The organism is Paenibacillus silvestris, from assembly GCF_009882985.1.
GTDB lineage: Bacteria > Bacillota > Bacilli > Paenibacillales > NBRC-103111 > Paenibacillus_E > Paenibacillus_E silvestris.
Genome location: NZ_WTUZ01000019.1, coordinates 34,167 through 76,097 on the forward strand (window position 1 = coordinate 34,167; position 41,931 = coordinate 76,097).

The 41,931-nt window shown below is 47.4% G+C and carries 42 protein-coding genes, 1 rRNA gene, 1 pseudogene and 1 riboswitch; of the genes and pseudogenes, 4 read left to right on the forward strand and 40 right to left on the reverse strand.

Going from position 1 to position 41,931, the window contains the following annotated elements; translation table 11 throughout:
• The 27 genes and pseudogenes from GQF01_RS15125 to GQF01_RS15255 all read right to left on the reverse strand — a co-directional run.
• Positions 1-743: class D sortase (locus GQF01_RS15125; RefSeq protein ID WP_161407609.1), on the reverse strand; the 743-nt coding region annotated here is incomplete at its 3' end.
• 96 nt (positions 744-839) lie between these two features.
• Positions 840-3,332: a stage II sporulation protein E gene (spoIIE, locus tag GQF01_RS15130; protein WP_161407610.1), complete on the reverse strand. Its 2,493-nt coding sequence runs from the start codon at positions 3,330-3,332 to the stop codon at positions 840-842.
• A gap of 327 nt (positions 3,333-3,659) precedes the next feature.
• The gene (locus GQF01_RS15135) at positions 3,660-4,250 is read right to left on the reverse strand and encodes a S1 domain-containing RNA-binding protein (protein ID WP_161407611.1); all 591 of its coding nucleotides are present in this window, start codon (positions 4,248-4,250) and stop codon (positions 3,660-3,662) included.
• Positions 4,251-4,355: 105 nt separating this feature from the next.
• Positions 4,356-4,676, reverse strand: a complete 321-nt coding sequence (locus GQF01_RS15140) for an FtsB family cell division protein (RefSeq protein ID WP_161407612.1) — start codon at positions 4,674-4,676, stop codon at positions 4,356-4,358.
• 15 nt (positions 4,677-4,691) lie between these two features.
• A complete protein-coding gene (gene yabQ / locus GQF01_RS15145) occupies positions 4,692-5,267 on the reverse strand; it encodes a spore cortex biosynthesis protein YabQ (RefSeq protein WP_328803465.1) in 576 nt (191 codons plus the stop codon).
• On the reverse strand, positions 5,264-5,551 hold the full coding sequence (gene yabP / locus GQF01_RS15150) for a sporulation protein YabP (protein WP_157324487.1): 288 nt from the start codon (positions 5,549-5,551) through the stop codon (positions 5,264-5,266). Before yabP ends, yabQ begins: the two co-directional genes overlap by 4 nt.
• 119 nt (positions 5,552-5,670) lie before the next feature.
• Complete coding sequence (locus GQF01_RS15155) at positions 5,671-5,934, reverse strand: RNA-binding S4 domain-containing protein (protein ID WP_161407614.1); 264 nt, start codon at positions 5,932-5,934, stop codon at positions 5,671-5,673.
• The gene (locus GQF01_RS15160) at positions 5,934-6,206 is read right to left on the reverse strand and encodes an HU family DNA-binding protein (protein ID WP_029197991.1); all 273 of its coding nucleotides are present in this window, start codon (positions 6,204-6,206) and stop codon (positions 5,934-5,936) included. The genes GQF01_RS15155 and GQF01_RS15160 overlap by 1 nt, the downstream gene beginning before the upstream one ends.
• Positions 6,207-6,374: 168 nt before the next feature.
• The gene (gene yabN, locus GQF01_RS15165; protein ID WP_161407615.1) at positions 6,375-7,892 is read right to left on the reverse strand and encodes a bifunctional methyltransferase/pyrophosphohydrolase YabN; all 1,518 of its coding nucleotides are present in this window, start codon (positions 7,890-7,892) and stop codon (positions 6,375-6,377) included.
• Between the two features lie 370 nt (positions 7,893-8,262).
• Complete coding sequence (locus GQF01_RS15170) at positions 8,263-9,969, reverse strand: putative polysaccharide biosynthesis protein (protein ID WP_235959740.1); 1,707 nt, start codon at positions 9,967-9,969, stop codon at positions 8,263-8,265.
• Between the two features lie 131 nt (positions 9,970-10,100).
• On the reverse strand, positions 10,101-10,643 hold the full coding sequence (gene spoVT / locus GQF01_RS15175; protein ID WP_161407616.1) for a stage V sporulation protein T: 543 nt from the start codon (positions 10,641-10,643) through the stop codon (positions 10,101-10,103).
• A gap of 250 nt (positions 10,644-10,893) precedes the next feature.
• Positions 10,894-12,000, reverse strand: a complete 1,107-nt coding sequence (locus GQF01_RS15180) for a peptidylprolyl isomerase (RefSeq protein WP_235959743.1) — start codon at positions 11,998-12,000, stop codon at positions 10,894-10,896.
• Positions 11,981-15,508, reverse strand: coding sequence for a transcription-repair coupling factor (mfd, locus tag GQF01_RS15185; protein ID WP_161407617.1), 3,528 nt, complete (start codon positions 15,506-15,508; stop codon positions 11,981-11,983). Before mfd ends, GQF01_RS15180 begins: the two co-directional genes overlap by 20 nt.
• A gap of 95 nt (positions 15,509-15,603) precedes the next feature.
• Positions 15,604-15,828, reverse strand: coding sequence for an anti-sigma-F factor Fin family protein (locus tag GQF01_RS15190; RefSeq protein WP_145669352.1), 225 nt, complete (start codon positions 15,826-15,828; stop codon positions 15,604-15,606).
• Between the two features lie 132 nt (positions 15,829-15,960).
• Entirely contained in the window at positions 15,961-16,521 is a 561-nt protein-coding gene (gene pth, locus GQF01_RS15195; RefSeq protein WP_161407618.1) for an aminoacyl-tRNA hydrolase, read from the reverse strand.
• Positions 16,522-16,914: 393 nt separating this feature from the next.
• On the reverse strand, positions 16,915-17,553 hold the full coding sequence (locus GQF01_RS15200) for a 50S ribosomal protein L25 (RefSeq protein ID WP_161407619.1): 639 nt from the start codon (positions 17,551-17,553) through the stop codon (positions 16,915-16,917).
• 142 nt (positions 17,554-17,695) lie between these two features.
• Entirely contained in the window at positions 17,696-19,099 is a 1,404-nt protein-coding gene (gene glmU, locus GQF01_RS15205) for a bifunctional UDP-N-acetylglucosamine diphosphorylase/glucosamine-1-phosphate N-acetyltransferase GlmU (protein WP_161407620.1), read from the reverse strand.
• A gap of 138 nt (positions 19,100-19,237) precedes the next feature.
• The gene (spoVG, locus tag GQF01_RS15210; RefSeq protein WP_028557369.1) at positions 19,238-19,522 is read right to left on the reverse strand and encodes a septation regulator SpoVG; all 285 of its coding nucleotides are present in this window, start codon (positions 19,520-19,522) and stop codon (positions 19,238-19,240) included.
• A gap of 118 nt (positions 19,523-19,640) precedes the next feature.
• Complete coding sequence (locus tag GQF01_RS15215) at positions 19,641-20,024, reverse strand: RidA family protein (protein WP_161407621.1); 384 nt, start codon at positions 20,022-20,024, stop codon at positions 19,641-19,643.
• Positions 20,025-20,028: 4 nt separating this feature from the next.
• The gene (gene purR / locus GQF01_RS15220) at positions 20,029-20,865 is read right to left on the reverse strand and encodes a pur operon repressor (protein WP_161407622.1); all 837 of its coding nucleotides are present in this window, start codon (positions 20,863-20,865) and stop codon (positions 20,029-20,031) included.
• Positions 20,866-21,199: 334 nt separating this feature from the next.
• The gene (gene ispE / locus GQF01_RS15225; protein WP_161407623.1) at positions 21,200-22,054 is read right to left on the reverse strand and encodes a 4-(cytidine 5'-diphospho)-2-C-methyl-D-erythritol kinase; all 855 of its coding nucleotides are present in this window, start codon (positions 22,052-22,054) and stop codon (positions 21,200-21,202) included.
• A gap of 373 nt (positions 22,055-22,427) precedes the next feature.
• Positions 22,428-22,598 (reverse strand): annotated as a pseudogene (locus GQF01_RS15230) (small, acid-soluble spore protein, alpha/beta type); the annotation flags it as partial.
• A gap of 153 nt (positions 22,599-22,751) precedes the next feature.
• On the reverse strand, positions 22,752-23,027 hold the full coding sequence (gene veg / locus GQF01_RS15235; protein ID WP_028557365.1) for a biofilm formation stimulator Veg: 276 nt from the start codon (positions 23,025-23,027) through the stop codon (positions 22,752-22,754).
• A gap of 264 nt (positions 23,028-23,291) precedes the next feature.
• Complete coding sequence (gene yabG, locus GQF01_RS15240; protein WP_161407624.1) at positions 23,292-24,164, reverse strand: sporulation peptidase YabG; 873 nt, start codon at positions 24,162-24,164, stop codon at positions 23,292-23,294.
• A 55-nt stretch (positions 24,165-24,219) separates the two neighbouring features.
• Positions 24,220-25,128: a 16S rRNA (adenine(1518)-N(6)/adenine(1519)-N(6))-dimethyltransferase RsmA gene (gene rsmA / locus GQF01_RS15245; protein ID WP_161407625.1), complete on the reverse strand. Its 909-nt coding sequence runs from the start codon at positions 25,126-25,128 to the stop codon at positions 24,220-24,222.
• Between the two features lie 47 nt (positions 25,129-25,175).
• A complete protein-coding gene (gene rnmV, locus GQF01_RS15250) occupies positions 25,176-25,718 on the reverse strand; it encodes a ribonuclease M5 (protein ID WP_161407626.1) in 543 nt (180 codons plus the stop codon).
• Positions 25,719-25,834: 116 nt separating this feature from the next.
• Positions 25,835-26,926 carry a 3D domain-containing protein gene (locus tag GQF01_RS15255; RefSeq protein WP_202556392.1) on the reverse strand — a complete coding sequence of 364 codons (1,092 nt, stop codon included), beginning with the start codon at positions 26,924-26,926 and terminating at the stop codon, positions 25,835-25,837.
• A gap of 338 nt (positions 26,927-27,264) precedes the next feature.
• Positions 27,265-27,457, reverse strand: a riboswitch (cyclic di-AMP (ydaO/yuaA leader).
• 282 nt (positions 27,458-27,739) lie between these two features.
• Here GQF01_RS15255 and GQF01_RS15260 point away from each other — a divergent pair.
• Together GQF01_RS15260 and GQF01_RS15265 are read left to right on the forward strand one after the other, a co-directional pair.
• Positions 27,740-28,483: an ABC transporter ATP-binding protein gene (locus GQF01_RS15260; protein WP_161407628.1), complete on the forward strand. Its 744-nt coding sequence runs from the start codon at positions 27,740-27,742 to the stop codon at positions 28,481-28,483.
• Positions 28,480-29,712, forward strand: coding sequence for an ABC transporter permease (locus tag GQF01_RS15265; RefSeq protein ID WP_161407629.1), 1,233 nt, complete (start codon positions 28,480-28,482; stop codon positions 29,710-29,712). Before GQF01_RS15260 ends, GQF01_RS15265 begins: the two co-directional genes overlap by 4 nt.
• Here GQF01_RS15265 and GQF01_RS15270 read toward each other — a convergent pair.
• On the reverse strand, positions 29,698-30,465 hold the full coding sequence (locus tag GQF01_RS15270; protein WP_161407630.1) for a TatD family hydrolase: 768 nt from the start codon (positions 30,463-30,465) through the stop codon (positions 29,698-29,700). The two genes, GQF01_RS15265 and GQF01_RS15270, sit on opposite strands and share 15 nt — an antisense overlap.
• Before the next feature lie 28 nt (positions 30,466-30,493).
• On the reverse strand, positions 30,494-31,771 hold the full coding sequence (locus GQF01_RS15275) for an HD domain-containing protein (RefSeq protein WP_161407631.1): 1,278 nt from the start codon (positions 31,769-31,771) through the stop codon (positions 30,494-30,496).
• Positions 31,772-32,142: 371 nt separating this feature from the next.
• On the opposite strand from GQF01_RS15275, the gene GQF01_RS15280 reads away from it, so the two are divergent.
• Positions 32,143-32,397 carry an AbrB/MazE/SpoVT family DNA-binding domain-containing protein gene (locus GQF01_RS15280; RefSeq protein WP_127457122.1) on the forward strand — a complete coding sequence of 85 codons (255 nt, stop codon included), beginning with the start codon at positions 32,143-32,145 and terminating at the stop codon, positions 32,395-32,397.
• A gap of 674 nt (positions 32,398-33,071) precedes the next feature.
• Here the strand turns inward: GQF01_RS15280 and rsmI are convergent.
• From rsmI to GQF01_RS15330, 10 genes are all read right to left on the reverse strand, one after another.
• The gene (gene rsmI, locus GQF01_RS15285) at positions 33,072-33,959 is read right to left on the reverse strand and encodes a 16S rRNA (cytidine(1402)-2'-O)-methyltransferase (RefSeq protein ID WP_161407632.1); all 888 of its coding nucleotides are present in this window, start codon (positions 33,957-33,959) and stop codon (positions 33,072-33,074) included.
• Positions 33,960-34,013: 54 nt separating this feature from the next.
• Entirely contained in the window at positions 34,014-34,769 is a 756-nt protein-coding gene (locus GQF01_RS15290; RefSeq protein WP_161407633.1) for a tRNA1(Val) (adenine(37)-N6)-methyltransferase, read from the reverse strand.
• Between the two features lie 82 nt (positions 34,770-34,851).
• Entirely contained in the window at positions 34,852-35,193 is a 342-nt protein-coding gene (yabA, locus tag GQF01_RS15295) for a DNA replication initiation control protein YabA (RefSeq protein WP_127457119.1), read from the reverse strand.
• A gap of 59 nt (positions 35,194-35,252) precedes the next feature.
• Positions 35,253-36,056, reverse strand: a complete 804-nt coding sequence (locus GQF01_RS15300) for a PSP1 domain-containing protein (protein WP_127457118.1) — start codon at positions 36,054-36,056, stop codon at positions 35,253-35,255.
• A 1-nt stretch (position 36,057) separates the two neighbouring features.
• The gene (gene holB, locus GQF01_RS15305) at positions 36,058-37,035 is read right to left on the reverse strand and encodes a DNA polymerase III subunit delta' (protein WP_161407641.1); all 978 of its coding nucleotides are present in this window, start codon (positions 37,033-37,035) and stop codon (positions 36,058-36,060) included.
• A gap of 16 nt (positions 37,036-37,051) precedes the next feature.
• Positions 37,052-37,498: a YaaR family protein gene (locus GQF01_RS15310; protein WP_145669407.1), complete on the reverse strand. Its 447-nt coding sequence runs from the start codon at positions 37,496-37,498 to the stop codon at positions 37,052-37,054.
• A 33-nt stretch (positions 37,499-37,531) separates the two neighbouring features.
• Positions 37,532-37,861 (reverse strand): cyclic-di-AMP receptor, encoded by a 330-nt coding sequence (locus GQF01_RS15315; protein WP_079417169.1) that lies wholly within the window; start codon positions 37,859-37,861, stop codon positions 37,532-37,534.
• 63 nt (positions 37,862-37,924) lie between these two features.
• The gene (gene tmk, locus GQF01_RS15320; RefSeq protein WP_161407634.1) at positions 37,925-38,581 is read right to left on the reverse strand and encodes a dTMP kinase; all 657 of its coding nucleotides are present in this window, start codon (positions 38,579-38,581) and stop codon (positions 37,925-37,927) included.
• A 40-nt stretch (positions 38,582-38,621) separates the two neighbouring features.
• Entirely contained in the window at positions 38,622-40,133 is a 1,512-nt protein-coding gene (locus tag GQF01_RS15325; protein WP_161407635.1) for an aminotransferase class I/II-fold pyridoxal phosphate-dependent enzyme, read from the reverse strand.
• Positions 40,134-40,229: 96 nt separating this feature from the next.
• A complete protein-coding gene (locus GQF01_RS15330) occupies positions 40,230-40,430 on the reverse strand; it encodes a sigma factor G inhibitor Gin (RefSeq protein WP_161407636.1) in 201 nt (66 codons plus the stop codon).
• 136 nt (positions 40,431-40,566) lie between these two features.
• Here GQF01_RS15330 and GQF01_RS15335 point away from each other — a divergent pair, with 136 nt between their 5' ends.
• Entirely contained in the window at positions 40,567-41,094 is a 528-nt protein-coding gene (locus GQF01_RS15335) for a hypothetical protein (protein WP_161407637.1), read from the forward strand.
• 530 nt (positions 41,095-41,624) lie between these two features.
• Here GQF01_RS15335 and rrf read toward each other — a convergent pair.
• A 5S ribosomal RNA gene (rrf, locus tag GQF01_RS15340) occupies positions 41,625-41,741 on the reverse strand.
• Positions 41,742-41,931: the final 190 nt, after the last annotated feature.

A 41,931-nucleotide genomic window follows, 5' to 3' on the forward strand; every position in this document is an offset into this window, starting at 1 on the left:
ATTTTCCCTTTGATAATTAAACGGTGCGTCGGATTATCCATCGGGTCACATGTTATTAAAGTTATTTCCTTCTCTTTACCGTTGCTCTTTAGGACTGATATGTCCGTAGGAAGGACGTACTGCTTATCCTCCACAATGTATTTGAACTGTTTGCTCCCTGTCTCGACTTGAATGATGTCACCTAGATCAACTTCATCTAATCGGTTGAAATTCTTCCCGTAGGTCAGATTTCTATGACCAGCTATCGCATAGTTGCCTACTTCACCTGGTTTCCCCGTATTGACTATACTTGCAACAGAAACTTTCAAATTCTTCACAGTTGCGTCCGTCAGGATCGGGAGTTTCAAATTGATTTTATCAATCCGCAGCACACCTTCTACATTCTTCGGGAGCGGTGTCGGTTTGGGTGCAGCTTGTATATCCAAAGTCTGTGCCGCCTTTACACTAGGCAGATTAGTTGACGGATTGGCAGCGGCCGAATCGACTGACTCTACAGAGTCCAGTGGATCTATAGTGCCCAAACTGCTAATTGCCCCGACTTTTCCTAAAATATTATCAACACTCTCAGATTGTGCAATCTCACTCTCCTCCGTTGAGATTTGATCCATGACCTGCAAACTTTCCTGCCATTGATTCATAATCTTCTGCTGCTGATAACTCTCGTATCGGTCATTCAAGGCTGGGTATAGAAAAATTAAGGCCCCGAGAACGATACATGCGAGAGAAAGCACTTTCCTGAACATGCCATACCGCCTTTCTCATGAATCCTGTAATACTCTTATTTTCCCACACCAAAACCGCAACAGCAAATGAGCTGTTACGGCTTCATTTTTGAGAGGCTAACTGACCGTTTTCGGACGTTCCATGCGCGTAATCCCCGGCCAACGGAATGTCGCCCACTCCGGCTGCCGCTTCTCTACGCGAGCGACAACGACAGTCATGTCATCTTGAATTTCGCCATGATGATGGCGGAAAATTCGCTCCAACAAACAATCCGCGAACTCTTGCGGCAAGGTCGTATCGATTTCCTGGATCATGCGCTTCATCCACATCTCCTTATTCACCGCGTGGCCTGGGGCATCATAGATCCCGTCAGTCATCATGACGAGGATATCCCCTGACTGGAGAGGAATCGACACCAGATCCACATCGATCTCGCTCAGAATCCCCACGGGAAGATTATTCGCGGAGATCGAAATCACCTCATTCCCACGCTTAATAAAGCTCGGTATGGAGCCAATCTTCATGAACGTCGTGTTTGCGTTATACATGTCAATCAAGGCCATATCCACCGTCGCATACATTTCGTCGGAGGATCGGAGCATGAGCACCGAGTTCAGCGACTTGATTGCCAGCTTCTCATCCATCCCAGACTGCAGCAGCTGCTGCAGGATGCTAAGGGCGGTCTGACTCTCGGCCCGCGCCCGCTCGCCATTGCCCATGCCGTCGCTAAGCGCAACGGCATACTTGCCATTGCCCAGCTCCACCGTGGAGAAGCTGTCGCCCGAGAAGAGGTCGCCCCCTTTGGCTGCGCCGGCGACCCCGGTCTCTACCTCGAATTCCTTCGCAGAGCCGAATACAACCGTGCTGTAGCCCTCGCCGCGTTCATGCATCTCCTCACGCATCACGGCGACGTTCTCGCCGATGATTTCGCTCAGCAGCGGCGCAATGATTTTCCGGCATTCATCGAAGCCTTTCGTGTATTGATGAATAATTTCGATTTCAATGTTTCCTTCATCCAAGGAAATAATATCGATCGTATGAATAGATAAGCCCAGCTCCTCCAGCGCATTACGGATTTGCTCTTCCTGAAGGAATAACTCCTGCCCTTCCCGTTTAATTTCCTTCGCCAGGTCCTCCATCACCTGCGAAACGCCTGACAGCTGATCTGCCACCAGATGGCGGCTGTCCATAATTTGTTTTTTCCAGTGCAAATCATTCTTATATAAACTATATTGCTGCTTCATCACATCTAGCACTTGATCTGTCCGATTACACACCTTCTTCCACTCCGCAGGTATTTGCTTCTTCGTCATATTCTCCTTCGTCTCAATATGGGTCATCATATCCGTCATATACGTATACGTTTGATAAAATTTCTGATCCCAGCACTGGCTCTTTTTCCAGCAGGATTCACAGGTTTTCTGTGCGACGGCATTCATGAAATGCCCCACTTCCTCCTCCTTGCGGCTTACCGCATCATCCGTAGTTAATTGCTTAAAGCTGCGCGATAGCTGGCGAAACACTTCCGAGAACTGTTCCACACGGCTCGCCGTCACATCGCGAACCCGCTTCGCATAGTCCTGCTGTGATTTGAGATTCTCCTGCGTGCCCGGAACATATTTGGCCAGCGTGAGAATCAAACTCCGAGGCGTAAGAAGGAACAGCGTAACAGCTGCAAGTGATTCCCAAGCGGAATTAATCATATCGGCACTTGAACCTATATAGAACGATAGAATCGAAGATCCCAGCAGCATGCCGAAGGCAACAGCGAGCCGATTCCCTTCCTTGAGAAGTCCCGCTAACATCCCGGAGAAGGCGAGCAAGCTCATTTGATAGACGGCGTTGCTATTCGCAAGACTTAAGATTAGCCCTGTGATGACGCCAACCGAAGCCCCAAAAGGTGCTCCGCCTACCAATGCAAATAACAGAATTAAATATCGGGAGAGCACGTGCTCCACCGTGACAGGCCCCATTACCCAGCTCACCGTCCCTGTCATAACGGATGCCAGTAAAATAATTAAACAAATGATTTCCTCGTGTTTCAAATGATAGTTTTTACGGGTAAGTGTGAAGACAGGAATAGCTTGTATGAAAATTAATGTCAGCACTAGACTGAGCAGCGCTTCTACAGACAGCATCATTAAGGAATACCAGCTTAAGTTCGAAACGACCAGTTCCGCAAAAAGCTGGACCAAGAAGGTTGAGCTGAATACGAGTAGCGGCGCTAAGGATAGATCTGACCGTTCAAACTTCTCGAACGCTTTTTGGATGAGCAGGAAGACGATAATCTCAGTTACGAGATACCCCGTATTCGAATTCAGAGATAATAAGCTCCCAGCAAATGCCGCAATCCCTACCCAGTGCAGAATGTCTCTCCTCGTAAAATAAATAACCGCGATAAAGGCCAAAGCAAATGGAGATAGCTGTTCCAGGATCATTGCACGTCCAAGTAGGAAAGCCATAACGATGAGAAGAAAAGTCCACTTCTTAGCCACAAAAGCTTGAACAAAACGATTTTCCACTGCAGCACTGTGAGCACCTGTTTTCGCTCTTTGCCATATTCCTGACCATCCGCCACTTATCGTCGCACCTAGGCTTCTTCTTTGCATGCTTTGAACACCATCCATTCTTCCCTTATTTGTTTCTCTAGTATAGAGACAATCTAGCAGAAAGTTTGTCAGAATGAGTTGATAGATTCAAAGAAATTTCCGACAAGCCGCGCCGGCCGTGTCATTAGCCTCTAGCCCTTGCCGTGCCTCACTTTATTCTCGTGAAAGCGTATCCAAAAGTCTGATCCTCCCGAACTTTCGCCACGCAGATGGGGGAGATACCCGTAACTCCATGTCGATTGGAATTGACCATACGATGAATTGTAATAATTAAAATAAAAAAACCACATCCGCCTAAGCGCAATGTGGTTCTATTATAAGCATCTATTAGTCTCTTCTTCCGCCTCGGCCACCGCGTTTGGACTCGGTGTTCTTCTTCAGAGACGAAATCCGCTCTTCACTATCTTTAAGGAAACGAGATACTTTATCTTCGAACGAGAACGGTCTAGCTCCGCCTTGCTGCTTGTTAAAGCCGCCGCGACCGCCACCACCGCCGCCGCCACGATTGAAGCCGCCGCCGCCTGGACGACCACCGCCTTGACCACCGCTTGGAGGACCACTGCGTTCTCCGCCACTACTTGGACGACCACCTTGGAAGCCGCCTGGACGATCTCCGCTCGGGCGTCCTTGATAGCTGCTGCCACCTGTACGTTCAGGACGAGCTGGTCTTTCCTCAACTGGCTTGTCAACCGTTTGCTTGATCGACAGTCCGATCTTGCCATCCTTGTCCACGTTAATCACTTTGACCAATACTTTGTCTTCCAGCTTTAAATGGTCATTAACGTCTTTCACATAATTGTCCGCGATCTCCGAAATGTGAACAAGACCGGTAACTCCTTCAGCAAGCTCGACGAATGCTCCAAAGTGAGTAATCCCCGTCACTCTACCCTCTAACTTGGTGCCAACTTCAATTGCCATAAAGTAAAATGTTCCTCCCTTAAAATGTTGAAAACACTGGCTACGCCGATTATAACCGATGCAGAAACCACGGTCAACACGGCATTCGCCCCTTCTTCAGTCCTTTTATTGCTTCGAGACACTAAGAGGCGTCTCTCCCGTTTTGCTATAGTGAAAATCCCGGCGAATAATTTGATCTAAGTATTCGTCATTATGCAGCCTACTGATTTCCTTCTGAGTCTGCTCCTTGACCTTCTTCGCATCAACGAGCTGTTGCTCCATATTCGCCACGGCATTTCTCTTCTCGTGAAGCTTAGCGAACTGCCCCCAAATATTAACAGCAGCCCAACTCATAAAACAAAGGACAAAGATCATCAGAAAACGCAGTCTTCGCTTTGAGCCTACACTACTGCTGCGCTTGTTTGGTGCGGTTGCTTGAGCCTGCATGTATAGGAATTCCTCCTACTTTGAGAATAACCTGCGATACAACGTTACGATCTTACCCGTCAGCTTCTTGAGCCAATCAGGGATCACGAAATATTTATGCACAGGCCGAGTCATCCAGAGGAGTAATCTCCACAAAGGATAAAGCAATTGTAGCACAATTCTGTAAAGGAATATAGCTACAGCTAGCAAAAAGCCCAAAATTATCACCGTTAGACGATATAAGCCAATGATCGGTTTAATGATGAGAATTTCGACGGTTTTTGCAATAAACTTGTAAATCGCAATAACAACTCGTATGAGCAGCAGCGTAAGATGAACCACAATTTGGCTGAGGAAGGCGAAATAAAAGCAAATACCAATCCCGATCCCCAGAAAAATAAACATACGAACTTGTCCTTCATTGCTGTAAATGAGCAAGCGGAACACGAGGATTGTCGCCACAATCCAGTACACAGTATCAACGAGCGGAATCGTCCACCGCGGCAGCTTGAGCTTACCGGAAAGCACACGAAACACATCAAACATCGCACTAATGGCGACCCCGCTCAAAAACATCATGAAAATCGTATGGAATTGAACGTTCAGGGTCACTTGAATAATTTACCAAGGAACCCCTTGGATTTCTCCTGGGTATTTCCATCCACATACGATAATTCTTGAATAAGTCCTTCGATGGCGACTAACCCTTGCTCCAAGCTCAAATTCTTAATGTGCAAATTCTGCCCCTTAATCATCAGGTAGCCCATTTCCGTTTCAAGGAGGAACTCTTCGCTGTCAAAGCTCTCTACGTTCAAAACTCCGGAGATCTCCAAGAGCTTGCGATTCAGCATTTTAATTTCTTGCCGTTTGTTCGTATTTTTAACGGGTTCCATCATGGCCTGTACCCCTCCTTCATCTATCATTACGATATGGGAGGATGTCCTATTTTAGAACACAAAAAAAAGCCCAAGATCCCTCATCCGGGAATCCTGGACTATTTGGTGTTTTGGGTGTGTTACTCGAACTGATAAGCTTCTTCCTTGACCAGCGTGTACATCTTCGCAGCATCCTCTTTACGGGTCGACTCCGATAAGAGTTCTACGCGAATTGTCACCTTTTTCTGACCAAATTGAATAGCTAATTCGTCGCCGACTTTCACTTGCGTACTCGCCTTGGCATCTCTGCCGTTAATCCAGACGCGCCCTTGATCGGACACATCCTTCGCTACGGTTCGGCGCTTAATCAGTCGAGATACTTTTAGAAACTTGTCGATTCGCATTATTTTACAGCGTCTTTAAGCTTGTTGCCCGCTTTGAAAGCTGGAACGTTGGATTCCGCGATCACGATTGGGTTGCCTGTTTGTGGGTTGCGGCCTGTACGACCGGAACGTTTACGAGTTTCGAAAGTTCCGAAACCGATTAATTGAACTTTATCTCCGGATGAAAGAGCGTCTGTAACTTCACCAAGGAATCCGTTAAGTACAACTTCTACGTCTTTCTTAGTTAGCCCGCTTTTTTCTGCAATGTTGTTGATCAAATCTGTTTTGTTCATGTGATTTGTTACCTCCCAAAAATAGTTGAAGATCATGTCTTCTATGTACCAAAGCCGCAAAGCTGAGAGGACTTTGAACGATGTTCAAATATCCCTACTAGTAAATTTCCATATTCAACCTTACACCAAACTTAGTATTCTTCTTTTTTCGTCAAATTCCTTCTATTACTAGCGAAGTTTTGTAACTTTTTTTGCTTCCTGCCAATAATTTTCCATCTCTGATAACCCAGTTTGTTCAAAAGAAAGCCCTTTTAAACATAGCTGATCTTCTATATATGAAAATCTTTGAATAAATTTGCGATTTGTGTGCGCAATAGCTTCTTCCGGATCAATTTTGAGGAATCTAGCAACATTTACGATAGAAAAAAGCACGTCCCCGAGCTCCTCAAGACGATCTTGGGCCGCCTCTTCCGACTGATTATCAATAGCTTCGCGAAGCTCTCCCAGCTCTTCCTCCAGCTTCTGAAGCACCTCGTGCAGCTCAGACCAATCAAAGCCAACGGTAGCCGCTTTCTTCTGCAGCTTCAATGCCTTCATGAGCCCTGGCAATTCACGTGGAATGCCGTCCAGGACAGATTGCTTCGTCACGTCGATGCCTTTCTTCCGCTTCTCCTCAGCCTTCATCGCATTCCAGTTCACAAGTGCCTCATCGGCATCCTCTGCTTTGTTGTCTCCGAATACGTGCGGATGGCGACGAATGAGTTTCTCGTTCAACGTAGCAATTACGTCATAAACAGTGAACGTCCCAATCTCCTCTTCCATCTGCGCATGGAGCATAACTTGCAGCAGCAGGTCTCCGAGCTCTTCGCACATGTGCTCAGGATCATCTTCATCGATCGTTTCCAGCACTTCGTAAGCTTCTTCGATGAGATTTTTGCGAAGACTGGCATGCGTCTGTTCGCGATCCCAAGGACAGCCCTCTGGGCTCCGAAGAACTTGCACGATTTCGTGCAAACGGCCAAAAGTGCGATAGCGGACCTCGTCCTGCTCGCTCTTAGGCACCCAAACCAGCGATAGATTCCCGTAGCCCTTCACATGATCCAGCTCATGCAGCGGCACTTCGATAATCTGCTCAGCACCCGCCACACCTAGGGAGTGACCCACAACAACGCGGTATTCATCCGGGTAGGTCTCCATGAGGGAAATCTTGAGGTCTGACGCCGTATAGGTATCGTAGACCTGCCCAACAATTGTATGCATCTGAGGATTAAGCGCATAGCGGCTAAGACTCGTAGCATCAAGCAGCTGAAAGCCATCAATCGGATCAAAGCCGAAGCGTAAGAAAGCCTGATCTAGAAAGCTTTCTCCCCCCATCACTTGCAGCGAGATCCCTTCTTCTGGACACCTCATCTTCAAGAGTTGTACCGTATATTCCGCCACCATGGGGTGACCTGGCACAGCGTAGATGACCTCGGCGGATGCGTTTTTGGCAGATTGAATAAGCGCTTCTGCAATAGATTCATATACCCCTTCAAAACTTTGATGAGCCATATAGTTGGAATCGAAGGTTTGGTAAGGGATTTGATTGCTGTCCAGCATGCGAACCATGGGATGGTCCTCTGTACGCAAATAAAGCGCAGTTTGTGACTTTGCTGCATTTTGGAGCTTTTTCCAGATACCGAGGGTGAGCTGGTCTTCTTCTCCCGTTCCGAGTCCGACGACTGTAATTTGAGCTTGAGTTGACATGGGGTAGCACCTCCTGAAATATGTATGGGACCCGAGTTGGATCCAGATAGCCGGCCTAGAGTTCTCTACTTCACGAGAGAGTGATAGCTGGGAAGTCTTTGGGCGCTTTTACTGCAGAAAGTGCAGGTAAATGCCAAAAGACTTCCCTCATGTGCAGGTCTTACTGCAAAAAGTGCAGATAATTTTAAACCAATCAGCCGATATGGCTGCTTTTAAGGGAATTTCCTGTATAAAATGCAGGTTAAGCCCGGGATCAGCTGCTGGTATGCTAATTTACTGTACATTGTGCAGGAAATTGTATGCTGCAAAACGTACAGAGTAACGGCAATGGCTGCCGTGTGGGCAGCCGCACCAGCAGCTGTGGAAAAACCTACTGGCCGGCCGAACGGCCAGCCGGCCAGATGCGAGCCAGGACCGGCGCCAGCTTCCGGTCCAGCTCCGGCATCAGCCGCAGCTCCTCGCGGCTGATGCTGCCGCTGCGCAGCAGCGCAAGCCCGTAGACGGCCGCGCCGCCGGCTACCCCAACCAATGCGATTGCGCTCGCGCTCAATCGCTCAGGCAAGTGCCATGCCGCCACAGCGGGCATGGCTAGCAGTTCCAGCGCTGCGAGGCAGACGCCCATCGCCACCACGCCCAGCGTGGGTGCGATGACGTACGGCCGCAGCGCGAAGCGCGCCCCGGTGCTGCGGCGCAGCTGCACCAGATTCAGCCCCGCCGCAGCGGCGTAGGCGATCACCGCGCTGAGCGCGGCGCCGTCGATGCCCCAGCGGGGCATGAGCACGACGTTGCCGAGTGCTTTCAGCACGATGGCAACGAGCAAGGCTTGCGCCGGCGTGTGAATCGCGCCGGCCCCCTGCAGCACGCTGGCGGAGACAGCGTTCAGCGTGCTGAAAAGGGCCGTGAATGCCAGCACGGCCATCGTCAGGCTGGCCTCACCGTTTTTGTATAACATGATATTGATCGGCACCGCGGCAAAAGCGAGTCCAAAGGACGCGCCGAGTCCTATAAGCCAAGAAAGCCGGATGGACATCTCCGCCCGAGAGCGCATCACATCGGTCAACCCTCTCGCCTTCGCATCCGCCATGGCAGGAACGAGGACAGCCGACATGGATGAGGCCACCATAACAACAAGCTGGACAAGCGGCAAGCCGCGATTATACAAACCGAACTGCCGCATAGCTTCAAGCTCGCTCCCTTGCGAAGCTTCCAACAATCGCGGCATGGTGAACGTATCCACCAATGTCAATAGCGGCACTACGATTGCACCTAAGCAAACAGGTATCGCATAGGCTGCAATTCGCCTCATCCACAGCCAAGTGGACAGAGGCTTAACTTCAGTCTTCTTCCCACTACCCGGCTCCTCCGAATACTTCAAATCCCGTATTGCTTTTCGCCAATATACATACATCACGACTAATCCTGCGGCTGCGCCAGTAACAGAGCCAAAAGTCGCTCCTGCCGCAATCCACTCTTCATCATAAGCAAGAGCCGCCAAATAAAGCAGCAGAGCAACCATTGTAATAACCCGAATCAACTGCTCAATCACTTGTGAGACAGCGGTTGGCAGCATGTTTTGATACCCTTGGAAATAACCGCGCAAAACAGCTAATGTCGGAGCTAATAGCAGTGCAAAAGAAACACTACGAATCGCCTTTTCCGTCTGCTGAATGCCAATCCATCCAGCGATCTCACCCGCTCCAAGGTAGAGTAGTACAAATAAACAGATACCACTGCCTAGCAGCACCACTCCGGATATACGGGCAATGCGTTTAGCCTCCCAATGTTCGCCGTCGATAACACTTTCCGCCACAAACTTGGAGACAGCGATAGGAAAACCTGCCGTAGCCGCAAATAAAATCAAAATATAAAGCGGATAAACCGCATTATAAATGCCAAAAGCGGCATCTCCCGCTACATTTTGCAGCGGTATTTTTTGCAATGTTCCGAGTAATTTCGAGAGTACAGCCGCAGCCCCAAGAACAGCAGCCCCTTTCAGCAGCTTGGCCGTGCCCTGTTTTCCGACATTCTGCTGGAGCTCTTCGCGTTCCATGTGATGCCCCTTGCCGGTCTCCCCCATCCTAGTTCTCCTCTACCTGATGTGATACATATAAACGTATTATAACGAAATAGCTCTTTGCAGACAAAAAAAGCTTCTCTTACAGATGAACATCACCTCAGTAAGGAAGCCTTTGTGTATTATGTTTGTATCTATTGTTCCATCTGTTTCGCCAGAAAACCAGCGGCTGTTTCTACCATCTTCACTTCCATGTTGCCCATTTTCACACTCTCATCTTTCGAGATCAAAATTACGGAGCCAATTGGATCGCCACCAGCTACGATCGGAGCAGCCACGAAAGAAGAGAACGTTTCATTCATATCTTTAATAATCTCAAATTGCCCGGAGCTGCTCTCCAAAAGCGGTTTACGATTTTCCATGCAGGATTCAATAATGGACCCCACTGATTTCTCCAAGTAATCCTTTTTGGATCCACCAGCCATAGCAATAATCGTGTCTCGGTCTGAAATCATCGCAATATGATTAGTACTCTCAAACAACGACTCAGCGTACTCCTTAGCAAAATCACCAAGCTCACCAATAGGCGAATATTTCTTCAGAATCACTTCACCATCGCGATCAACGAAAATTTCCAAAGGGTCACCTTCGCGAATTCGCAGTGTGCGTCGTATTTCTTTGGGAATAACAACTCTCCCTAAATCATCTATCCGACGGACAATTCCAGTTGCTTTCATACCTCTAGATGCCTCACTTTCCGCTCAAGAATTAGATACGACAGGAGCATGAAATCTTGTATGCTAGATCGGGTTTTGGTGGGAACTTGAATTCTATCCATAGTATTCTTCACTTCCCAATCTTCTATGCAGTCGCTTCTGCTAAGGAATTTTTCTTTATGTAGCTTTGCATTGCACCCTGCTGTGATTATGTTGTCCAAAAATAACAAATAAAAACAGGATGTCCATATTCGGACATCCTGGTAAGTTCTTACTTTGCCGCCGGGCTTGCTGCTGGGCTCGCTGCTGGACTTGCAGCAGGGCTTGCCGCTGGAGCTGCTTCCGGTTTAGGCAGATTATTCGTTTCGATCAAGTTCGGGTATTCTTTCTCTGCGAACTCAGAAAGGGATTTCTCCGCAAGCTGAGATTTAATTTGTGTTTTAAGGGTATCATCCAGTTGTTTCGTGCTTCTGGATTCTACTTTCATAACATGGTATCCAAAAGAGGATTCCACTGGATCGGAAATTTTGTTCAAAGGAAGTGTGCTTGCTGCTTCTTTAAATTCAGGTACCCATTGATTGATGTCTGCATCTTTATACGTACCGCCAGCATCTTTGGAACCTGGATCATCGGAATATTCTTTCGCTAGAGCCGCGAAATCTCCGCCACTATCCAATTTACCTTTTACTTCTTTCGCTCTTGCCAATGCCTCATCCTTCGTGCGCAGATCTTTCTGAGTAGCTGCATCCTTCAAGGAAATCAGAATGTGGCTAACTGTCGCGACATCAAATGCATGTGCGGCTGCTTGCTCGTTATAGGAATCTTGAACAGCTTTGTCTGTAATTTTGCTTTCCATGCTGCCCATCGTGTAGAAGCTCATTTTCATCAAAGATTCGATATCCTTCAGCTCGATACCGTTGTCTTTCAACTGCTTGTCCATTCCGCCTTCTTGTTTACCGAAGTAATCCGTAATAGCTTTCATTTGCTCCGTCACTTGTTTGTCAGCATCCGCTTTTACTTTGTCATCAGCTTTCGCGGACAACACGCGGAAAGTAACCATTTGCTTCAACATATCTTGTTGAAACCCTGGGTCTGTCATGAACTGCGCCAATTGCGGCGAGAACATTTTGTTCACATTGATGAAAGAGTCAAATTCGCCGCGAGTGATTTTGCCGCCCTCTTTGTAAGTAGCGATCACGTCAGCCGGATTCCCAGTTGCCGTTGCTGCTGCGGATGGGGAAGGTGAAGTCGTTGCTGCACCCTCTCCCTCCTTTTTGCTTCCACAAGCACTAAGTACAGAAAATGCAAGAAGCAATGCCACCATGCCTAATATCCATTTTTTAGAAAAAAGTCGTTTGCTAGTATGATTTGGCAACATCCTTTAATTCCCCTTTCGTTTTCAGAACATCCTTATATTGTACCAAGAACTTCTCCACCAACTCGATGGAGGCTTCTGGCTTCATACCTTTACAGCGAATAACAATATGCAACTGCGGGTCTGCATTGAGCTTGATTCGCCCATCAAAGCCTTTGGACAAATTGAGCAGTTTCTGACCATCCAGCCTGCCATTTTGGTCAATATGCACTTTGATTACGTAATCATCCCCTTTTTGGCTGATCGTTTCAATTCGGTACTCCGCGCCGTATGCTTTCAGGCGAGCCACTGACAGCAAGTTAAACACAGCCTGCGGCAGATCTCCGAACCGATCCACGAGCTCATCATGCAGGTCTGCCGCTTCTTCCAACGTGCGAATCGCGGCCACTTTTTTGTAAATTTCGATCTTTTGCATGCTGTCGTAGATGTAGTCGGATGGCAGGTAAGCATCCAATTGTATATCGATGGAAGTGTTCCATTCCGGTTCCGGCACGGCCGCTTCCCCATCTATTTCTAGTTTCAGCTTTGCAATTTCTTCGGCTAACATTTGTGAGTAGAGGTCGAATCCTACAGAAGCAATGAAGCCATGCTGTTCGGCACCCAGCAAGTTCCCTGCACCGCGAATCGACAAATCCCTCATCGCAATTTTAAAGCCTGAGCCAAGTTCTGTAAACTCTTTAATCGCTTGCAGTCGTTTCTCTGCCACTTCCGTGAGCACTTTATCCCTCTGATACGTGAAATAAGCATACGCTACGCGATTCGATCGCCCTACGCGCCCACGCAGCTGGTACAGCTGGGAAAGCCCCATTTTATCCGCATCATGAACAATGAGCGTATTCACATTCGGGATATCGACCCCCGTCTCGATAATGCTCGTACTGACGAGCACGTCGTATTCCCCGTCAAGGAAATCGAGAATCGTTTTCTCCAGCTCCTGCTCGCCCATCTGACCATGAGCAACCGTGACACGGGCATCCGGAATCATCATCGAGATTTGATCAGCCATCTGCGTAATCCCTTGAACACGGTTGTACAGATAATAAACTTGACCTTCACGCGCCAACTCCCGCTCAATGGCTTCCCGAACCAGTGTCGGTCCATATTCGACCACATAGGTCTGGACAGGGAAACGATTCTCCGGCGGTGTTTCAATAACGGACAAGTCCCGAACGCCGAGCATAGACATATGCAGCGTTCTTGGAATCGGCGTTGCCGTTAGTGTCAGCACGTCGACGTTCGTCTTAAGCCGCTTCAGCTTCTCTTTGTGGGACACACCAAACCGCTGCTCCTCATCAACAATCAGCAAGCCTAGATCCTTGAACTGCACGTCCTGCGACAGCAGTCTGTGCGTTCCAATGACAACGTCAACTGTCCCTTTTTTGACACCCTTCATGACTTCCGTCTGCTCTTTCTTCGAGCGGAAGCGGCTGAGCACCTTCACATTAAACGGATAGCCTGAGAAGCGCTCACGGAATGTCTCATAGTGCTGCTGCGCCAAAATCGTGGTCGGAACCAAGACAGCGACCTGCTTCCCGTCAATTGCCGCCTTAAAGGCTGCACGAACGGCAACTTCCGTCTTCCCGTAACCAACGTCGCCGCAAAGCAAGCGATCCATTGGACGCAATTTCTCCATGTCGTTCTTAATTTCTTCGATTGCACGAAGCTGATCCCGTGTTTCATCGTAAGGGAACATGGCTTCGAACTCGTTCTGATAGGAACTGTCTTTGCTAAATCCATAACCTGTCGTAGCCTGTCGTTCAGCGTAAAGCTTGATCAACTCATCGGCAATATCCTTAACGGATGCCCTTGCCTTGCTCTTCACTCTTGCCCAGTCGGCTCCGCCAAGCTTATAAACCTTCGGTTCTTTCTCTTCGGAACCTACATATTTCTGAATCAGATCGATCTGGTCAATCGGCACAGACAGCTTATCGCCGCCGGCATACATGATATGCAGATAATCTTTATGAATACCGCCCACTTCGAGCGTACCTATACCGACGTATTTACCAATACCATGGTTCACATGAACAACGTAGTCGCCAATTTTAAGCTCTTGATAGCTTTTGATCCGCTCAGCGTTCTCGAGCTTCTTCTCGACCTTACGAGCTTTGCGCTGCTTCTGTGTGAAAATCTCGCCTTCTGTAATAACAACCAAGTGAATGGAAGGCAATTCAAATCCTGTTTGCAGATTGCCATCTACAATCTCAGGCACATCAATCTGATAGTCGTTCAGGACACGCCTTACCCGTTCAGCCCGTTCTTCGCCGTTCGCGAGGAGAATGACGTTGGCCCCGTTTTTCTTCCACCGCTCCATCTCCGCTTTAAGCAAATTCATTTGCCCGTGGAAATTTTGCATAACGCGACTGACGAAGTTCACGATATTTTGCGGTTGAATCCCAACGACCTGACGCAGAAATAAAGACAAATATAACGTTGGAAACGGCCTGCGGTGCAGCAGTGTTTCGTAAGATTTGGACAGCACAAAAGCCGGCAAGCTCTTCCCCTCTGTCAGCGCATGCATCATCCACTCTGCCTCGTCGCGTTCGAGCTGCTTCGCGGTCTCCAGCAAACGAGCCGGTTCGTCGATAATCAGCACTGCATCCTTAGGCATGTAGTCTATGAGGGTCTGTCTTTCCGTATATAAAAGAGAAATATATTTATAAATGCCTGGGAACGTCTGCCCTTCACGGAGCAGCTCAATATCATGTCCGATCCCTTCGAGCAGCTTGTCTTTGGCTGTCCGGTCGGTCATTTTCTCCAGCTGAGCTTGCAGCAGCTCATACGCATGCTGCGCTGCAGATTGTAATCGCTTTCTATCCGCTTGAATCTCACGGCAGGGAGGAATCGTGATCGACTCTAATTTATCTATTGACCGCTGGTCACTTACATCGAAAGTACGAATAGAGTCCACATCAACGTCAAAAAGTTCAATTCGGATCGCATTCTCCGACGTCAGCGGAAACAAATCCAAAATGCCCCCGCGAACACTCATCTCCCCTTTGGTCTCAACCCGCTCCACGCGTTCGTAGCCCAAATTGGATAACGTGCTGAGGAGCTCATCCAGTTGAACGGTATCCCCAACCTTAACGGTTATTCGGGACTCCTCGAAAACTTGCTTAACCGGTAATAATCTGCGCACGCCTGCGAATGGAGCAATCACAATGCCACGGTATCCACCAGCCAGCTTAGTGAGTACGTCAATGCGCTGTGCCAACATCTCCGGACTGGATGCTGCTTCTTCCGCTGTCAGAAGCTCTTGCGAAGGATAGAGCAGAACATCATCTGATGATAGGCATTCTAGCAGATCTTCCGCTATTTTTTGAGCGGCAAACATATTATGAGTAACAATGAATAGCGGGCGCGTTAGCTCTCGCGCAAGAGTTGCAATCATCACTTGCTTGGAGGAACCGGTAAGTCCGGCAACGAGCTGCTCTTTCATCTCGGACCTGATGCCTGACACGATCGTTTGAAAGTCGGTATCCGCAGAAAAAGCCTGAATTAAAGCTTGCAAACAAGTACACTCCTCTCACAAAAAGAAGCCTTGGCACACTTGCCTCGGCTATTAACTCTTCATCTTCATCAAATTAATTCAGCGAAAACATCATGTTACTGCAATGGACTTGCCAGCAAAGACAGCTCTGGATTAGCCTCCAGCGCCTCGCGGCAGTAATCGCAAACAACTCTAACCGTAACATCACCATTCGTGTTATACGATATTATATCTCTACGCTCATCAGGGGTCAAGAAATGGAAGCCCAGTTGTTGCTCCGTTATTGCTTGATTAATTTCCCCGACAAAGGTATGACAATGTCTGCAAATGTACTTAATCATATATGTATGCCTCCTTCGACGATTCGATTACATCCTAGTATGACCATTCTCCGGAGAAATTAGCCGAATGTACCATTGTCATTTTCGAATAAGGACCATGCATATTATGTTTTTAAGACAAGCGGTTCTTGCTTATTTATTAAATTTGCCCATCGTCTTCTCAAAAGGCTCATCCAAGCTCGACACCATCGCATCGCAGATCAGATCCAGCACCCCATCCAGCGACTTCATCTCTTCCTTAGAAAAGTTCGCCAAGACATAATCGGCAATATTATAGCCAGGGGCAGGTCGATTCACGCCAACGCGAATGCGATTGAAATTTTGAGTTCCGGCATGCTGAATTATGGACTTAATCCCATTGTGGCCGCCCGCACTCCCTTGATAACGAAGCCTGATCTGGCCGAAAGGCGTATCCATATCATCATATATAATGACGATATCCTCCACCTTCAGTTTATAAAAGTCCAAGATTGCTCTCATCGACTCACCTGACAGATTCATATACGTCATCGGCTTCAATAGAAATACTTTCGTGCCGTTCACGTTCCCCTCTCCCAGATGTCCCTTACCCTTATTCTGAAAAGAGTTTATCCCCCATTTGGCGGCAAAACGATCTATGGCCATGAACCCAACATTATGTCGATTCATCTCATATTGCTTTCCCGGGTTACCCAGTCCGATAAAACATTTCATTTTCTTCCAGTTCCTCCTAGCCATTTACTAAAAAAAATCCTTGGCGTAACCTGCATCTTAAGGTTATTGTTTACCTATATGTTACTAAAATGAACCATCAAATCCATAACTGCGGGTGAATCAGCGAATATGTATCTAAACGGTCAACAACTTACAAGCGATCATCATTTTCAAGATCATATAGATGCCGGTATTCCCGTCCAAGTATACTATCAAAACCTACATAAGGATATAGGCTATATTGAATTTTACAGCCCTCATTTTATAAAAATCAATAATACGTTTTATAACAGAAATACGCATTTTGTTGTCTCCCGACCTGGGTATTAACGGAAGAAAGAGGAAAAACAAAGGATACCCTTTGCACAGCGGCGCGGGTACCCTTCCTTAATTCTATACGGTCTGCTCTTCTTTCGCTTCTTCACTAGCCTCGCTCGGCTTATCCTCTTTGCCTTGAGCAACAACTTCCTCAGGAGCCTCTTTCTGAGGCGCCAGAATCGTGAGAACAAGCTCACCCGGATCAGACTTCACTTCAATTGTTCCTGGCACGCTAAGTTCACTGACCAGCATATTCTCTCCGATGCCTACTTTGGAGATGTCTACGGTGATAGACGCCGGTATCTGGTTCGGTAAGCAGCGGATTTCCAGCTCATGCAATTGAATCTGCAGAATGCCGCCTTCCTTCGCCCCCACAGCATCCCCAACGAACTCCAGCGTGACTACCGTTCTGACCGGCTCATCCATATTGATTTGATGGAAATCAACATGGAGCAGCTCCCGATTCAGCGGGTTACGCTGTATTTCATTAATCATAACCGGCTGCTTGCCGCCGCCATCCGGCATCTCAAGTTCAATAACGGCGTGCGGGCTTTTGCGGAGCAGCGCCACCAATTCCTTCTGATCGACGGTTATGACCGTAGCAGCCACCTTTTTGCCATACACGACCGCAGGCACCTTGCCTTTTACACGCAGTTGTTTGATATCGTTTTTCGTTGTGTCCTTGCGGGCTTCCGCTTTCAGTGACAATGCCATAAGAAAAAGAACCTCCTAAGAATTTTGCTCAGCACACTTACTTTCGTAAACGACGCCAAGTGGGTAACAGCTAGTTTATAGCGTACCCAACCTTAAGAGATTCCATCCAAAATCACCCTTGTCAGGGAGATTTAACGTTTTCCTATTCCTTTGTTGCTTTGTTTTCTTTCTTCGCCTTCATCCGGCCTTTGATTTTATCGGCATAGCCCGGTTTGTTCGTTTGTCTTTCCCTCGCAATAGCCAGATCCCCATCGTTCACAGCATGTGTAATCGTAGAACCTGCCACAACGTAAGCGCCATTGCCGATTTTCACAGGTGCAATCAAATTCACATTACTACCCACGAACGCATCGTTCCCGATTTCCGTTAAATTCTTGTTGAAGCCATCGTAGTTCACCGTAATCGCGCCGCAGCCAATGTTCACATTTGTACCGACAATCGCGTCACCTACATAGCTTAAGTGGGATACTTTCGAACCGTCGCCAAGCTTCGCATTCTTGATTTCGACGAAATCGCCAATCTTCACTTGCTTCCCGATGTCCGCTCCAGGCCTCAAATACGCAAAAGGCCCTACACTAGCTTCATTATCCACATAAGCCTCTTGCAGAACAGATTGCTTAATCGTAACGTCATCTTTCACCACAGAATCGATAATCTCAGTTTGGGGTCCGATCGTACACTGCTCGCCAATGATTGTTTTCCCGCGCAAAATTGTACCTGGCAGCAGGACAGTGTCCGCTCCGATCACAACATCCCTCTCGATATACGTGTTCGCAGGATCAACGATCGTAACCCCGTTCAGCATATGTTCACGGTTAATGCGCACTTTGAACAAGCGTTCTGCTTCAGCAAGCGCAACTCGATCGTTGACACCGATAGATTCCGCAGCATCCGCCATGCAGTAACCTTGCACAGTTTCCCCTGCACTTGTCATAATACCGACGACATCTGTCAGGTAGTATTCGTTCTGAGCATTGTTGTTTGTGACAGAGCCCAGTGCCTTGAAGAGTTTCCGGTTATCGAAAATATAAGTGCCTGTATTAATCTCCTGAACAGCCGCTTCCTCGCTGTTGCAGTCTTTCTGTTCAACTATTCGCGCAACTCTGCCATCTTCACCGCGAATGACTCGGCCATAGCCTTGCGGCTCATCGAGCTTCGCTGTCAGGATCGTAGCCGACGCACCTGAACGCTGATGAAGTTCAATCGTATTCTTAAGCGTTACATCCGAAATCAGTGGCGTATCTCCGCAAATGACAACCGTCATTCCGTCTTCATCGCCAAGCAAATCCTTGGCTTGCAGTACCGCATGACCAGTCCCGCACTGCTTCTCCTGCAGGGCGTACTCAACTTGATCTCCAAGATAGCTCTGTACCGCTTCTGCCCCGAATCCCACGATAACCATCGTTCTTGTTACATCTATTTGCTTAAGCGTGTCTACGACATGCCCCACCATCGGTTTGCCTGCAACGGGATGAAGCACCTTATACAGCTTCGATTTCATTCGTTTACCTTGTCCTGCCGCTAACACAATCGCCATGAGCTTCAAAGACTATCCAACCCCTTTATTATAAATAGCTTTATGGTTTATGCCTAAATAATCTAGTTATCAGTTCTTTACCAAATATAGCATCAAAGCCACCCAAAAGAAAAGAGAGCCCATAAGGGCTCTCTCAATTAATATACGTTATGCACCCTCTTCAATAACCTCTTCTTCTACCGCTGCACGGTCGTATTCAGCTAAAACGGCAGCCTGAATTTTCTCACGGGTAGTAGAAGAAATTGGATGAGCGATATCTCGGAACTCCCCATCCGGCGTTCGTTTGCTTGGCATCGCCACGAACATACCGTTATTCCCATCGATAACACGTATGTCGTGTACTACGAACTCATTATCGATAGTTATGGAAGCAATTGCCTTCATCCTCCCCTCGGAGTTGACCCGGCGGAGCCTTACATCTGTAATTTGCACTTGTGTTCACCACCTTTTTCCATCTCTGAGACTTGGGTGTAATATTCCACATCGTTGTGCAAATTCCTTCTTATTTTTTTGAAATTTTCGATAATTTTATACAATCTTAATGTTACTGTTAAATTTCGACAGGAATCACAGCAATTAACTCTATTTCGACAAAAACATCACGTGGCAATCTTGCCACTTCGACAGTCGATCTAGCCGGTTTGTGATCTCCAAAGTAGGTGCCATAAATCTCATTCAGCTCAGCGAATTGATTCATGTCCTTCAAGAAAACAGTTGCTTTCACAACTTGGCCAAAAGATGTGCCCGCTGCTTCCAACACGCCTTTCAAATTAGCGAACACTTGATGTGCTTGCTCCTTAATGCCGCCCTCTACGATTTGCCCATCCAAACCGAGCGGGATTTGTCCCGAAGTAAACAGCAAGTTTCCGAGCTTAACGGCTTGCGAGTAAGGTCCGATAGCAGCAGGCGCTGCCGTTGTTGAGATGAATTCCATCGTTTTATGCGTCTCCTTTTTTACTATCAAAATAATTACCTGGTTCTACCGTGATTTGCTTGGTCTTGGAATCTACGCCAAACAATCGGGCCAGCGATACGTATTGATCTACTAAACGCTCTTCCACTTCAACAGATTCCATGAAGACGCCAACCCCTTGGACTGAGGCCTTGAATTCCGCCAGCAAATCCATCATGCCGTGAATGGTTCCGCCAACATGCATGAAATCGTCGATGATAAGCACCTTGGATTCTTCTTTCAGTGCGCGTCTTGCGAGCGACATGGTCTGAATACGCTTGTTCGAGCCCGAAACATAGTTAATGCTTACGGCCGAACCTTCTGTTACCCGGCTATCCCTGCGAACGATAACAACGGGTAAATTCATATAAGTAGCCGTCGCGTACGCGAGCGGAATACCTTTCGTTTCCACGGTCATAATCACATCGATATCACGCCCTGCGAACGCAGAGGCAAACGTTTTGCCAATTTCATTTAAATACTGGGGCTGCCCCATGATATCAGACATATATAAGTAACCGCCAGGCAGGATCCGTTCAGGTTGCTGCAACTGCAAGCAGAGCTGATCTATAAACTTCAATGAAGTTTCCTTAGGTACCTTCGGTGAAAACTTCACACCACCGGCTGCGCCCGCAAGCGTTTGCAGTTCGCCGAGTCCTTCTTCTTCAAAAACTTCTTTAATAATCGCCAAATCCTCACTAATCGAGGATTTCGCTGAGTTGTAACGCTCGGCAAAAGTCGTTAAAGGAATTAACGAATGGGGGCGAAATAACAAGTATTGCGTCATTTCTACCAGCCTAGCGCTCCTTTTCAGCTTTTTCATCGCACTACCCCCCAAAAATCCGAATAATATAAAGAAAATATACCACTTTTATACGTATTTATTCAAGCTTCACATGAAAATTAACTTGACATAAATGTGACATGATACTAACACGAAAGAAAACACTCCCCGGAGGGTGAATATTTCCACAAAAAAGCGCCGCCTAGGCATGCACCTGACGGCTTTATTGCTGTTGCTTTATGCAACAATCAGACAACAAGACAACAAGAGAACGGGAAACCCAGGAATCTTCCAAGAGGAGTTAAGCGCTGCCCCTACATCAATCCCGTTAAAAAAGAGCCCCCTCAGGGCCCCCTGCACACAATTCCACATGCTAGGTCAACATCCGCACCGCATAAACATCCTTACAAAACCCTCGAAGGCCATTGTAAATACGAGGCACCTTCGCTTCCTTGGAGACAAGCCCGAACACCGTTGGCCCGCTTCCGGACATTAACACGCCATCTGCGCCTAGACGCTGCATGCATTCTTTCAATTGTCTAACCTCGGGGTAGAGATCCAGCGTCACTTCCTCCAGCACGTTGCCGAGGTTTCCGCAGAGCTGATCAAACTGCTTCTCGCGAATCGCCTTCAGCACGTTCGCTGTTGAAGGGTGATTCTTAATCTCACGGGCGTTCAGCTTGCCGTAGATCTCCGATGTGGACACATTGATGGGAGGCTTGGCCAAAACAACCCAACATTGCGGCGGCGAGACAATCGGCTCTAGCTTTTCTCCGCGTCCTCTGGCGACAGCCGTCCCTCCCGTTACACAAAAAGGCACATCCGAGCCAAGCTCAGCGCCAAGCACTTGCAGCTCCTCCATAGGGATGTTTAAATTCCAAAGTCGATTCAAACCCCTAAGCGTTGCTGCTGCGTCACTGCTGCCCCCTGCAAGTCCTGCAGCCACGGGGATCTTTTTGTCCAAGTGAATGTACACGCCTTGTTTAACGTCATAGCGATCCTTAATAAGCCGCGCAGCCTGAAAGGCTAAGTTCTTCTCATCCAACGGAATATAGCCCGCTTGACTGGAAATAATGATCGTATCTCGTGAAAGCTCCTGCATTTCAATGCGATCGGCCAAGTCAACCATCGTCATGACCATCTCTACTTCATGATAACCATCTGGTCTTTTATGTAAAACATCTAAGGATAAATTAATTTTAGCCGGTGCTTTCTCAAAAATCTTCATCAGGATCACCTTCTTTTGCTCGTTTGCCGTTAAAATATTATAACAAAAGCGCAAAAAAAAAGCTAAAGCATTCGCTTTAGCTGTAGTAGGGGCGCCTTTCTCCTTGCACCGTCTGATGGGACGCTGTTGGCAGGGGATTCCATCCTGCTTGCGACTGCCCATTTGGTGTAGATGAGGCGTACATGTTTTGGGAATTAGCAGACGTGTAGGAAGGTGTAAAGGTCGCCGTTTGCTGTCCAAAGGGTTGTTGCGTCTGTACAACCCGTTGATTCTGCATAGGTGCTTGGGTGTAGCTAGGCTGTGTATAGCTTGGCTGAGTGTAGCTATTCTGACCGTAGGATGTTTGGGTAGGGGACGGCGCAGAGGCTGCATACTGCTTCGCCAACTGTTCCTCCGCAATCTGAATTGCCCGTTTTACCATATTCCCTGCATCTTTGGTACGAATCCCTTCCCAACCCTCACGCTGGACGACATCATAAAACCCTAGATCCTTCGCTAACTCATTTTTAAAGCTTTCGGACATAACTCCTCTTCTGCGACTCATAATAAAACCTCCTTTTCCTGAGCTTAGATGAGCTTTGGTTGAACCAAGCTGGCAACGTAAGCGTAAAGTAAGGTTAGTATGCCCAGTCGCACCAGGTCCATTCAAATGCAAAAACAGACCCTAGGGTCTGCTCATTATAGAAACTTATTAAGCTTAATGTTGGATATAGGTGATACGAACCTGACCATCATCATTACATACCGTAACCTCAACAGATTCGGTAAGAATGTCGGCGTAGCTGTATGACACTCGTTTAAAGGCGTGTGATTCTTGGTCAAGCTTCACGATAAACACAGAAGGGTAGGTTTCTTCTAAAACACCGGAACGTTCGACTGTCTTTCGACGGCCACCATTCGCTCTCAACATGATCTTCTGCCCGACGTGGGGCTCCAAACTGCGTTTGATTTCCAACAGCGCATTTTTTGCCATTGTCAACTACCACCTCTTTCCTTGTTAATTATAACCCATCCTGACAAGCATGTCAAACAGGGTCAAATATTATATCAGCACCATAATCCAGTTGTCAACGGCATTTTCACCTATTTACCGAATTCCCCATTGTACAGGTTGTCTCCAAAGTTCGCAAATTATTCACACTTTTCCAATAAAAAAAGAACACTCCCCTGCCGCCCCCTCCGGAGAGTGAAGCAGTAGGCAAGTGTCCTTGTAAAAAAACCATGTACAAGCAGGGATTTACGCATGCTCATCTGTGTGCTGAATACCGGGAACACCCATTCGATAGCTCCCTCTAGTCTCTACACCACCCAGCCCATCAAGACCCGTCACCGTCAAATCCATAATATCTAACATCGATATCGTGTCCTTCACGGAGGTGTAAGATAACTTAGCGGCGATGCACAGCGGGTCTAGCGCATGGATGAGTATGCGCGCAGGCGAACTCGCGAAATTAGCCCCAGCCCGAAGCAATGCCTCAAAATGAGACTGGCAAGCTCCAGCTACAACAATCATCGCATCGCGATTGCGTTCATACTGCCGTGCTACTTGAACGGCGTTAACGAAGTTCTGTGAATTCTTATAGCTAGACAAACCGCCAGGTCCAGCAGCTTTACGATGCTTAAGTATTCCGTCATGCCCCGTGATGACGACAATATCCGGCTTAATTTGCGGAAGCAGCCGGTGGAGCGCATCGGCCATCTGAGCCTCGGGAATATAGAAACCCTCAGCGGGCACGCGAAGTTCTCCGTAGAGCTGCATGCTTTTGCGCAGATAGGTTGGATCTCCATCCAAGTGCAGCACTTTACCCGGGACTTCAAAGTATCCCGCGTTCACTTTCTGATTATGGCCAACCGAGTGTTGATTCTTCTCTTGGAGCTGCACTTGGGCAACCGCCAGCCTTCGCAGTGATTCGCGAAATTCGGGCGAACTCGACCTGGGATGGTCCATCGACTCTGTCGGGTTCGTCAGGGTTAAGTCTACTAAAGGCGCATCCGCAAGCAGTCGGTAATCGACGCCGCGCAAGACAGCCTTCAGTTGATCGATACGTTCAATCTTAAACATGACGTCGCCGCCATAGGATTTACGGGTTACAAAATCACCTTGCCTCATCGCACAAATCCCCTCCATGGGTTATCCTATGGCGGGGCTGGGCATTTGGTGCGGGTTATTTACAGCCGTGCGCGCTAAGCGCAGTCGACAAGCGCGCGAATTCTTCCATACTGAGCGTCTCACCGCGGCGCGAAGGCTCGATGTTGATGCTATGGAGCAGAGCTTCCAGCTCCGGTTTGTTTTCTTTGGTAAAGAACCGCGCAGCCAGGTTGTTGTACAAGGTTTTGCGCCGCTGGACGAAGGACGCCTGGACGACAGTGAAGAAGAAGTCCACGTCCGCCACCTCGACCGGCGGGGTTTTGCGCACACGCAGCCGTATAACGGCAGAGTCCACGTTCGGCTGCGGCACAAAGACGGTGCGTGGCACGATCGTGACAAGCTCCGGCTCGCAGTGGAACTGAACGGCAATGCTGAGGCTGCCGTAATCTTTGGTGCCCGGGCGAGCCGCCATGCGGTCGGCCACCTCTTTTTGAATCATCACGACGATGTTCTCCAAGGGAAGCTTCTCTTCGAGAAGCTTCATAATAATCGGCGTCGTGATGTAGTACGGCAGATTGGCGACGACACTGACGCCATCAAGCCCGTCAAAGTGCTGCCGGAACAATTCCGGCAGGTCGGTCTTCAATATATCGCCATGCACGACACTCGCATGCGGATAAGGCTCCAGCGTCTCGCCCAGGATAGGCAGGAGGCGCTGATCGATCTCCACGGCCAAGACGCGCCCTGCGAGCTTGGCCAGCTGCTGGGTGAGTGCCCCGATGCCAGGGCCGACTTCCAGCGCGCCCTTGTTAGGCCCAAGCTCAGCGGCCGAAACAATCTTGCCCAGGATGTTCTGGTCAATCAGGAAGTTCTGACCCAAGCTCTTTTTGAGCACGAGATTATGCTTTTTAATAATTTGTTTCGTCTTACTGGGTGTTGCGACATCTTCCGCTGTTACAATCACTTCATTGCCGGGTATAGTCATTTTGTAGCCCTCATTTATCTATAGGTTCTGAATTCCACTATTTTACGCTAGACCTTCGGTGCCAGATGCTCCAAGGCTGCCTCAAATTCCTCACGCGAGATCTGGAACATCGCACATCGCTTATAAAATTGCTTGCCATTGCAGTAGCCGATGCCAAGCGCATTGCCAACAACGAGTCGGCGGGAAGCCGCCTCTGGGTGAACGATCAGCCCCGCGGCCATAAGATCCTCCATGGTAAGCTGTGACACAGCCCCGTCGTACTCTGTCCGCAGGTTCTGGAGCGCCTCCCGGACAATCTCCGGCGCTGCGTTCTCCACACCAATGTCGCCTTTATACTCAGCCTGCTGCTGCGTAATAAAGGCATGCTTGCAGCCTGGCACCTTGGCTGCCACAATCTTCCGTATCCGCTCACCTGCGTGATCCGGATCCGTAAATATAATGACGCCTCTGCGCTGCTGTGCGAGGGCTATTCGCTTCAATACGGCTTGCCCGATGGCAGAGCCGCCTGTCTCTATCGTATCCGCCTCGACGGCTCGGCGAATCGCTGCCGTGTCGTCCTTGCCTTCAACGACAATGACTTCCTTAATCATAATCAGTTCCCTTCCCAGTACGCAGAAAAAGAAGAGGGGTTCCCTCTTCTTTCGCCCAGGCTGCTTGCCTGGCAACGTATATTGACATTGTTCCCGCTGAAACAGACGTTTACACGTTAATTTTCAGACGGCTTTTTCGGTCCTACAACATAGACCGTGTAACCTTGCTTCGTTCCGAATTTATTGGCATAGCCATGATCTTCAAAGTAAACATCGATCATTTGGCCTTTCACACCGCTACCGATATCCTCAGCACGACGGAAGCCAACGCCCTCAATGTAAACCCACCAACCCAGTGGGATAACTTTCGGATCAACCGCAATCGTTCTGCCTTCAGTAACCGTAGTTCCTGTATACGTCTTACCGTACCCAGGAGTACCCTCGGATTTCCCTGTCGAATCGGCTCCCGCTGAATAAGCCGTGAGCTTCACATTCTTAAGGATTTGTTTATACCCGAATGTCACGCCATTCTTAGAAACCTCATCCACACTAGGGGATGATGACGATAGAACAACGACGGGATTCTTCGTGCCAACGGACACTACTTTTTTAACGCTTTGTTCCTGTACTTCTTGACCTACAACAGCTTCCGCGACTAGCACGCCATCTTCATAAGTCTTTTCTTTCTTTTTCAGAAGTACGCCCTCTTTACCTTCTTGAACGACCTGCTCTTTACCTTTAAGCAGCGATGCATCACTTTTCTTCTCCGTGTCGAATGCAATCGACTCTGTTACTTCTTCCGTCTCTTTTTTGACACGGACGATTTTGATTTCATCGCCTGTGCTCAAAGAGGATGTCGGTTCGGGAGTCAGCTTATCGTGCTCCCCAAGTGCAATATGTAAACGTTGCAATGCACTTTCAACCGTTCTTGCAGTTGTGTAAACAGTGGTGGTCTTTCCATCAGCAGTCAATTGAATTGGAGAAGCGTGTTCGATGACGAATTTGTCCCCGCCCTTGATTGTAGCAGTAGGGTCTGCAGATATTTCATCGTGTTCACCAATCGTTATGGCTTGTTCATCCAGTAGGCGTTGCAGGACCCATTGCTTCGTGTGCACAACGGTTTCTTGTCCATTCACAACCACGGATACGCTCTTGGTAGCCGTACCGTACAACAACACCAAAAACATGAAAGTCATTGCGATTGAGATTATAGCCAGGCTTAAAATCAAACGCAAGTTTTCATGCTTCCATCGCAATGCGAAGGACATGCTGGATGATCGTTTTACATGGGTCTCGCTAAAAGAGATACTGCCCACTTCTTCGGTCCTCCTTCAAAGCCTCGCCGCCAGGTTACAGCATGATTAAATTTGACGCGACTAAGGTTTTTAATTTAACTTAACGTGTCGTCCATCGGCAGCTGCTTAGAAACGGCTGCGTTCTGGTCGTCCCACCCCGCTTTGCTATTCATCATCCTATGAATTCCGGGCTGTGATTCATCGTCCGAAACAGTTAAAGGTCCTTATGGGGACAAAAAGCCAGCAAGAAGAGGACTCTTCTCGCTGGCTTAGTTTGCATAGTAAAAATACACAAATAGCACGAACGACAATCGTTACCTCTCTTACGCTTACGAGGTTAGCTGACGGATTCGGACGTGAGAGTCGCCCTACTCAGACGTAAACTTCCGTTAACGTCCAAGATTCACCCCTGTTACTCACTCTGTTTACTTCGTCAGCGATACCGCTTTATAAGTTAACAGTGGTTCCCCCGTTCCCATAATTGGAACTCAGCGAATGGAAAAATGGCAAATTGGTTATTAAGTTATTATGAAAAGTATATTACGCTGTTAATCTCTGGCTGTAAAGGGATTAACACCTACTAAAAAGGGCTAAATCAATTAAAAATAGCTTATTTTCGAAATAAAACCACTTTTTATCTACATTTATCTCACTATAACGTACGAATACTAAGTTTCTTCGTGTTTTCACTCTTAAACTAGGCTTCTAAACTAAATTTGTTTATAATTATCAGGTATGAAACCAATGTATAAATTCCAATAATTAGATATTTAGGGAGGCACTGAGATGGGTCCCATATTACAAGTCGACTCTTTATTCGGGGGATATTTACCAAATAAGCCCGTTCTTCACGACCTCACATTTTCAATCCGTCAGGGTGAAATGATGGGATTGATCGGACTGAATGGCGCAGGAAAAAGTACGACCATCAAGAACATCCTTGGACTGCTTCAACCACAAAGGGGTTCAATTAAAATTAACGGTTTGACCTTAGCCGAAGATCCGCTGCCTTACCGTGCCACTTATGCTTATGTACCCGAAAGTCCAGAGCTATATGAAGAGCTGACTATTCGTGAACACCTGGAGTTAACCGCCATGGCTTACGGCTTAACGAAGGATGACTATCTCTCCCGCTCGCAAGCGCTGCTCGAACAGTTTCACATGCAGGACAAGCTCAATTCCTTCGCAAGCCATTTATCCAAAGGGATGAAGCAAAAGGTTATGATCATGAATGCATTCCTAATCGAACCTTCTCTTTACATCATTGATGAACCTTTTCTCGGACTCGATCCGTTAGCCATCCGCTCCTTGTTGGAGTTAATGGTCAAAATGAAGAGAAGCGGCGCGTCATTCCTCATATCTTCGCATATTTTGTCTACGATTGAGAAATATTGCGATAATTATGTCGTCCTGCACAAAGGGCACATGGTCGCCCAAGGTGATTTAGTCGAATTACGTCATCAAACAGGACTCCAGCAAGCGTCACTGGACGACATCTTTTATAAGCTTGTTAAAGGAGAACTGGTATGAAGGCGATGGACATGGATACCCGTGCCCTATGGCAGAAGAGATTTGAACATTATATGAAGGAATCCATGGGCTATCTGCAGTACGCAGCGCGCAGTAACTTTTTTGGCTTCCTGTTATTTCTTGTCATCCTTTCTTCCTATTATTATGCAAAAATACTACAGCGCCTTCCGACAGATTATCCTTATCTGTGGATCGTCCTTTTGCTGCTTGTACCTTTATTATCCTCAAGCCCTATTCGGACACTAGCCAGAAGCGCAGACCGTATGTTCTTACTGCGCATTGAACATCAAATGGGTCCTTATTTCCGTGGCGGCTTTAAGTACAGCTTAGTGCTGCAAGCCTTTTGGACATTTCTTGGATGGGTCGTATTATGGCCCTTATATCATCACTGTCTCGGTCATGACGAACAGCATTTCTTGTGGATGCTTGCATTGCTTCTATTAATGAAGGTAGCCAACTTATTGGCTAGTTGGCAAGAAAGTCGATTCACCCATGAGCGTGCGAGAAAGGCTTCCATAAGCTTCCGCTGGATAGCAACAGCCGCCGTGATTTCCCTGCAATTCCTTACAAGCGTTCTCTGGGCAAGCGGGGCTGCTCTGGTACTAACATTGGCTTGGTTAACAGCTGCGCATTATGTATCCAAGTACTACATCGGGTGGGATTATTTAATTGCGAAGGAAAGGCAGCATCAGGCACGGCTTTATGGCTTTTTCAACTGGTTCGTGGATGTTCCGCAATTGGGAACGCGAATAGCCCGCCGAAGCTGGATCAGCGGGGTCACTAGATTTATTCCTTTTAAACAAGACGGAACCTATTTGTACATATATATGAAAACATTTCTACGTACGGAGCTATTCGCGATTGTCATGCGTATTTCCTTGCTCGGCACGTTAGCCATCGCCGTTTCAAGCAGCAGCACAGCACGTCTTCTCATCTTCTTTATTGCTTTAATCATTTCGATGGTTCAACTCACGCCGCTAGAGCGTTCACACCGCTATACCTTTTGGCTGGAGATGTACCCGCTCAACCGTCAGTTGAAAGCCGGCTCCTTAGCCTTCATTATTTGGTCAGCCTTACTGCTAGAATTATGTATGCTTTCGGTTCCATTATTGATTCGATCTTCACCTATTTACCTTCTTGTACCGCTCATTGGCTTCCTCTTTATCTCACTCGGCTGTGGAGTCTTGCTCCGACGAAAATTTGCCAAGAACGCTTTACTTGAGACCTAACAAAGCGATAGCGTTGTTTGTCGTTATTTCTGCAAGCTCTTCCAGACTCAAGCCCTTAATTTCCGCGGCCGTTTCGGCTACCAACCGTACATAAGCTGATTCGTTGCGCTTGCCGCGGAAAGGGTGCGGGGTCAGGTAAGGAGCATCCGTCTCAATTAACAAGCGGTCCAATGGAACCTGCGCCAGCACTTCCTTGGGCTGCCTTGCATTTTTGAAAGTAACAGGCCCTCCAAAAGAAATATGGAAATTCATATCCAGACACTGCTTGGCCGTCTCCCAACTCCCCGAGAAACAATGCATGATTCCCCCGACTTCAGCAGCCTTTTCTTCTTTTAGAATGGTCAAAATATCCTGATGTGCATCTCGGTTATGAATCACTATTGGCATTTGAAGCTTGCGCGCTAACCTAATTTGCTCACGAAAGACCCGCTGTTGTACATCCTTAGGCGACTTATCCCAATAGTAATCCAGTCCGATCTCACCGATAGCTACCACTTTCTCATGTTGACACAACGATTCAATCCATTCCAAATCCCCTGGCTTCATATCAATTGCGTCCACTGGGTGCCAACCTACGGTTGAATAGATGAAATCATACTTTTCGGCAAGTGCTATTGAACTAGGAATCGTCTCCCGATTAAATCCAACATTGACCATTCTTGTAACACCCGCATCTCGAGCGCGTTGAATGACCTCGTCTTGATCTTCCTGAAATTGCTCTGCATTTAAATGTGTATGTGAGTCTGTTAACATGTTCTTCTCCTTATTTCCTCTTATGTATTTATTCCTGCTCGCCGAGCATCTCCCATAATTCCGGATACGCAGAAGCATTCAGGCGCTCCAGCAGCTCCTCGGGGTAATAGACGTGATGCTTACCCATCTGAAAGCCGCTAATAGACTGAACAATCTCCGATCGATGGGTGATTTCGGTTAACGTTTCCTTATGATCCAAAAGCAGAATTGGCAAATTATCCTCCGTCTCGCCAGGTCTGTAAACATCATAGGATTGATTCGATGGAAAATCAATTTCCATGTAGTAGATCGGATCGAGGCCAACCTCCGCCATTACCTTCTCCATAAGCTGAATCACACGCTGATTCGACTCATCAAAGGTGCTGTATTTATACAGTTTGCGATCCAAAAATCGCTTACACATATCAGCAAGAATTGGATCCTTCTCACTCATCCAGAACGTTAACATCGCCTGCATCACAGACTCGTCCAGAAGCAAATAATCTTCAAGCGAGATCTTATTCTGAATCAAGTGCAGGATTGGATCTGTCATAAAGCCAAACGTGTAGTTATCTTCATATAAATGTTTAGCGCGAGCAAAAATTTTGTGCAGTAGAATTTCCGCACTCCGTGTCACCGGATGGAAATAGACCTGCCAGTACATCTGATAGCGCGACATTAGGTAATCTTCTACAGCGTGCATACCGCTTTCTTTAACCACAATATGCCCACGATAGGGCCGAATAACACGGAGTATCCGTTCTAGATCGAACGTCCCGTAATTAACACCAGTGAAATACGCATCTCTCAATAAGTAATCCATACGATCGGCATCTAATTGGGACGACACGAGGCTTACAACAATTTCTTCATTGTAGGATTTGCAAATGACACCCGCCACTTTTTTGGGAAAATCAGGCGATACCCGGCTCAATACCTTATTGACCTCCGTATCCCCAAGCACGATTTTGCATGACCAATCCTCGTGTCGCGTTCCGAAAGCCTTCTCAATCGAATGGGAGAAAGGCCCATGCCCCAAGTCGTGCAACAACGCCGCACAAAGGCAAATTAAACGCTCTTCCTTTGGCCAATCTTCATACTGATTGCGTTCGAATTGGGAAATAATTTTGCGCGTAATCTCGTACACACCAAGTGAATGCGAGAACCGGCTGTGCTCGGCACCATGAAAAGTTAAATAAGAGGTTCCTAATTGCCGAATACGACGCAGCCGCTGGAACTCCCGCGTATTGATTAAATCCCAGATCGTATTATCCTGTACGTAAATATATTTATGGACTGGATCTTTAAAAACCTTCTCTTCCTTCATTCAATCACGACCTCTCTTTATTAAAATTCTACATCTTTTCGACATTTCACACCATCAAGTCGACACAAGTGTCGTATATTGTCGAATAATCTAATACCATTTTTTCATTGTTTAAGCGCTTGTAAATGAATTGCCTAATTCCACCTTTTCTCACATCAAATAGTAATATATTATTTACAAATCCTTATTCCACTTGGTTTTTTCCATCTTTTCAGATGTGATAAAATTTTAAAAAATGTTTGTCATATCGCCCAAACTAGCGAAAATATGGTTGACTATTTTGGGAATGGTTGGTATCATAAGTTTAAGAGATATGTCGAAACATGACGATATTGATAAAATTTTTATAAAATCGAAAGGGGTTTATATATATGATGAAATCTACGGGCATTGTAAGAAAAGTTGACGAATTGGGGCGTGTCGTTATTCCAATTGAACTTCGTCGTACACTAGGTATTGGCGAGAAAGATGCTCTTGAAATTTACGTAGATGGCGAGCGTATCATGCTTAAGAAATATGAGCCCGCTTGTATCTTCTGTGGCAACGCTGAAGGCGTCTCTTACTTCAAGGGAAAAATTGTTTGTCATATTTGTTTAGCAGAAATGCCAACACCTGTGACAAAATAAGAAAAATAGTATATAATAGAAGTAGCACTTATCCTATTGGTAATTCTAACCTTTTTCATATCTCCTCTAATCTCTAATTTGATGGCTTCGGCCACGGATTAGAGATCTTTTTTTGTCTAGACTTTCCAGCAGCGCGGAGCCTTGCTCTGGCCCTTGTACTTGACCCTATTCCTGACCCTTACGCTGAACCTTGCCCTTGCCCTTACCCTTACCCTGACCCTTGCCCCCAACCTTGTCTCCGCCCTCGCCTTGTGGGGGAACTACAGGACGTTATTTGCGCAGAAACACCCTTTTTCGTCAGTGAAAGGGAACTGGGATCCTCTATTTCATGGTTTCAGGTTGAACTTCTGTTCATTCCGACAGAATAAGGTCCTGTAGTTCCCCCACAGCTGCTAAATATCAGTCTTTTGCTAAAATAGCGGCTTGTAGTTCCTATAATGAGGTAATGGTATTTGAGCAGGCAGTTGGCAGTTGGCAGTTGGCAGTTGGCAGTTGGCAGTTGGCAGTTGGCAGTTGGCAGTTGGCAGTTGGCAGTTGGCAGTTGGCAGTTGGCAGTTGGCAGTTGGTAGGTGGTAGGTGGTAGGTGGTCATCGACAGTCAGCAGGCAGTCAGCAGGAAGGCAAGTCAGCCTGCCGGCAGCCTTGCTAAACCGACCAAGCCCTACACCCGCGCGCTTAACGCTCAAGCAATGCGTTATACACATCCCGCTTGGATAGTCCACGATCGCTCGCAACCTGCTTCATCGCTTCTTTCCGGTCGCTGCCCTGCCGTTCATAGTGCTCGACATGCTCGCCGAGCGACATCGCCTCCCACCAACCGTCGGCGGCTTCCTTCGCCGCCTCGGCCGATGCGCCTTCGGCGATTACGCAGTACTCCCCCTGCGGCGGATACTGCGTGAGGTGCTCGAGGCACTCTGCAATCGTGCCCCGCAGAAACTCCTCATACCGCTTCGTCAACTCGCGGGCGAGACAAACCCGGCGCTCCGGCCCCCACACTTCCGCCATGCGGGTAAGTGTTTTCTCCACGCGGTGCGGCGATTCATAGAACAGCAGCGTGTCCTGCACGTGCTGCAGCCCTTCAAGCACCTTCGTCTGATCCTTTTTCTCCCGGGGGAGAAACCCGACGAAGGAGAAACGCTCTGTCGGCAGGCCTGATGCAATCAGCGCCGACAGGGCCGCATTCGCGCCGGGGACAGGAACCACCGGCACGCCCTGCTCCACGGCCATCCTCACCAGGTCATAACCTGGATCGGAGATGGCCGGCAGTCCCGCATCGCTGACTAGCGCGATGCTCTGCCCTTCAAGCAGCAAGCGGACGAGTTCGGGGCCGCTTGCCTGCTTGTTGTGTTCGTGATAGCTGACGATTCGCGTAGCGATCTCGAAGTGCGTCAGCAGCTTGCGGGATTGCCGCGTATCTTCAGCGGCAATCAGGTTCACTTCCTTCAGGATGCGAATCGCCCGGAAGGTCATATCTTCGAGGTTGCCGATCGGTGTGGCAACCAGGTAGAGCGTACCCGAGGTGTTCCCTTCCTCGCGATAACTTTTTTGCACATTTAAGCCCACTGTTTGTCCCTCTTCACCTTAGTCATATGCTTCCATATACGCTAATATTTATTTTTATGAAAACTCCAAGGAAGCTCTGCCCCCATAATAAATGTCCTTCAATTCTTTACAATACTCCTGGTTCTCGTCATAAACGATAAGCGGAGGCAGGGTACGAATTTCTGGTTTACCATCCTTCATTCCCTCAATCAACACCATCATCGCTTCTTCCCCAGCACGTGCATGCACATAGCGAATTCTTTTCGGCTCCAAGCGGTATTGCCTCATCAAACTGATGATATCAACTAAGCGCGTTGCCCTGTGAACCATGGCCACTTTACCGCCCGCTTTCACCAGCTTCGCACACGCTGCAATCACATCCTCCAACTTACAGTGGATTTCATGACGTGCAGCTGCAAAATGCTCATTCACGTTCTGCTCCCCACTCGGGACAGGAAGATAGGGGGGATTCACGGTTACAGCATCGAATTGACCATGTCCCAGAGTTTCATGAATGGTCTTTAGATCGCCTTGTATCATATGTAACCTTTCGCCCAAATCATTCAGCAAAGCATTGCGAACCGCCATATCCGCAAGTCGCTCTTGAATTTCGACACCCCAGATGTCTGCCTTAGTTCGGGTAGAAAGGAGCAGCGGCACAACACCGTTGCCTGTGCACAAATCAATAACTCGGCCCTTCGGCGGCAAACTGCAAAATCGGCCAAGCAGGACAGCGTCCATCGAAAAGCTGAACACTTCCTCGCTTTGAATAATTTTCAAATCATACGTTAGTAAATCATCAATTCTTTCGGTCGGTCGTAATGGAACCATACGCAGTTCTTCATTTCCTTTCTAGTTCTCGCTCATCTATGGAAAAAAACCGTAAGGCATGAACCCCTACGGTCAAACACACTTATTTATTTAAAAAGGATAAGCAAAACAAACAATCTCCCTCGGTCCGAAGGTGTCCATAATACACATTGCATATGTGAAATCCTTCATTGTACAAGCGGGTCAAATTATCATATCCGGCTCCAGGTAACGAAACCGTTTCCTCTGCCTCTCCGACAGGCTGTTCAACAGTCGTCTCCTCTTGTCGAATCAGCTTGCGCAGTTGCTGATTTTCTATGCTTAGTCTCTTATTTTCTTCGATGAGTATAATGATTTGTTTCTTTAAGGCACCCAACTCGGCATAAGTGGCACCCATTCGTTCTTCGATCCCATCTATTTGTCCAAAAATGTCTTGTTTATCCACGCTTTCACCTCTAGTGCCATGCATGCTTACTGGCCAGCGCCTCCTTGGATCCTTTGCCGCTACTCTTGTTCAACTACATCATCGAAAGGTAAATCAAGTGCTTTACCAAGGTCGAATAATTGAACCTTCGCGGTACGCTCACTGATATTTAACCCTAGTACCTTACCATTACCAAAAGAAGTGATCACATGCCTACCAACAGTTGGCAGAGAGTCCTTCGCACTTTCATAATTATCATGTTCGTACTTCAAGCAGCACATTAATCGGCCGCACAAACCCGAAATCTTCGTTGGATTAAGGGATAAGTTCTGATCCTTGGCCATCTTGATGGATACCGGTTCAAAATCACCTAAAAACGACGAACAGCATAGAATCCGCCCACACGGACCAATACCGCCTAACATTTTCGCTTCGTCCCGCACACCAATTTGACGCAGTTCGATTCTCGTCCGGAAAATGCTCGCCAAATCTTTCACGAGTTCCCGGAAATCAACGCGCCCCTCGGCTGTAAAATAGAAAATAATTTTATTGCGGTCAAAGGTATACTCTACGTCCACAAGCTTCATCTTAAGACTATGATCTCTAATTTTGTCGTGGCACGTTTGGAATGCATCCTTGGCTGCTTTTTTATTCTCTTCAACCAAATCTGCATCCGAATCATCCGCGATGCGAATGACCTTTTTAAGTGGAAGAACGACATCATTTTCTTTGACGATCTTCTTACCCACTACAACTTTGCCGTATTCTACACCGCGAGCGGTTTCAACAATAACGGCACTTTCTTGCTCAATCGGCAAGTCGATTGGATCAAAATAATATATTTTACCCGCTTTTTTGAAGCGGACGCCTACAACAGAATACATCTTACACCCCCTGCATCTCCACGAGCATTTTCTCTATAACCAGCTGAGAGTTGGCGTTGAAGCGCAGTCGCTTTTGTAATTCTACGGCTTGCTCCATCATACGCACCCAGACTGAGACATCCCGACTGAACGCTAGGGAGCTCATCCAGTCTAGCTGGTCATTATATACAAGCCTGTCTCTGCGCTCAAGACGCAGTTGCACCATATCTTTAAACCAGAGAATCAACAAGTCGAAAAGGCTCGACATGTGTTCCGCAAGTTCTGTTTTCACAATTCGTTGCTGAACCGTAATCATAGAAGTAGGAAAACGTGTGAGCGTCTCCTTCGCTAATTGTAACATTACGGTTCTCATTTCTGCAAACCAATTCGCTCCGATCAGCTCTCTGGCCGCCTGTAATCCTGCCGTTAAATGGGCAGCGGGCTGCACAAGAGCAGCCGGAAAACCCTCTTCCAGCAGCGTTAACACCATCTGCTCACGCGCCATTGGAATGAATTGAATCCACTGGGCCCGTGACTGAATCGTTGGTAATAAGGCGTTTCCATTCTCTGTGATAAGAATAGCAACGACCTTAGAAGTCGGTTCTTCTAAGAATTTCAAAAGACTATTTGCTGCCTGGACGGTCATTTTCTCTGCATGATGCAGAATATATATTTTCGTGCCGGAAGCAGTTGCGCGATAAGCAAACTCCTTCTGAAGCTCCCGAATTTGCTCAATTTTGATCGAGGCCCCATCAGGTGCAACGATATGCAGATCGGGGTGATTGCTGTGCTCCACCTTGCGGCATTCCAAACACTCACCACAGGCGTCATCCGTTCCGTGTTGACAATAAATCGCTTTCGCTAATGCTATCGCCATTTCGGAACGCCCTGTCCCAACAGGCCCGCTAAATATATAGGCGTGAGACAGTTTGTCTTGTCGCAGCCCGTTCTGCAGAAGTTGCTTTGCCGCCGCTTGCCCCGGTATGGTTTGGAAGGACATTCGTTGTGGCACCACCCTAAAATAACAAGTTAATCAACATACCTCGGATTTCTCCGATTTTTTGCAAAATCTCAATGCGCCCCTGCTCGCTCTCCAGCAATTCATCTGCTAAAGAGAGGAGCTCCTGGTCAATTTCCTCCAAAAGCTTATATCGCTTCGAACGGCCACGACGATCCCAGCCCTTCGTATCTCGTAAATTAACACCTCGGCGAGCCGTTTCCTCCAAGAATTGCCTGATCAGCAATTTATACTGGAGAAGCTCTCTCACGGTCATCGCCCGTGACAGACGGTCGCCTTGCAGCGTAATCTGCTGCACCATTTTGGACAATTGCTCCTGCGTAAATTTCTCATCCTGCTGCTGCATAATGTCAGAGAAATTCCGGGGGGCCATCTGTGGCGGCGGTACGTTCTCATTCACTTTGACGTTCTTACCAATGGGCTGCCACCCCGGATTAATTTTCAAGACGCATCCATCCTTATTAAGGTCATCTATAATTTAGTAATGCTCGAAGCGCTCTACCGGTAATACGAATACCGCGGCTCCACCCACTTGTACTTCCACTGGGAATGGAATATAAGAATCTGTCGTTCCTCCCATTGGAGAAACCGGTGTAACAAGCTGTTCCCGAATTTTGCAATTGGCACGAATGACCTGCATAACCTCTTGCACTCTCTCATCTTCCGTACCGATCATGAAAGTCGTATTTCCTGCGCGTAGAAAACCGCCTGTACTTGCCAGCTTCGTAGCGCGAAAACCCTCTTTAATTAACGCATTGGAGAGACGGTTACTGTCCTTATCTTGTACAACAGCTACGACTAGTTTCATAGGGGTTGCCTCCTCTTATTATAAACTAAGAATGGATTTTCTGCTTCTCACGGAAAAATGTTCCTAAGCAAAATGTTCCTCAAGCAAACGGTTACACTGACTCCAAATATCTTCTGCAATCTCCTCTACACTGCGGTTAGCGTTAATTACTCTTACCCGCTCAGGATGATCGGATGCGATCTGGTGGAATCCTTCCCTTACTCGGCCGTGGTAATCCACGTGCTTCTGTTCAATTCGGTCCAACTGCTCCGCAGCGGTTGTTGCGCCGGATGCTCTTTGATGCAAGCGGGCCATACTGACTTCTACAGGAACATCCAGAATGAATGTTCGAGTTGCTTGCAGGCCTGAGCTCGCATAGCGTGAAATAGCTTTGACCTGCTCAACATCGAGCCCTAGACCATATCCCTGATAAGCAACGCTTGCATCAATGAACCGATCGCATAGAACAATGCGGCCAGCCTCCAGTGCCGGTAAAATCAACTGGTGCACATGCTGCGCTCGAGATGCTGCGTATAGCAGCACTTCCGCCTGATCGACCATTTCTTCATTCACAGGATCAAGAATAATACTGCGAATCTTATCGCTGATTGCTGTTCCCCCTGGTTCCCTTGTCACCAGAACATCATGTCCTAATTTCTTAAGCTCTTCACCTAATTTCTTGAGCTGTGTCGTTTTTCCAGAACCGTCTGGTCCTTCAAAAGTAATGAATATTCCGTCCACTCTTCCTCCTGCGTGCTGCTTTACCAGTCCATATAATAGTTTATGTGTATACCTTTAACTTGTGTGTCTGACCGAATTCCGTACCTTGAAACTTGATTCCATTTGCTGCTAATTGTAGTAAAGCCTCAGCCACGGTATCCGTAATAACTTCACCCGGGTATAGATAAGGAATTCCTGGTGGATACGGGATTACCATATCCGCAGAACGCTTGCCAACCGCATCCTCCACGCTTACCTGACGATAAGTTCCCACTTCCCGCCCTTCTCTTGAGATTTCTCTCAGATCAAAAACAATTGGTGAAGAGATTTGTGTGTAGTAGGGTAATTTAAGTATATTCGAGATAGGCGCATGAAGTTCCTTCTTTTGTGCTGGAACGTCCAAACAAATGTTGGCTAACACACCTATAACCTTGTCTAAATCCTTTTGACTCGAAGCCGGTGAGAAGACAAGCAGCACATGACGACCATCCGACATTTCTACGTAAATGCCTTGCTCCTCTAATCTCTCCTTGAGCTCCGCTGCACTTAGAGTTTGTGTCACATCACATATAGTCACTTTAAAGGGATCTGCTGTCTCATATGCCTCACTTTGTGATGCCGGAAACTCCCTAGGAAAGTAATGAAACCTATTCATTTGGTCCACTTTGTATCTGAATTCTTTAACCAGCGTAATTCCTTCTGACAGCCAAGCTTCCCCTTCTGTATGCATTCTTTTTCTCGCCAAATCTAAAGATGCCATAATAGGGTACGAGGGACTTGAGCTCTGCAACATTCCCAAAAGCCGGCGAATCGCCTCACGGTTGATACGCGGCCCCTTCAAGTGAAGCATGGCCCCCATCGTCATTGCGGTAAGCATCTTGTGCGTAGATTGAACGACTGCGTCCGCTCCCTGCGATAGCGCCGAGGTTGGTACCTCCGGATGAAATCCGTAGTGAGCGCCATGAGCCTCATCCACCAAAAGCATCTTGCCCTGGGCATGCATCAGCTCTGCGTAAGGGGCTAAGTGTACGCCCATGCCATAATAGTTCGGATTGGTCATAAATAAAGCCTTAGCCTCCGGATATTGTTGCAATGCTTGTTTCACAGCATCTATATGTACGCTTGTCGCAAGCCTGGTTTCCGGATCAACGGAAGGTGCAATGAACACAGCTTTCGCTCCAGCCAACATCAATCCGTGAATAACCGATTTATGTACATTTCTTTGAACAAGAATGACATCACCTCTTTCACAGACGGCCGAAATCATAGCGATATTCCCAACCGTACTGCCTCCAATGAGGAAATGTGTTTCGTCTGCCCCAAAGCAGGCTGCCGCTAACTGTTCCGCCTCCATAATTACACCCTCTGGGTGATGTAGATCATCTAGGCCTGTTATTTCCGTATAATCGATAGACATTATATGTTCCAAAAAGGGGGCACCCTCGGCCAGTAACCCCTGACCCGATTTGTGGCCTGGCACATGCAGACTAACTGGATTTTGTGCTTGATGAGCTACCATTGCCTCGTATAGCGGCGCTTTGAACTTATTCTCTGGATTTTGATTGCTGTTCATGCGAATAGGACTCCTTGAACTTTCTACTTAATACCCTTATAGTAGTGGATTGAAGCAGAAAAAACAAAAAAGCTTCCAGACAGAAGCTTCTCCCATTTAGTTCATATATTGTTTTGAGTTCCCCATATAGAAAGCTTTTCTCATCTGACTTACGTAGAATGGGTACTTCTGATCGCTCACATTCGTTTTGACGATTTCACCACTGCATTCATCACAAATGAAAGCTGTAATAATATGAATGCCGCCATTTCGCTGCTGTTCACAGATCATGCATATCCCAATTCGGTTCTCCTCCATATGATCACCCCATGTACTTTTACTACTAGTATATCCGAATCTCGATTCTCCTAAACTAGCTAAACGCTCATATCTTGGAAGGAATATGCCGATATTACCTCTATATCAGGTTAACCGGCTTACGGAGGTCATCATCATGTCAACCAAACAGGAACCAATTCTCTCCAAACAATCTACTATTTATAGTTATACTTTAGTGAAGCGCATTTATCATTCTTTGTTTAAAAAGATTCTCTACTTCCTGATTCTTGTTTTGGCCTTATTCTTCAAATTTGACCCCACCAACTGGCTTCCTCTGTTAGTTAGCTATCCGCTCCTTCTTGTATTCCATACACTGCTCGTTCGGGCTTACTTCCAATTCACCATTGGGATGGCCATGAGAGGCTGGTCTTATCGATGGGGTGTATTCTGGTGCGGTTCGCTGCCGGACGGGCATGCATCCATTCGACTAGTTGGCAAAGTACAGCTCCACCTATTCTGGATTGGCCTCTCCCTCATTACAGTCTTGTATCCTTGGATCCCGACTCCGTGGTTGATTTATTTCATGATCTTTCACATTTGGATGCTGATGCCGCGGTTGTGGATGCTGTTCCGATTCCGTCCTTATCGCAAAGCTGGCTTAATGAAAATCTCCGAGAAAGAGACTTCTTGTTATTTGCAATAGAAAGCTAGCTTGATCAGCTAGTCCCCGTGATAACTGTAAAAAGTGCAGGTAATTCGGTCGCTTAGAAGCTATTCAGCAAACATTGATGTAAAAGGTGCAGGTAATTTCGGTGGAACGATGTATTCTGGTCGTTTCTAGTGGATTTACCTGCACTTTGTGCATGTAATGGGTTGAAACTGGTCCGGGGATGCTGATTTTGATGTACTTTCTGCAGCTGAGTAACTCCTCCCTTTGATTATCAGAATTGTGGGGGGCTATATGCATCTTGAGCTAAGTGGGAACTACGTTCCGCTATTCCTGACAAAAGCGAGCCATCTACCTCTTTAGGGAATCTACGATCCGCTAATCTGTTTATTTTGGCTAAAAACCTGCCTTTTAGGCGATATAAGACCTTGTAGTTCCGCTTAAGCTCTGAAGGAGGCAAATCAGATCAGATAACGGCCTACAGTTCTCTTATGTTACCTTGAAATTGCCGGATGACATACAAAAAAGCCTTTCTGAGATTTCTCTCAAAAAGGCTTTTCCTCTGTGCTTGGCAACGTTCTACTCTCCCAGAACCCTGCGGTTCAAGTACCATCGACGCTGGAGGGCTTAACGGTCGTGTTCGAGATGGGAACGCGTGGATCCCCTCCGCCATCATCACCAAACAGTCAAAGCGTGGTTTGCGCCTTGAAAACTAGATACGAAACGTGCGTAAAGTAATAACTTCTTAGGTTTCAAGCAGAGAGACTTTTGACTTCGTCAAAAGATCCCTATATTAGGTTAAGCCCTCGACCGATTAGTATTCGTCAGCTGCATACGTTACCGCACTTCCACCTCGAACCTATCAACCTCGTC

Excerpts from the sequence above, each read along its gene's own strand:
- GQF01_RS15260 (WP_161407628.1), top strand. The coding sequence starts at position 27,740 with ATGGGTCCCATATTACAAGTCGACTCTTTATTCGGGGGATATTTACCA.
- GQF01_RS15135 (WP_161407611.1), bottom strand. The coding sequence starts at position 4,250 with ATGGCAATTGAAGTTGGCACCAAGTTAGAGGGTAGAGTGACGGGGATT.
- yabP (WP_157324487.1), bottom strand. The coding sequence starts at position 5,551 with ATGATGGAACCCGTTAAAAATACGAACAAACGGCAAGAAATTAAAATG.
- GQF01_RS15275 (WP_161407631.1), bottom strand. The coding sequence starts at position 31,771 with ATGAAGGAAGAGAAGGTTTTTAAAGATCCAGTCCATAAATATATTTAC.
- GQF01_RS15155 (WP_161407614.1), bottom strand. The coding sequence starts at position 5,934 with ATGCGAATCGACAAGTTTCTAAAAGTATCTCGACTGATTAAGCGCCGA.
- GQF01_RS15140 (WP_161407612.1), bottom strand. The coding sequence starts at position 4,676 with ATGCAGGCTCAAGCAACCGCACCAAACAAGCGCAGCAGTAGTGTAGGC.
- veg (WP_028557365.1), bottom strand. The coding sequence starts at position 23,027 with ATGGCAAAAAATGCGCTGTTGGAAATCAAACGCAGTTTGGAGCCCCAC.
- GQF01_RS15330 (WP_161407636.1), bottom strand. The coding sequence starts at position 40,430 with ATGGAGGAGAACCGAATTGGGATATGCATGATCTGTGAACAGCAGCGA.
- rnmV (WP_161407626.1), bottom strand. The coding sequence starts at position 25,718 with ATGATTAAGGAAGTCATTGTCGTTGAAGGCAAGGACGACACGGCAGCG.
- GQF01_RS15280 (WP_127457122.1), top strand. The coding sequence starts at position 32,143 with ATGATGAAATCTACGGGCATTGTAAGAAAAGTTGACGAATTGGGGCGT.
- GQF01_RS15215 (WP_161407621.1), bottom strand. The coding sequence starts at position 20,024 with ATGGAATTCATCTCAACAACGGCAGCGCCTGCTGCTATCGGACCTTAC.
- GQF01_RS15170 (WP_235959740.1), bottom strand. The coding sequence starts at position 9,969 with ATGGGGGAGACCGGCAAGGGGCATCACATGGAACGCGAAGAGCTCCAG.
- GQF01_RS15290 (WP_161407633.1), bottom strand. The coding sequence starts at position 34,769 with ATGGTTCCATTACGACCGACCGAAAGAATTGATGATTTACTAACGTAT.
- purR (WP_161407622.1), bottom strand. The coding sequence starts at position 20,865 with ATGAAAAAGCTGAAAAGGAGCGCTAGGCTGGTAGAAATGACGCAATAC.
- GQF01_RS15335 (WP_161407637.1), top strand. The coding sequence starts at position 40,567 with ATGTCAACCAAACAGGAACCAATTCTCTCCAAACAATCTACTATTTAT.
- GQF01_RS15190 (WP_145669352.1), bottom strand. The coding sequence starts at position 15,828 with ATGATTAAGTACATTTGCAGACATTGTCATACCTTTGTCGGGGAAATT.
- pth (WP_161407618.1), bottom strand. The coding sequence starts at position 16,521 with ATGAAATGTTTTATCGGACTGGGTAACCCGGGAAAGCAATATGAGATG.
- GQF01_RS15255 (WP_202556392.1), bottom strand. The coding sequence starts at position 26,926 with ATGTCCTTCGCATTGCGATGGAAGCATGAAAACTTGCGTTTGATTTTA.
- GQF01_RS15265 (WP_161407629.1), top strand. The coding sequence starts at position 28,480 with ATGAAGGCGATGGACATGGATACCCGTGCCCTATGGCAGAAGAGATTT.
- spoIIE (WP_161407610.1), bottom strand. The coding sequence starts at position 3,332 with ATGCAAAGAAGAAGCCTAGGTGCGACGATAAGTGGCGGATGGTCAGGA.
- GQF01_RS15270 (WP_161407630.1), bottom strand. The coding sequence starts at position 30,465 with ATGTTAACAGACTCACATACACATTTAAATGCAGAGCAATTTCAGGAA.
- GQF01_RS15300 (WP_127457118.1), bottom strand. The coding sequence starts at position 36,056 with ATGTATTCTGTTGTAGGCGTCCGCTTCAAAAAAGCGGGTAAAATATAT.
- ispE (WP_161407623.1), bottom strand. The coding sequence starts at position 22,054 with ATGAAGATTTTTGAGAAAGCACCGGCTAAAATTAATTTATCCTTAGAT.
- GQF01_RS15200 (WP_161407619.1), bottom strand. The coding sequence starts at position 17,553 with ATGGCATTGTCACTGAAAGCGGAAGCCCGCAAGGACACAACGAAAAAC.
- holB (WP_161407641.1), bottom strand. The coding sequence starts at position 37,035 with ATGTCCTTCCAAACCATACCGGGGCAAGCGGCGGCAAAGCAACTTCTG.
- GQF01_RS15160 (WP_029197991.1), bottom strand. The coding sequence starts at position 6,206 with ATGAACAAAACAGATTTGATCAACAACATTGCAGAAAAAAGCGGGCTA.
- GQF01_RS15325 (WP_161407635.1), bottom strand. The coding sequence starts at position 40,133 with ATGAACAGCAATCAAAATCCAGAGAATAAGTTCAAAGCGCCGCTATAC.
- yabG (WP_161407624.1), bottom strand. The coding sequence starts at position 24,164 with ATGAGGCAAGGTGATTTTGTAACCCGTAAATCCTATGGCGGCGACGTC.
- spoVT (WP_161407616.1), bottom strand. The coding sequence starts at position 10,643 with ATGAAAGCAACTGGAATTGTCCGTCGGATAGATGATTTAGGGAGAGTT.
- GQF01_RS15315 (WP_079417169.1), bottom strand. The coding sequence starts at position 37,861 with ATGAAACTAGTCGTAGCTGTTGTACAAGATAAGGACAGTAACCGTCTC.
- yabN (WP_161407615.1), bottom strand. The coding sequence starts at position 7,892 with ATGTCAACTCAAGCTCAAATTACAGTCGTCGGACTCGGAACGGGAGAA.
- rsmA (WP_161407625.1), bottom strand. The coding sequence starts at position 25,128 with ATGACTATACCCGGCAATGAAGTGATTGTAACAGCGGAAGATGTCGCA.
- GQF01_RS15180 (WP_235959743.1), bottom strand. The coding sequence starts at position 12,000 with ATGTTGCCAAATCATACTAGCAAACGACTTTTTTCTAAAAAATGGATA.